Source organism: Ferriphaselus sp. R-1, assembly GCF_000746095.1.
Lineage (GTDB): Bacteria > Pseudomonadota > Gammaproteobacteria > Burkholderiales > Gallionellaceae > Ferriphaselus.
In genome coordinates, this window is record NZ_JQKP01000008.1 from 1 (window position 1) to 54,852 (window position 54,852).

The 54,852-nt window shown below is 59.0% G+C and carries 68 protein-coding genes and 2 pseudogenes (1 of these 70 only partly in view); 29 read left to right on the top strand and 41 right to left on the bottom strand.

Annotation, left to right across the window (positions count from 1 at the left end):
* Positions 1-133: 133 nt before the first annotated feature.
* A complete protein-coding gene (locus DM08_RS07060; protein ID WP_035383960.1) occupies positions 134-313 on the bottom strand; it encodes a DUF6900 domain-containing protein in 180 nt (59 codons plus the stop codon).
* A gap of 11 nt (positions 314-324) precedes the next feature.
* Complete coding sequence (locus DM08_RS07065) at positions 325-522, bottom strand: hypothetical protein (RefSeq protein ID WP_035383961.1); 198 nt, start codon at positions 520-522, stop codon at positions 325-327.
* A gap of 118 nt (positions 523-640) precedes the next feature.
* Here DM08_RS07065 and DM08_RS12560 point away from each other — a divergent pair, with 118 nt between their 5' ends.
* The 26 genes from DM08_RS12560 to DM08_RS07190 all read left to right on the top strand — a co-directional run bounded on the left by DM08_RS12560 (position 641) and on the right by DM08_RS07190 (position 21,165).
* Positions 641-1,015, top strand: a complete 375-nt coding sequence (locus DM08_RS12560; protein ID WP_081908815.1) for an HNH endonuclease — start codon at positions 641-643, stop codon at positions 1,013-1,015.
* 92 nt (positions 1,016-1,107) lie between these two features.
* Positions 1,108-1,572 carry a phage terminase small subunit P27 family gene (locus DM08_RS07075; RefSeq protein WP_035383962.1) on the top strand — a complete coding sequence of 155 codons (465 nt, stop codon included), beginning with the start codon at positions 1,108-1,110 and terminating at the stop codon, positions 1,570-1,572.
* Entirely contained in the window at positions 1,572-3,284 is a 1,713-nt protein-coding gene (locus DM08_RS07080; RefSeq protein WP_035383963.1) for a terminase large subunit, read from the top strand. Before DM08_RS07075 ends, DM08_RS07080 begins: the two co-directional genes overlap by 1 nt.
* A gap of 114 nt (positions 3,285-3,398) precedes the next feature.
* Entirely contained in the window at positions 3,399-4,556 is a 1,158-nt protein-coding gene (locus tag DM08_RS07085; RefSeq protein ID WP_255358313.1) for a phage portal protein, read from the top strand.
* Positions 4,546-5,469 carry a S49 family peptidase gene (locus DM08_RS07090; protein WP_035383964.1) on the top strand — a complete coding sequence of 308 codons (924 nt, stop codon included), beginning with the start codon at positions 4,546-4,548 and terminating at the stop codon, positions 5,467-5,469. The genes DM08_RS07085 and DM08_RS07090 overlap by 11 nt, the downstream gene beginning before the upstream one ends.
* A 65-nt stretch (positions 5,470-5,534) precedes the next feature.
* The gene (locus tag DM08_RS07095) at positions 5,535-6,827 is read left to right on the top strand and encodes a phage major capsid protein (protein WP_035383965.1); all 1,293 of its coding nucleotides are present in this window, start codon (positions 5,535-5,537) and stop codon (positions 6,825-6,827) included.
* 48 nt (positions 6,828-6,875) lie between these two features.
* Positions 6,876-7,325, top strand: coding sequence for a hypothetical protein (locus DM08_RS07100; protein WP_035383966.1), 450 nt, complete (start codon positions 6,876-6,878; stop codon positions 7,323-7,325).
* A gap of 10 nt (positions 7,326-7,335) precedes the next feature.
* A complete protein-coding gene (locus tag DM08_RS07105; protein ID WP_035383967.1) occupies positions 7,336-7,563 on the top strand; it encodes a hypothetical protein in 228 nt (75 codons plus the stop codon).
* 2 nt (positions 7,564-7,565) lie between these two features.
* The gene (locus DM08_RS07110; protein WP_035383968.1) at positions 7,566-8,189 is read left to right on the top strand and encodes a head-tail connector protein; all 624 of its coding nucleotides are present in this window, start codon (positions 7,566-7,568) and stop codon (positions 8,187-8,189) included.
* Positions 8,190-8,198: 9 nt separating this feature from the next.
* A complete protein-coding gene (locus tag DM08_RS07115; RefSeq protein ID WP_051937915.1) occupies positions 8,199-8,531 on the top strand; it encodes a phage head closure protein in 333 nt (110 codons plus the stop codon).
* Positions 8,524-9,027, top strand: coding sequence for an HK97-gp10 family putative phage morphogenesis protein (locus DM08_RS12265; RefSeq protein ID WP_051937917.1), 504 nt, complete (start codon positions 8,524-8,526; stop codon positions 9,025-9,027). Before DM08_RS07115 ends, DM08_RS12265 begins: the two co-directional genes overlap by 8 nt.
* Positions 9,024-9,422 carry a tail completion protein gp17 gene (locus DM08_RS07125; protein WP_035383969.1) on the top strand — a complete coding sequence of 133 codons (399 nt, stop codon included), beginning with the start codon at positions 9,024-9,026 and terminating at the stop codon, positions 9,420-9,422. Before DM08_RS12265 ends, DM08_RS07125 begins: the two co-directional genes overlap by 4 nt.
* Before the next feature lie 13 nt (positions 9,423-9,435).
* Complete coding sequence (locus DM08_RS07130; RefSeq protein WP_035383970.1) at positions 9,436-9,627, top strand: hypothetical protein; 192 nt, start codon at positions 9,436-9,438, stop codon at positions 9,625-9,627.
* Positions 9,628-9,640: 13 nt separating this feature from the next.
* A complete protein-coding gene (locus DM08_RS07135; RefSeq protein ID WP_035383971.1) occupies positions 9,641-10,366 on the top strand; it encodes a hypothetical protein in 726 nt (241 codons plus the stop codon).
* 2 nt (positions 10,367-10,368) lie between these two features.
* Complete coding sequence (locus DM08_RS12270; protein WP_051937919.1) at positions 10,369-10,692, top strand: hypothetical protein; 324 nt, start codon at positions 10,369-10,371, stop codon at positions 10,690-10,692.
* A gap of 53 nt (positions 10,693-10,745) precedes the next feature.
* Entirely contained in the window at positions 10,746-10,943 is a 198-nt protein-coding gene (locus tag DM08_RS12275; protein ID WP_119283490.1) for a hypothetical protein, read from the top strand.
* 9 nt (positions 10,944-10,952) lie between these two features.
* Entirely contained in the window at positions 10,953-13,682 is a 2,730-nt protein-coding gene (locus tag DM08_RS07145) for a hypothetical protein (RefSeq protein ID WP_035383973.1), read from the top strand.
* Positions 13,683-13,688: 6 nt separating this feature from the next.
* Positions 13,689-14,294 carry a DUF2460 domain-containing protein gene (locus DM08_RS07150; RefSeq protein WP_035383974.1) on the top strand — a complete coding sequence of 202 codons (606 nt, stop codon included), beginning with the start codon at positions 13,689-13,691 and terminating at the stop codon, positions 14,292-14,294.
* Position 14,295: 1 nt separating this feature from the next.
* Positions 14,296-15,150, top strand: a complete 855-nt coding sequence (locus tag DM08_RS07155) for a DUF2163 domain-containing protein (protein WP_035383975.1) — start codon at positions 14,296-14,298, stop codon at positions 15,148-15,150.
* Between the two features lie 5 nt (positions 15,151-15,155).
* On the top strand, positions 15,156-15,581 hold the full coding sequence (locus DM08_RS07160) for a C40 family peptidase (protein WP_035384060.1): 426 nt from the start codon (positions 15,156-15,158) through the stop codon (positions 15,579-15,581).
* Between the two features lie 2 nt (positions 15,582-15,583).
* Positions 15,584-18,562, top strand: a complete 2,979-nt coding sequence (locus DM08_RS07165; protein ID WP_051937926.1) for a phage tail protein — start codon at positions 15,584-15,586, stop codon at positions 18,560-18,562.
* 8 nt (positions 18,563-18,570) lie between these two features.
* Entirely contained in the window at positions 18,571-19,530 is a 960-nt protein-coding gene (locus tag DM08_RS07170; RefSeq protein ID WP_035383976.1) for a hypothetical protein, read from the top strand.
* A 10-nt stretch (positions 19,531-19,540) separates the two neighbouring features.
* Positions 19,541-19,909 (top strand): hypothetical protein, encoded by a 369-nt coding sequence (locus DM08_RS07175; protein ID WP_035383977.1) that lies wholly within the window; start codon positions 19,541-19,543, stop codon positions 19,907-19,909.
* Positions 19,906-20,178: a hypothetical protein gene (locus DM08_RS07180; RefSeq protein WP_035383978.1), complete on the top strand. Its 273-nt coding sequence runs from the start codon at positions 19,906-19,908 to the stop codon at positions 20,176-20,178. Before DM08_RS07175 ends, DM08_RS07180 begins: the two co-directional genes overlap by 4 nt.
* On the top strand, positions 20,175-20,624 hold the full coding sequence (locus DM08_RS07185) for a M15 family metallopeptidase (protein WP_051937928.1): 450 nt from the start codon (positions 20,175-20,177) through the stop codon (positions 20,622-20,624). The genes DM08_RS07180 and DM08_RS07185 overlap by 4 nt, the downstream gene beginning before the upstream one ends.
* A gap of 10 nt (positions 20,625-20,634) precedes the next feature.
* Positions 20,635-21,165, top strand: a complete 531-nt coding sequence (locus DM08_RS07190; RefSeq protein WP_051937930.1) for a hypothetical protein — start codon at positions 20,635-20,637, stop codon at positions 21,163-21,165.
* Positions 21,166-21,268: 103 nt separating this feature from the next.
* On the opposite strand, the gene DM08_RS07195 is transcribed toward DM08_RS07190, so the two are convergent.
* The 19 genes from DM08_RS07195 to DM08_RS12565 all read right to left on the bottom strand — a co-directional run bounded on the left by DM08_RS07195 (position 21,269) and on the right by DM08_RS12565 (position 38,282).
* Positions 21,269-22,489, bottom strand: a complete 1,221-nt coding sequence (locus DM08_RS07195; protein WP_035383979.1) for an MFS transporter — start codon at positions 22,487-22,489, stop codon at positions 21,269-21,271.
* Between the two features lie 12 nt (positions 22,490-22,501).
* Complete coding sequence (locus DM08_RS07200) at positions 22,502-23,005, bottom strand: YHS domain-containing protein (RefSeq protein ID WP_035383980.1); 504 nt, start codon at positions 23,003-23,005, stop codon at positions 22,502-22,504.
* A 25-nt stretch (positions 23,006-23,030) separates the two neighbouring features.
* Entirely contained in the window at positions 23,031-23,666 is a 636-nt protein-coding gene (locus DM08_RS07205) for a methyltransferase family protein (RefSeq protein ID WP_035383981.1), read from the bottom strand.
* A complete protein-coding gene (locus DM08_RS07210) occupies positions 23,663-23,851 on the bottom strand; it encodes a DUF2933 domain-containing protein (RefSeq protein WP_331838579.1) in 189 nt (62 codons plus the stop codon). Before DM08_RS07210 ends, DM08_RS07205 begins: the two co-directional genes overlap by 4 nt.
* 130 nt (positions 23,852-23,981) lie before the next feature.
* Positions 23,982-24,476 (bottom strand): hypothetical protein, encoded by a 495-nt coding sequence (locus DM08_RS07215; protein WP_035383982.1) that lies wholly within the window; start codon positions 24,474-24,476, stop codon positions 23,982-23,984.
* Positions 24,477-24,570: 94 nt separating this feature from the next.
* Positions 24,571-25,002, bottom strand: coding sequence for a DUF411 domain-containing protein (locus tag DM08_RS07220; protein ID WP_035383983.1), 432 nt, complete (start codon positions 25,000-25,002; stop codon positions 24,571-24,573).
* Between the two features lie 9 nt (positions 25,003-25,011).
* Entirely contained in the window at positions 25,012-27,402 is a 2,391-nt protein-coding gene (locus DM08_RS07225; RefSeq protein WP_035383984.1) for a heavy metal translocating P-type ATPase, read from the bottom strand.
* Positions 27,386-28,591, bottom strand: coding sequence for an HD domain-containing phosphohydrolase (locus DM08_RS12855; protein WP_110818385.1), 1,206 nt, complete (start codon positions 28,589-28,591; stop codon positions 27,386-27,388). Before DM08_RS12855 ends, DM08_RS07225 begins: the two co-directional genes overlap by 17 nt.
* Positions 28,592-28,622: 31 nt before the next feature.
* Positions 28,623-29,060, bottom strand: a complete 438-nt coding sequence (locus tag DM08_RS12860; RefSeq protein WP_145983679.1) for a hypothetical protein — start codon at positions 29,058-29,060, stop codon at positions 28,623-28,625.
* 64 nt (positions 29,061-29,124) lie between these two features.
* The gene (locus DM08_RS12280) at positions 29,125-29,469 is read right to left on the bottom strand and encodes a hypothetical protein (RefSeq protein ID WP_051937932.1); all 345 of its coding nucleotides are present in this window, start codon (positions 29,467-29,469) and stop codon (positions 29,125-29,127) included.
* Positions 29,462-29,749, bottom strand: a complete 288-nt coding sequence (locus tag DM08_RS07245) for a DUF5676 family membrane protein (protein WP_035383986.1) — start codon at positions 29,747-29,749, stop codon at positions 29,462-29,464. The genes DM08_RS12280 and DM08_RS07245 overlap by 8 nt, the downstream gene beginning before the upstream one ends.
* Positions 29,750-29,807: 58 nt before the next feature.
* Positions 29,808-30,161: a copper-binding protein gene (locus tag DM08_RS07255; RefSeq protein WP_051937934.1), complete on the bottom strand. Its 354-nt coding sequence runs from the start codon at positions 30,159-30,161 to the stop codon at positions 29,808-29,810.
* A 71-nt stretch (positions 30,162-30,232) separates the two neighbouring features.
* Positions 30,233-30,490, bottom strand: coding sequence for a hypothetical protein (locus tag DM08_RS07260; protein WP_035383987.1), 258 nt, complete (start codon positions 30,488-30,490; stop codon positions 30,233-30,235).
* Positions 30,491-30,592: 102 nt separating this feature from the next.
* Positions 30,593-31,108: a DUF2231 domain-containing protein gene (locus tag DM08_RS07265; RefSeq protein ID WP_051937935.1), complete on the bottom strand. Its 516-nt coding sequence runs from the start codon at positions 31,106-31,108 to the stop codon at positions 30,593-30,595.
* Positions 31,105-31,812, bottom strand: a complete 708-nt coding sequence (locus DM08_RS07270; RefSeq protein ID WP_081908817.1) for a cation efflux transmembrane domain-containing protein — start codon at positions 31,810-31,812, stop codon at positions 31,105-31,107. Before DM08_RS07270 ends, DM08_RS07265 begins: the two co-directional genes overlap by 4 nt.
* A 23-nt stretch (positions 31,813-31,835) precedes the next feature.
* Entirely contained in the window at positions 31,836-34,946 is a 3,111-nt protein-coding gene (locus DM08_RS07275; RefSeq protein WP_035383988.1) for an efflux RND transporter permease subunit, read from the bottom strand.
* Between the two features lies 1 nt (position 34,947).
* On the bottom strand, positions 34,948-36,507 hold the full coding sequence (locus DM08_RS07280; protein WP_035383989.1) for an efflux RND transporter periplasmic adaptor subunit: 1,560 nt from the start codon (positions 36,505-36,507) through the stop codon (positions 34,948-34,950).
* Entirely contained in the window at positions 36,504-37,784 is a 1,281-nt protein-coding gene (locus DM08_RS07285) for a TolC family protein (protein WP_051937937.1), read from the bottom strand. Before DM08_RS07285 ends, DM08_RS07280 begins: the two co-directional genes overlap by 4 nt.
* Positions 37,785-37,898: 114 nt before the next feature.
* Positions 37,899-38,282: a DUF2946 family protein gene (locus tag DM08_RS12565; protein WP_081908818.1), complete on the bottom strand. Its 384-nt coding sequence runs from the start codon at positions 38,280-38,282 to the stop codon at positions 37,899-37,901.
* Positions 38,283-38,509: 227 nt separating this feature from the next.
* Between DM08_RS12565 and DM08_RS12570 the strand changes: the two are divergent.
* Positions 38,510-38,686, top strand: a pseudogene (locus DM08_RS12570) (IS1595 family transposase); the annotation flags it as partial.
* A gap of 53 nt (positions 38,687-38,739) precedes the next feature.
* Here DM08_RS12570 and DM08_RS07290 read toward each other — a convergent pair.
* On the bottom strand, positions 38,740-38,970 hold the full coding sequence (locus DM08_RS07290; protein WP_051937942.1) for a helix-turn-helix transcriptional regulator: 231 nt from the start codon (positions 38,968-38,970) through the stop codon (positions 38,740-38,742).
* Between the two features lie 592 nt (positions 38,971-39,562).
* Between DM08_RS07290 and DM08_RS12575 the strand changes: the two genes are divergently transcribed.
* Together DM08_RS12575 and DM08_RS07295 are read left to right on the top strand one after the other, a co-directional pair.
* Positions 39,563-39,862, top strand: a complete 300-nt coding sequence (locus DM08_RS12575; RefSeq protein ID WP_081908819.1) for a type II toxin-antitoxin system TacA family antitoxin — start codon at positions 39,563-39,565, stop codon at positions 39,860-39,862.
* A complete protein-coding gene (locus DM08_RS07295; protein ID WP_035383991.1) occupies positions 39,859-40,356 on the top strand; it encodes a GNAT family N-acetyltransferase in 498 nt (165 codons plus the stop codon). Before DM08_RS12575 ends, DM08_RS07295 begins: the two co-directional genes overlap by 4 nt.
* Before the next feature lie 335 nt (positions 40,357-40,691).
* Here DM08_RS07295 and DM08_RS07300 read toward each other — a convergent pair.
* The 19 genes and pseudogenes from DM08_RS07300 to DM08_RS07380 all read right to left on the bottom strand — a co-directional run.
* Positions 40,692-41,360: pseudogene (locus DM08_RS07300) on the bottom strand (DNA adenine methylase); the annotation flags it as partial.
* A gap of 100 nt (positions 41,361-41,460) precedes the next feature.
* Entirely contained in the window at positions 41,461-41,649 is a 189-nt protein-coding gene (locus DM08_RS12580; protein ID WP_081908820.1) for a Com family DNA-binding transcriptional regulator, read from the bottom strand.
* A gap of 130 nt (positions 41,650-41,779) precedes the next feature.
* Positions 41,780-42,367: a DUF7338 family protein gene (locus DM08_RS07305; RefSeq protein WP_035383992.1), complete on the bottom strand. Its 588-nt coding sequence runs from the start codon at positions 42,365-42,367 to the stop codon at positions 41,780-41,782.
* On the bottom strand, positions 42,364-42,531 hold the full coding sequence (locus DM08_RS13025; RefSeq protein ID WP_161780273.1) for a hypothetical protein: 168 nt from the start codon (positions 42,529-42,531) through the stop codon (positions 42,364-42,366). Before DM08_RS13025 ends, DM08_RS07305 begins: the two co-directional genes overlap by 4 nt.
* The gene (locus DM08_RS07310) at positions 42,531-43,619 is read right to left on the bottom strand and encodes a hypothetical protein (RefSeq protein ID WP_152555803.1); all 1,089 of its coding nucleotides are present in this window, start codon (positions 43,617-43,619) and stop codon (positions 42,531-42,533) included. Before DM08_RS07310 ends, DM08_RS13025 begins: the two co-directional genes overlap by 1 nt.
* Before the next feature lie 13 nt (positions 43,620-43,632).
* Complete coding sequence (locus DM08_RS07315; protein ID WP_035383994.1) at positions 43,633-44,196, bottom strand: hypothetical protein; 564 nt, start codon at positions 44,194-44,196, stop codon at positions 43,633-43,635.
* Positions 44,197-44,198: 2 nt separating this feature from the next.
* Complete coding sequence (locus DM08_RS07320; protein ID WP_035383995.1) at positions 44,199-45,251, bottom strand: baseplate J/gp47 family protein; 1,053 nt, start codon at positions 45,249-45,251, stop codon at positions 44,199-44,201.
* Positions 45,248-45,646: a phage GP46 family protein gene (locus tag DM08_RS07325; protein ID WP_035383996.1), complete on the bottom strand. Its 399-nt coding sequence runs from the start codon at positions 45,644-45,646 to the stop codon at positions 45,248-45,250. The genes DM08_RS07320 and DM08_RS07325 overlap by 4 nt, the downstream gene beginning before the upstream one ends.
* The gene (locus DM08_RS07330) at positions 45,646-46,155 is read right to left on the bottom strand and encodes a phage baseplate assembly protein domain-containing protein (protein WP_051937945.1); all 510 of its coding nucleotides are present in this window, start codon (positions 46,153-46,155) and stop codon (positions 45,646-45,648) included. The genes DM08_RS07325 and DM08_RS07330 overlap by 1 nt, the downstream gene beginning before the upstream one ends.
* Positions 46,152-47,165: a phage baseplate assembly protein gene (locus DM08_RS07335; RefSeq protein WP_035383997.1), complete on the bottom strand. Its 1,014-nt coding sequence runs from the start codon at positions 47,163-47,165 to the stop codon at positions 46,152-46,154. Before DM08_RS07335 ends, DM08_RS07330 begins: the two co-directional genes overlap by 4 nt.
* On the bottom strand, positions 47,158-48,303 hold the full coding sequence (locus DM08_RS07340) for a DNA circularization protein (RefSeq protein ID WP_035383998.1): 1,146 nt from the start codon (positions 48,301-48,303) through the stop codon (positions 47,158-47,160). Before DM08_RS07340 ends, DM08_RS07335 begins: the two co-directional genes overlap by 8 nt.
* Positions 48,300-50,342: a phage tail tape measure protein gene (locus DM08_RS07345; protein WP_035383999.1), complete on the bottom strand. Its 2,043-nt coding sequence runs from the start codon at positions 50,340-50,342 to the stop codon at positions 48,300-48,302. The genes DM08_RS07340 and DM08_RS07345 overlap by 4 nt, the downstream gene beginning before the upstream one ends.
* 215 nt (positions 50,343-50,557) lie before the next feature.
* Positions 50,558-50,827 carry a phage tail assembly protein gene (locus DM08_RS07350; protein WP_051937947.1) on the bottom strand — a complete coding sequence of 90 codons (270 nt, stop codon included), beginning with the start codon at positions 50,825-50,827 and terminating at the stop codon, positions 50,558-50,560.
* 7 nt (positions 50,828-50,834) lie between these two features.
* Positions 50,835-51,197, bottom strand: a complete 363-nt coding sequence (locus DM08_RS07355; protein ID WP_035384000.1) for a phage tail tube protein — start codon at positions 51,195-51,197, stop codon at positions 50,835-50,837.
* Between the two features lie 24 nt (positions 51,198-51,221).
* Positions 51,222-52,685 (bottom strand): phage tail sheath protein, encoded by a 1,464-nt coding sequence (locus tag DM08_RS07360; RefSeq protein ID WP_035384001.1) that lies wholly within the window; start codon positions 52,683-52,685, stop codon positions 51,222-51,224.
* On the bottom strand, positions 52,682-53,161 hold the full coding sequence (locus tag DM08_RS07365) for a phage tail terminator protein (protein ID WP_035384002.1): 480 nt from the start codon (positions 53,159-53,161) through the stop codon (positions 52,682-52,684). The genes DM08_RS07360 and DM08_RS07365 overlap by 4 nt, the downstream gene beginning before the upstream one ends.
* On the bottom strand, positions 53,161-53,652 hold the full coding sequence (locus DM08_RS07370) for a phage protein Gp36 family protein (protein ID WP_035384003.1): 492 nt from the start codon (positions 53,650-53,652) through the stop codon (positions 53,161-53,163). The genes DM08_RS07365 and DM08_RS07370 overlap by 1 nt, the downstream gene beginning before the upstream one ends.
* A 2-nt stretch (positions 53,653-53,654) precedes the next feature.
* Positions 53,655-54,101, bottom strand: coding sequence for a hypothetical protein (locus DM08_RS12735; RefSeq protein ID WP_088177604.1), 447 nt, complete (start codon positions 54,099-54,101; stop codon positions 53,655-53,657).
* Positions 54,102-54,162: 61 nt separating this feature from the next.
* Positions 54,163-54,852 carry the 3' portion of a Mu-like prophage major head subunit gpT family protein gene (locus tag DM08_RS07380; RefSeq protein WP_237560243.1) on the bottom strand. 342 nt of this gene lie beyond the right edge of the window, so 690 of the gene's 1,032 nt are visible here — the last part of the coding sequence; its start codon lies off the right edge, out of view — the gene reads right to left on this strand; the stop codon is at positions 54,163-54,165.

A 54,852-nucleotide genomic window follows, 5' to 3' on the forward strand; every position in this document is an offset into this window, starting at 1 on the left:
CCTTACTTCGTGCGCCGCCCTTGACGTTATCGGGGAACCACTCGATTTTGCCTCCGGTGTGTTGCACGGCGTGCTCGATGATTTGGCGCTGGGTATCGGTGAGTTTGATGTCAGTCATTTTGATCTCCTTGGGTTACTTGGTTTGTTGGGATTGCTGGCCTGCGAGGTAGGCGGCTTCGAGGGCTGCCTTGATGCCCCACACCGACACGTCGTGGAAATCCAGTCGGTCGCTGTGGCGGGGTTCGAGGGGTTCTACAAAGAGGTGCTGCTTGGCGATGGTTTCGAGAATCTGGTTGAGGGCTTGGGCTTTCATGTTGTTGCTCCTTAAACGTTGTGGATTTTTGCGGCCTTGTCGAACCCGACCCAAACCCCGTTTTGGTCCAAACCGCGCGCGGCGAGTTCTTCGCGGGCCAGCCTGTTGAGATCCAACTCGCCGCGTGCTGCTGCGGCCAGTACCTTGGTCAGCGCGATCTGGATAAAACCGACTTCGTCGACCGTGAATTCGTTGGTGGTGTAGCTCATGTTTTGCTCCTGCGTTGTTGTTGATGACGGTGACATGAACGCTTCGTTTTTGAAGTAAATCAACTCGTTTCTGCAGAAAGATTCCGCATCCTTTTTAAGCCGCTATTGATTGTTTGAAATGCCTCGCAAAGCCCCCACGCCCTGCCGTCACCCCGGCTGCGCGGTGGTGCTGGCCACGCCCGGTTACTGCGATCTACACCGTGTGGCTGTACACCGTGACTACGACCGGACACGCCGACACGAACCCGAGCGCGCGTTCTACAAATCGGCAGCGTGGCAGCACACCCGTGAAGCGTTCCTCCGGGCACACCCGTTGTGCTGTGCCTGCGAGGCCAAGGGGCTGACGGTTGCAGCACGTGTCGTGGACCACATCACTCCGATCAAGTCGGGTGGCGAGCGTCTGGACTGGCGCAACCTGCAAGCACTGTGCATCCCCTGTCACAACAGTAAAACCACGGGCGAGTGGCAATCGAGGCGGCGTATGCCCCCCTAGGGGGGTGAAATCTCTACGACTCGAACACAGGGGACCGGACGCCTGCCCAAATTTTTGCGCGTGCAAAATGAAAAACTTTTTTTCCAGAAAACATGGCCGGACGTAAACCCCTTCCAACCCGCGTCAAGCAGGTCAAGGGAACCTTGCAGAAGTGCCGCACCAACACGCGCGAGCCGAAACCGACCAGCGTGTTGTGCGATCCGCCGGAATACATGAGCGAGAGCGCAAAGGAAGCGTGGCGCTATGCCGTCGAGCATTCCCCGCCGGGATTGCTGTCGGCACTCGACGGTGCAGTGCTGGAACGCTGGGCAAACTGCTGCGGCATGTACCGCGAGGCGCTGGCCAAGATCAACCAGACCGGCGTGTCCGGCATGCTGGTCAAGACACCCAGCGGCATTCTGCGGCGCTCGCCACTGATGGATGTGATCCGCGATCTGGCGCTGGAAATGAAAGGCTACGAATCCGAGATGGGATTCACGCCCGCCTCGCGTTCGCGCGTGTCGGTGCCGACCGATCCGGCCAGTAAAGATGACCCTTGGGATGAGATTGCAGGCTGATGGCTGTATCCAAATACACAACACTCGCCCGGCACTATGCCGAGGCGGTGGTGGCTGGCGACCTCCCTGCCTGCCGCTGGGTGCAACTGGCCTGCCAGCGACAACTGAATAATCTGGCCCGGTTCAAGGGTAAAAGCAGCCCGTACCAGTTCAACCCCAAGCTGCTGGACAAGAACGGTCGCCAGTTCCATCCGGCAGACAACCTGTGCGCCTTCATCGAACGGCTGCCGCACGTCAAGGGGCCGCTGGCCGGTGAGCCGATCAAGCTGGAACCGTGGCAGGCATTCATCCTGACCACGGTGTTTGGCTGGGTGAAACCGGATGGCAAACGGCGCTTTCGCCGTTCGTATATCGAGGTGCCGCGCGGCAATGCCAAATCCACGCTGTCCTCGGCAGTCGCGCTGTACATGCTGGCCGCTGACCGCGAAGGCGGTGCCGAGGTGTATTCACTGGCCACCACCCGTGATCAGGCGCGCATCGTGTTCGGCGATGCCCAGACCATGGCGCGCAAGTCAGCCGGATTCCGCAGCCGCTTTGGTGTGAACGTCGGTGCACATAACATGCATGTGCTGACCAGCGGCTCGAAGTTCGAGGCACTGTCGGCTGAAGGTTCCACCCTCGATGGTTTGAACATTCACTTCGGTTGCGTGGACGAGTTGCATGCGCACAAGACGCGCACCGTCTACGACGTGGTGGAAACCGGCACCGGCAAGCGCAACAACTCGCTGCTCTGGGTGATCACCACAGCAGGCAGCAACCGCGCAGGCATCTGTTACGAGGTGCGCACCTTCGTCACGCGCATGCTGGATGGCGTGTTCGAGGACGACAGCCAGTTCGGCATCATCTACGGGCTGGACGATGGTGACGACTGGACCAGCGACTCGGCACTGATCAAGGCCAACCCCAACTGGGGCATCTCGGTGCAGCCGGAAGTGCTGCTGCCGCTGCAGGCCAAGGCCATGCAGATGCCGAGTGCCACCAACAACTTCAAGACCAAGCATCTCAACGAATGGGTCAACGCCGACACGGCGTGGATGGACATGCGGGCATGGGATGCCTGCTCTGATGCGAGTCTCGATCTGGATGACTTTGCCGGACAGCCCTGCTGGATCGGCCTCGACCTGGCCAGCAAGACCGACATCGCGGCCATGGTGCTGGTGTTCCGGCATCCGGAAATCGCCGGTGGCTATGCTGTGTTCGGACGCTACTACCTGCCGGAAGACACAGTGAATGGGTCCAGCAACAGCCAGTACAGCGGCTGGATGCGCGCCGGTCGCCTGACGGTGACACCCGGCAACGTGATCGACTTCGGCTGGATCGAAGCCGACCTCATCGATTTTGCCAGCCGCTTCGAGATACAGGCTGTGGCGTTCGACCCGTTCCAGGCCACGCAACTATCCACGCGGATGCTGGAAGAAGGCCTGCCGATGATCGAGGTACGCCCCACGGTGCTGAATTTCTCGGAACCAATGAAAACCGTCGAGGCACTGGTGCTCCAGAAAAAGTTGATCCACGACAACGATCCGGTGCTGACCTGGATGGCCTCCAACGTAGTGGCACATCTGGATGCCAAGGACAACATCTATCCACGCAAAGAACGACCAGAGAACAAGATCGACGGGATCGTGGCACTGATCATGGCGATCTCGCGCAGCATTTTGCCGGGCGAGGCCGTGGTGCTGGATGCCGATTACGAACTGATGCTGCTATAGGGCGATACCTTGGGACTGTTTGATTTTTTCAGCCGCTTCCGGGCCTCCAGTTCCGACCGCAGCCCATGGGGTGACTTCTGGTTTGAGCCGGTGGGTATGAGGGCAGGCACCGGCATGCGGGTGTCGGCGGACTCAGCGATGCGCCTCACAGCAGTCTATGCCTGCGTGCGCACCCTGTCGGAAACCATGGCATCACTCCCCTTCGTGCTGTACCGCACGGATGCATCCGGCGGCAAGGTGCGGGTAACCAACCACTGGCTGTATCGCTTGTTTGCCCGCCGTCCAAACCGGTTTCAGAATCCGTTCGAGTGGCGCGAGATGATGCAGGGGCACTTGGCACTGCGCGGCAATGCGTATAACCGCATCGTCAGCAACGCCTCGGGCGAGATCACCGAACTGGTGCCGATCCATCCGGATCGCATCCGCATCGAGTTGTTGCCCAGTGGCGAATTCCGCTACCGGATTACCGACCGTGATGGCCGCGAAACGGTGCTGCCGCGCGGCGAGGTCTGGCATCTGCGTGGTCTTTCCTCGGATGGCCTGCTCGGCATGAGTCCGATCGAGATCGCCCGCGAAAGTGTCGGCATGGCACTGGCAGCGCAGGATTATGGGGCGCGATTTTTCGCCAACGATGCGAAACCGACTGGCGGCTGGATCGAGTTTCCCGGCTCGTTCAAGGATGCCGAAGCCAAGAAGGTGTTCCGCGAGTCGTACCAGCAGGCACAGTCAGGTGCCAATCGCGGCAAGGTGCTGGTCCTCGAAAACGGCATGAAATTCCACGAGGTCGGCGTCACCAACCGGGACGCCCAGTTCCTCGAACTGCGCAAATTCCAGATCACCGACATCGCGCGGTTGTTCCGGGTGCCGCCGCACATGATCGGCGATCTGGATCGGGCGACCTTCTCGAACATCGAGCAGCAGAGTCTGGAGTTCGTCATGCACACCATGACGCCATGGGCCGAGCGCTGGGAGGCCAGCATCGAAGCGGAACTGCTGCCGAATGACGACGGGCTGGAAGTCGAGTTCGACTTTGCCAACCTGATGCGCGGTGATGCAGCGAGCCGCGCCGGTTACTACCAGAGCGGCATCCAGAACGGCTGGCTGACACGCAACGAAGCGCGCCTCGCAGAAAACCTGAACCCGCTCGAAGGACTCGATGAGCCGCTACGTCCGCTCAACATGACCGAAGAATCGGATGCAGAGGAAGCCTGTGACGAACCGGCAGAAGAACCTCCCACTCCAGAACCGAAAGAACCCGAAGATGAAACGTGAACTCCTGATCGCCGAGTTTCTGGCGACCCCTTGGGCCATGATGCCGGAACGGCTAAATGCCGTGGCTGCCGTGCTCACCCGCTGGTCGCGCGGGGATATGGCTTCCGCCGAAACCATGCAGCAGATCGAAGCCGACAAGGCCGCCCGATCGGCTCGCCGCGAGCAACTGGCAGGCTCGTCTGGCAACGGCATCGCCGTGCTGCCGCTCTACGGTGTGGTCACCCAGCGCGGCAACCAGGTCGACGATGTGTCCGGTCCGGGCAGTGTCAGCACTCAGCGGTTTGCCTCGGCTTTGCGCGAAGCGATTGCCGATCCCGCCGTGGGCGGCATCCTGATCGACATCGACAGTCCCGGCGGCAGCGTCTATGGCGTGGCCGAACTGGCTGACGAGATCATCGCGGCTCGCTCCCAGAAACCAGTGGTTGCCATCGCCAACAGTCTCGCGGCTTCTGCCGCGTACTGGATCGGCGCATCCTGTTCGGAGATGTATGTCACGCCCGGCGGCGAAGTCGGCAGCATCGGCGTGTGGCAAGCGCACTTCGACTATTCGGAAGCGCTCGCGCGTGACGGCGTGAAGCCTACGCTGATTTCAGCAGGCAAGTACAAGGTCGAAGGCAATCCCTATGCGCCGCTGGATTCCGATGCACAGTCGTTCATGCAATCCCGTGTGGATGATTACTACGCCGCCTTCACCAAGGCCGTCGCCAAAGGTCGCAATGTACCAATCTCGCAGGTGCGCAGCGGCATGGGCGAAGGCCGTGTGCTGGGTGCCGATGCAGCACTTGCACAGAACATGGTCGATGGCGTCGCCACTTTCAGCGATGTCGTAAGAAAAATGCAGCGCGATCTGAAAGCGTCGAAACCTAAAGCCAACCGTCTGGCACTCGCCCGGCGAGAACTCGAAATCCTGTAGTCCCCCTGTCGTACCGCAACCCCAAACCGCCCTCGTGGCGGTTTTTTCATTTGGAGAACCGAAACATGAGCAAACAACTACGTGAGTTGCAGTCGAAGAAGGCGGCACTCGTCAAAGAAGCCCGTCAACTTACCGATCTGGCGGCAAGCGAATCCCGTGACATGACCGATGCCGAGGTCGCCGCCTTCGATGCCTTGCGTACCAAGATCGACGCCGCCTCCGGCGCAATCGACCGCGAAGCCGCACTGATCGCCGAGGAAGCGCGCCTGTCTGCCAGCCAGGCGCTCGGCATTGTCCTGACCGACAACCGCGCGGACGATCCCAAGCATGGCTTCAATGCCATTGGTGATTTCATGCAGGCGGTCTATCAGGCGCAACAGCCCGGCAAGGGCATTGATGATCGCCTGATGATCGGTGCTGCCGCTCCCACCAGTTTCGGCAACGAGTCCGCCGGTCAGGATGGTGGCTTCCTCGTGCCGCCCGAATTCTCGCGCGAAATCTTCCGCCTCAGTCTGGGCGAGGATTCCCTACTGCCGCTGACCGACAACGTCGAGATTACCGGCAACACCATGGCTTTCCCCAAGGACGAAACCACCCCATGGGGCACCAACGGCATCCGCGCCTACTGGCAAGGTGAAGCCGCTGCCGCCAACGCCACCAAGCCGGTGCTCGGTCTGGCCTCGCTGCGACTGAAGAAGTTGATGGCGCTGGTGCCGACCACCGACGAGCTGCTGGATGATGCCAATGCGCTGACCAGCTATCTGCCGGACAAGATCGCCACCTCGATTCGCTGGAAAACCAACGAGTCCATCCTGTTCGGCGCAGGCAACGGTATCCCGGTCGGCTGCATGACCGGCAACGCCGTGGTGACGGTCGCCAAGGAATCTGGCCAAGCCACACAAACCCTGCAACCGCAGAATCTGGCCAAGATGATTGCCCGCCTGCCGCCCGGCAGTTTTGCCAATGCGGTATGGATCATCAACAACGATGTGCTGCCTGCGCTGTTCACCCTGAGTCTGGGCAACTACCCGATCTACCTGCCGAATGGATTGACGGTGGGCGGCATTCAGGTCTCGCCCTACGGCACCCTGCTGGGCCGTCCGGTGATCGTGTCGCAGCACGCCAACACGTTCTCCAGCCAAGGCGATGTGCTGCTGGTGGATCTGTCGTACTACCAGTCCATCACCAAGGCCGGTGGCCTGCAGACCGCGACCTCGATGCATCTGTATTTCGATGCCGACCTCACCGCGTTCCGCACCACCTTCCGCATGGACGGCCAGTCCAAGATCGCCAACGCGATCGACCCGGCCAAGGGCAGCAGCAAGCTGTCGCCGTTCATCCAGCTGGCCGCACGCTAACCAACCAAGGCGGGGACAACCCCGCCTTTATTTTTTGAGGATTCCACCATGCTCCCAAACGCAAAATGCAGTGAACTCGTATCCATTCTGGCCTCGCTCGATCCGGTCAGTCAGGCGGCAGGTACTGTCGCCACCGGCTGGATTCCGGTCGGCAACTTCCATGCAATTCTGGCACTGATCGAAACCGGTGCGCTCGGTGCCAGTGCCACGCTGGACGCCAAATTCCAGCAAGCGCTCGATGCTGCAGGCACCGGCGTCAAGGATGTCACCGGTCGCGCCATCACCCAGATTACGCAAGTTGGTGGTGGCTCGGCCAAGCAGGCGCTGATCAACCTGCGCCCGGAAGATCTGGACAGCGCCAACGGCTACGGCTTCGTTCGCCTGTCGATCACGGTTGGTGTCGCCGCCAGCCTTGTGGCCGCGCAGGTGATCGGATTCAACCCGCGCTTTGCCGATGCTTCTGCCTTCAACCAAGCTGCTGTCGCGCAGATCGTTTAAGGAGTCAATCATGGCCAAACGCATTCTGCTCTCGCAGAGCTTCAACGCCGTCGATGGTGGCGGCAACAGCTATCCCAAGTACCGCGCGGGCGAGCATTACGAGCCCTCCGAGGAAACCGAACGTCTCGTGGCGGCAGGTATCGCCGAAGCAATAGAGGTGGCCGACGAAACCGCACCTGCCGCCGATCAGGTTGTGACGGATACCGCCGGCCCGCCTGCTGATGCTACGGCTGCCTGACCATGCCGCTTGTGATCGTCAACCAGCCTGCGGCTGAACCGGTCACGCTGGACGAAGCCAAGCTGCATCTGCGGGTCGATGCCGTCGAGGATGACCCCTTGATCGGCGCACTGATCTCGGCGGCACGCCTGCATGCCGAGACAGTCACGGCCCGGCAACTGATGCCCGCGCGCTGGAAACTGGTGCTGGATTGTTTTCCGGGGCCGTCGCTGATGGGTGTACCGGCAGGAGTGGGATTCTCCCTGCCGGGACACGCGATCCTGATCCACAAATCGCCGGTTCAGCAGATCGTCTCCATTCGCTACCGCGATATGAGCAGCGTCTGGCAGGAAATGCCTGCTGCAGATTATGTCGCCGACCTCAGCTCCGAGCCTGCGCGCATCACCCCGGCCTTCGGCAAGGTCTGGCCGCCGGTGTTGCCGCAGATCGGCAGTGTGGAGGTGCTGTTCGATGCGGGCTATGCCAGCGCCGACCAGGTGCCCTCCGGCATCAAGCGCTGGATGCTGATGCGCGTCGGTTCCCTGTATCAGCACCGCGAAGAGTTCAGCGTGTTGCCTGCCGGACGCATCGACCCGCTGCCGTTCGTCGATGGGCTGCTTGATCCGTACCGGGTCGTCACGATTTAGGAATTTCCCATGACCACCCGTGTATCGGCAGGCCGCCTCGACCGTCGCATCACCCTGCAGCAAAAGACTGCTGCACGCGGTGCGCTCGGCGGACATCACGAGGTGTGGAGCAATCTGGCCACGGTCTGGGCCGAGGTGCGCGATCTGTCCGGTCGCGAAATCTTCAATGCCAAGGCGGTCGGCAGTGCCGCCACTCGCGTCGTGACCATCCGTTATCGGGCTGACATCAAAGCCGACCATCGCGTGTTGCTCGGCAACGGCATCAAGCTGCGCATCGAGTGGCTGCGCCGTATCGAACGCCACGAAACCCTTGAACTGTATTGTCTGGAAATCGATGAGTGACATCCCGATCAAGGGGCTGGATGCATTGCAGAAGCTGCTCGACGAGTTGCCCGCACGCATCGAGGCCAACGTGGTCCGGGGCGGCGTGCGCGCCGGTGCCCGCGTGATCGCCAACGAGGCCAAGCGTCTCTGCCCCGTGGGCGGCGTGTCCGGCAGTCTCCGCCGTGGAGAACAGCCCGGCGCACTGCGCGACTCGATCCGGGTGTCGGCCAAGTCCTCGAAGGGCCGCGTCACGGCCACCATCAAGGCAGGCGGCAAAAACGAGGTGTTCTATGCCGGGATGGTGGAGTTCGGCACTGCGCGCCACCTGATCAAGCCGAAAAATCGCAAGAGCCTGTCGGTGGGCGGCGATCCACGCGAGGCCGTCCAGCACCCCGGTGCGAAGAAGAAACCCTTCATGCGGCCAGCCTTGGATGCCAAGGCGCAGGATGCCGTGGAAACCATGGCTGACTATGCACGCAACCGGCTGCCAGATGAGATCGCCAAGCTCAAATGAAAGCGGAAACCGTCATTAAGACCTTGCTGGAGGCATCGGCTGAACTGGTCGCACTCACCGGCACGCGCATCTATCTGGATGCCAGACCGGAGGCCGATCCGCTGCCTGCTGTGGTGTTTGAACTGATCAGCAACCGGCATGACCAGCCTGCCTTTCCGGGCATGGGCAGCGAACTTTCTACCGCGCGCATCCAGGTCAATTGTCTGGCGCGCACGGCGGAAGAAGCTGTCGCGTTGCGGGATGCCGTGCGCGCCGCCTGTCATGTGCAGTCCGGCGTGATCGGCGGCGTGTCGGTCATGGCGAATCTGGCCGACATCTCAGGCCCTGACAGCTACGACCCGCTGGTCGACATTTACACCAAACCCATCGATTTCATTTTGCGCTACCTGCGCTAACCGGAGTAACCCCATGGCCAAAACTGCCCCTGCCGCAGCGCCTGCGGCACCGATCGACTCGTCCGCAGAAATTGAAATCTGGTTTGCCGACTTGCTGGCAAGCCTGCCGCTGCTGCGCGAAACCGAGAACTACAACCGGCTGCGGGAAGCCTGCGACGACCTCAAGTCGCGCCTGCAACCCGCAACTACTACCCCCATCGTTTAACTGAGGAGACATCATGAGTCTGACCTTCGGCAGCGGATTCCTGTACGGGATCAACACCAATGCCAACTCCACGCCGATCAAGCTCGGCAAATTGCAGGACGTATCGTTCGACTTCTCCTTCACGCTGAAGGAACTGCGCGGGCAGAACCAGTTTCCGCTGGATGTGCGGCGCGGCTCGGGCAAGCTGACCGGCAAGGCGAAGTTCGCCGAGCTTTCCGGGCGCGCGTTGAATGACCTATTTTTTAGTGGCACGTCGGCCACCGGCCTGCTCCTGTCGGCAGTCAACGAAGTCGGCACGGTCACCACGGCTACCGTCACGGTTGCCAATGCCGCCAACTTCGACACCGATCTGGGCGTGGTGTATGCCGCAACCGGCTTGCCGCTCACCAAGGTAGCGAGCGCCCCCGCTGCCGGTCAGTACAGCGTATCGGGTACCGGCGTGTACACCTTCAACACCGCCGACAACACCAAGCAGGTGCTGATCGACTATCTGTACAACGCCACCACCGGCGGCAGCAAGATCACGCTGGGCAATGCGCTGATGGGCAACACCCCGACCTTCATGGGCGTGTTCACCGCCCAGGTCGGCGGCAAGACCAATACCCTGAAACTCAACGCCTGCACCTCGTCGAAACTGGCGCTGGCAACCAAGCTGGAGGACTACACCATCCCGGAACTGGATTTCACGGCGATGGCGGATACCACCGGCTCCCTTGGCATCTTCTCTGTGGCGGATTAATCATGATCAACGGAAAAACCATCACCCTGTCCGGACGCGAGTTCGTCGCTCCTCCCGTCAACTGGGCCACCTTCAAGCAATTCAAGGTGGAGTTCGCACAAATTCAGCAAGGTACATGGACGCCCGACTTCGATGTCATGGGCTCCATCATCCTGCAGGCATTGCAGCGCAACTATCCGGAACTGACCGAGGCGGAACTTGGCAAACTGCTCGACATCGCCAACATCGGTATCGCCTTCTCGGCGGTCATGAATGCCAGCGGCTTCGAGGATCGTGCACCGGGGGAAGCTCCGGCGGCAGTGAGCCCATCGACTGGGACGAACTGACCGCCCATATCGCCATGTGCACCGGCTGGTCGTGGGACACCATCGACCGGGAAATGGACCTGATCCGGTTTGCCGCGATGAGCCGCTACTGGGACAGGCATCCGCCGCTGCACCTCATGGTGCAGAGCTATCTGGGCATCAAACCGGTCATTCGTAACACCACCCAAGCCAAGCCGGAAGCGGCCAACACCGACGACGACCTGCAGGAATTCGTGCAACTCTTCACCGCCGCTGGCGGCACCCTCAGCTAGAGAACTCTCATGTCCACCACCATCGGCACACTCGAAATCGAGATGGCGGCGAATATCGCCCGTCTGTCTGCCGATCTGGGTGCCGCGCGCGCCGAGGTCAACAAGACGATGGGTGACATCCAGCGTTCGGTGGCCAGCATGCAGGAAGGCATCCAGTCCGGCATGGGCGGTGTCACGGCGGCGTTCGGCAAGGTGAATGTGGCGATTGCCGCCGTCACGACTGCACTCGCCGGAGGCGCTGCCTTCAAGAGTGCGGTCGAGGAAACAGTCAACATGACCAAGGAAGCCAATGCGCTGGGCAAGTCCCTCGGCATTTCTGCGACCGAGGCATCCGTGCTGAATGTGGCGCTGGGCGACATCTACCAGTCGTCGGACACCATGCTGGCCGCCAACAAGGCGCTGACCAAGCAGTTGATCGGCAACGAGGGCGCGTTCAAGGAGTTGGGTGTCGCCACCCGCGACCAGAACGGCCACTACCGCAACAGCCTGGACATCATGCTGGAGGTCAACCAGCGCCTGCTCGGATTCCGCGAAGGTACTGACCGCAATATCGAAGGCATGAAGGTGTACGGCAAAGCCTGGGGCGAAGTGTCCGGCATCCTGAAGCTCAACACCGACTTGATGGAAGCCTCCCGCGCCAAGGCGCGCGAGCTGGGCCTGATGGTCGGCGCAGAAAACGTCGAAGCCACCGCCCGCTACCGCGCCGCGATGAACGACGTCGGTGATGTGGTATCCGCCGTGCGCAAGACGATCGGGGATGCCATGCTGCCCAAGCTGACCGAGATGGCGAACTGGTTTGCCAATGTCGGGCCGCAGGCGGTAGAAGTCATGCGCACCGTGATGCAAAGCTGGCTCAGCCTATCGGCCAGCATCGGCGATGCGGTCAAGGCGGCTTGGACTGCGGTGTCCGATGTGTTCTCTGTCGTGGTCGATGCCGTCAAAGGCGCACTGGGCGATGGCAGTCCCTCGATTTCCGGCATGCAGTTGTTCAAGAACATGTGCGCGGTCGTCGAGATCGCCGTCATCACCCTGCGCACCGGATTCGAGGAATCGTTCGCTGCCATCGCCTTGGCTGTTGAACTGGTAGTGATCGGCATCAAGCAATTCGCCCAGATTGCGTCGGCGGCCTTCCGACTGGATTGGGAAGGCGTCAAACAGGCATGGTTTGATGGCTCGACCGCTGCCGCCGAAGCCGTCGAGCGCAATATGAAGCGCATGACCGATGCGGCCCAAAAAGCCCGGCAGGACATCGACAACGCGGTCACCCGCGCCTATGCCGATCCCAAACCGGTCACGCCCACCGAAGCGAAGACTGGCGGCAATACGTCCAGCGGCAAATCCGAGTCCGGCCAGAAGCCCAAGTCGCACGTTGCCGAGTATGAAGCGCAACTGATGGAACTCAAGCAGGCACGCGACCGCGAGAACGAGGTCAATCACACCTTTTTCGAGTTCTCCAAAACCGAAGAGCGCGCCTACTGGCAGGCCATTCTGCAAACCCGCAACCTCTCCAAAGAGGAACGCATCGCGGTCGAGCGCAAGATGCTGGATGCCTCGCTGGCTGTAAGGAAGGAAGAAGCACAAAGCCAGCAGGAAGAAATGAAGCGACAGATCGAGGCCACCCGCGCCGGTTCCATCGAGCGGATTCAGGTTGCCATGCAAGCCACGACCCGCATCGGCGAGCAGTACGGGCTGGAGAGCCGCGAGTATCGCAAGGCGGTGGACGAGGTGCGTCGTGCCGCGCTCGAGCGTGCCAAGGAAGAAGAACGTCTCACCCAGATGCGCGCGGATTCGGCACGCAATGCGAATCTGCATCTGCTGTCCATGGAGCGCGAGCGTCTGAATCTGTCGAAGCAACTGGGCGACATCTCGGCGATCGAGGAGATCAACGCCCTGCGCGATCTGGAGAATCGCAAATACCAGATCGAACTCAAAGCTGCCGAAGACCGTGCCGCACTGGTGGAAGCAGAACCCATCGCCTATCAGCAGGCCATGGACCGCATCGCCCAGATCAAACAGCAACACGATCTGGAAATGCAGCGCTCGACGACCGCTCTGGCGCAGGCGCAACGGAATGAAGCGTTGCAGATGTTCCAGCCCTTCACCAATGCCTTCGAAAAAAGCGTCACCGCGATGATTCAGGGCACGCTCACCTTCAACCAGGCCATGCGCAACATGGCGCAGTCGATCGTGATGGAGTTCGTGAATATGGGCGTGAAGATGGTCGCACAGTGGCTGGCCAACGAGGCCGCCAAAACGCTCGCGACCACCACCGGTACCTCCATGCGCACCACGCTGGAAACCTCGGCGGCCACGGCCACCAAGTCGATCGCGGTGAGTACGGCCAACGTCGAGGTAGGTGCCAAGGCAGCCAGTGCTGCAGCGGGTGCCGCCTCGTCGCAGGCCTCGATTCCGTTCGCAGGTTGGGCGATGGCCGCTGCCGCCTTTGCGGCGGTGATGGCGATGGTGCTGGGAGCCAAGAATACGATCGCGTCCGCTGCCGGTGGCTTCGACATTCCGGCAGGACTCAACCCGATGACGCAGTTGCACGAGCGCGAGATGGTGCTGCCTGCTGAGCATGCCGACACCATTCGTGGCTTGTCGGCGAACGGTGGCCAGCAGCCGATCAACATCCAACTCTCGACCTTCGACACGCAGGGCGTGAAGCGCTTCCTGATGGACAACGGCAGCGTGATTGCCGATTCCCTGCGCGCGCAGGCCAGAAACTTCAAAACGATCTGACCGACCATGAGCAATATGGTATTTCCAACCCTGCCGGGGCTGGCGTGGAATGTTGCGCGCTCGCCCCAGTGGGCCACCCGTATCCAGAAAGCGGTATCGGGCAAGGAGTTCAGATCGGCATGGATGTCGGCTCCGCTCTACACCTTCCGCCTGCAGTATGAGGTATTGCGCGAAGCCACGGCCTATCAGGAATTGCAGCAACTGGTCGCGTTCTACAACAACGTGCGCGGCTCGTTCGACTCGTTCCTGTACCGCGATCCGAACGACAACAGTGTCACCGCGCACAGCTTTGGCACGGGCAATGGCGTGCAGACCGCATTCCAGTTGGTCCGCAGCTACGGCGGCAATCTGGAAGCCGTGGGCCAATTGAACGGCGCACCCTCGATCTATATCAATGGCGTGCTACAGGCGACCGGCTACACCATCAGTGCCACAGGACTGGTGACGTTCAGCGTCGCACCCATCAATGCTGCCGCCCTGACCTGGACCGGCAACTATTACTACCGCTGCCGCTTCCTGCAGGACACGATGGAATTGAACGAGTTCATGAACTCCCTATGGGAAGCCAAGAAAGTCGAGTTCATCGGCTCCCTCACCCCCAATCGCATCTGATATGAAAACCGCCACACCCGCACTGCTCGCCATGCTCAATGGCGCAGGCAATGCGTATGTCATGGCCGACCTGTACACGCTGACGCTGATCGGTGGCCAGGTGCTGCGCTACACGGACTTCGATCTGGACCTGACCGCAGGCGGCAACGTCTATGCCAGCGCCTCGCTCAAGTTCAAGCGCAGCCGGGTGCGCTGGATCGCAGGGCTGGAGGTCGACACACTGGATATTTCCATCTTTGCCTCGACCGCCGATCTCCTGAACGGTCTGCCGTTTTTAGCTCAGGTCGAGCGCGGTGTGCTGGATGGTGCCTCGCTGAAACTCGAACGTGGCTGGATGAACCTCGGCAGCACCGTTGCCGAAACGCTCACGCTGTTCAATGGCCGGGTGGCGGAAGTCCAGGTCAGCCGCACCGAAGCGCGCATCAAGATCAAGTCCGATCTGGAACTACTCAACGTCAGGATGCCGCGCAACCTGTACACGCCAGGCTGTCTGTACACCCTGTACGACACTGGCTGCGGCATCAGCCGCGCTGCCTATGCCGTCAACGGCTCGGTAACCGGGGGAGCCAATCGGACCTGGTTCCCGTCAGCGCTGATGCACGCGGCCAACTGGTTCGATCTGGGGACAGTGACGTTCACCTCGGGTGCCAACAACGGCATCACGCGCACGGTGCGGGATTTTACGTCAGGGGCATTTTTGTTCTCCCAACCGTGGCCGAACGTCCCCGCTAACGGCGACACCTTCACCGCATGGCCCGGCTGTGACAAGTCACAAGCCACCTGCACCGGCAAGTTCGCCAACAAGACACGCTTCCGGGGGTTTCCATACATCCCCGTTCCCGAGACATCGATGTGATGAGCATGACTGACGCACAGCGCGCCCGCGTGATCGAGGCAGCACAGGGCTGGCTCAACACGCCCTATCACCACAGGGCGCGCGTCAAAGGGGCCGGTGTCGACTGTGCACAGTTGCTGATCGGGGTGTATGCCGAGGCGGGCCTGATCGACCCGTTCGATACCGGCGACTACCCGATGGACTGGATGCTGCACCGGGAGGAAGAACGCTTCCTGCTCTGGCTGGAGCACTACTGCGCTGTCGTGGCGTCTCCCTTGCCCGGCGACATCGCGATCTGGCGGTATGGGCGGACGTTCTCCCACGGGGCAATCGTGACCGACTGGCCCGCCATCATCCATGCGTGGCGTCCGGCAGGCCGCGTCGTAATCGGCAGCGCGGATGAGGAAGAACTGGCCGGTCGGCCAGTCAGGCTTTATCGAATCAAGGAATAAACATGGGCGGATTATTTGGCGGTGGCGGACAGAACATTGCCACCAGCGAAACACGCCTCGGTGCAATCCGCTTCCAGACCTCGGCCTTCGGCTATCCCATCCCCATCCTCTATGGTCAGAACCGCATCTCCGGCAACCTGATCTGGTACGGTAATTTCACGCCGATCGCGCACACCACCACGCAAAGCGCCGGTGGCAAGGGCGGCGGTGGCGGTACCAGCAGCAACACGACCTATACCTACACCACGGGACTGATGATCGGCCTGTGCGAAGGTCAGGTCGCAGGCATCCAGCGTATCTGGCAGGGCAAGAACGTGATGACCCTGGCGCAGGCGCGTCTGACGCAATACGTCGGTGCACCGGGTCAGGCGGCATGGGGATTCCTGACCACCAGCTTTGCCGGGCAGGATTTGAATTACCCCAACCTGGCCTATGTCTGCTCCAGCAACTTCGATCTCGGCAACAGCGCCAATCTGCCCAACCTGTCCTACGAAATGGCGGGCAAGCTGCGTTATTCCGCTGCCATCGTCGATGCCAATCCGGCCAGTTTCATTGCGGATTTCCTGACCAACGACAGCTACGGTGCGCTGTTTCCGGCGGGGAAGCTCGGCAGCATGTCGCAGTTCTCCAACTACTGCGTGGCCAACGGCATCTTCCTGTCGCCAGTGGTCGATGCACAGAAATCCGCCGCCGAATGGATCACGCAGTGGCTCAAGGCCTGCAACTCGACGGTGATCTTCTCCGACGGCGTGCTGAAATTCATCCCCTATGGCGACGAGGTGGTGACCGGCAATGGCGTGACCTTCACGCCCAGCCTCACTCCGCTCTACGACCTGACGGACGACGACTTCATCGGCGACACCGGTTCCGATCCGGTGATCGTTACGCGCACGCCGCAATCGGATGCGTTCAACCGGATGCAGGTGGAGTTTTCCAGCCGGGCCAACAACTACAACCCGGAGATCGCGGAGGCCAAGGATCAGGCCAACATCGAAGCCTACGGCCTGCGTCCGAACAATCCGGTCAAGATACCGGAGATCTGCACGCTCGCCGTGGCACGGCATGTCGCGCAGTTGATGCTGCAGCGCGGGCTGTATGTCCGCAACCATTACGAGTTCCGCCTGCCGTGGAAATACGCGCTGCTGGAACCGATGGACATCGTGACCCTGACCGACAGCGCGCTGGGACTCGACCGCGAGCCAGTGCGCATCGTCAGCATCGAGGAAGATGCCGAAGGCTTGCTGTCCGTCATCGCCGAGGAACTGCCGATCGGTGTGGCGGGTGCAGCCAAATACGTCACGCAGGGTGGCACCGGATTCCAGATCGACTACAACGCAGCGCCGGGCAACGCCAATGCGCCGGTGATCTTCGAAGCGCCCGACCTGCTCACCGCTGGCAGCGGTCTGGAAATCTGGATCGCCACCTCGGGTGGTGCCAACTGGGGTGGCTATGAGGTGTGGGTGTCGCGCGACAATGCCACCTACCAGCGCGTGGGCGAGATGCATGGCAAAGCACGCCACGGCGTGTTGACTGCGGCCATGGCCACCGGCGGTGATCCCGATACGCTGCACAGTCTGGCGGTGGATATTTCCATTTCCGGCGGGCAATTGACCGGCGGCACGCAGGCCAATGCCGATGCGCTCAACACGCTCTGCTACGTCGATGGCGAATTGCTGGCGTTCCAGTCGGCCACGCTGACCGGGGTGGGTAAATACACCCTCGGCACCTATCTGCGGCGCGGGGCGTATGGCACGACCATCGGTGCGCACAACAAGGGCAGTCTGTTTGCGCGACTGGACAAGGCAGTCTTCAAGTATCCGTTCACTGCCGACATGATTGGCACGCCGGTCTACCTCAAGCTGTTGTCGTTCAACCTCTATGGGGGAGCCAAGCAGACGCTGGATACAGTGCAGCCGATCACCTGGAACGTGACCGGTGCAGCGTTGAAGTCGCCGCTACCGAACGTGACGGGATTGTCCAATGCCTATCGCAACGGACAAACCTTGCTGTCGTGGCAACTGGTGACAGATTTCCGGACGGTGGATTACGAGATTCGCCGTGGCACGAACTGGCAGACCGCCATCGTGCTGGGACGCACGCCACTGACCGAATTCGTCATCGCGCAAAACGGTACCTATTGGGTTGCGGCGCACTACAGCAATGCACAAGGGGTGACGGCCTATTCGGCCACCCCGGTGGACATCACCATCGGCGGTGCGATCCTGCCCGCGAATGTGGTGGCCAGTTGGAATGAGGCAGCGACCGGCTGGGCTGGCACCTGCACCACGCCAGCCTTCCGCGACCCGGTCGAGCAAGCCGTCAAACTGGGTGGATCGGCGCTGTTCTCGGCCATTCCGCTGATCTCTGCTGCCAACACGGTCGAGTATTACGGCGGGATTGCTACGGGCGGTTATTACCAGATCCCGGTATCGCACGAGATCGACATCGGTACGGCACAAGCCTGCAACGTATCCGTTGGTGTGCAAGCCGCATCCGATACGCCGTTTGCGCTGGTGTCGACGATCCCGGTGTTCTCGGCGCAGGCGAGCGTGCAGGGTAATTTCTCGGGCAAGTCGAGCCTGGCGATCGAGATCGATACCGCCCAGAACAACCTCGTTTGGCAAGGCTGGCGACCGTTCGTGCCGGGGCAATACATCGCCAGGCGTTTCCGCTTCAGGGTCAAGCTGATCTCGGCTGATCCGACGGTATCCACCATCCTGACTGGCATGACCTTCTCGGTCGATATGCCCGACCGGGTGGATACCGGCACGGCGCTTGCCGTCCCCGCTGCGGGCAAGGCGGTCGTATTCGCCACACCGTTCCAGATCGTTCCCAACGTGCAGATCACCATCCTCAACCCCGTGGCTGGAGACGTCATCGCGTTCCCGGCTCAACCCACGACGACTGGCTTCACGGTGCAGATCACCAATGCCGGTGTCGGTGTGGCTCGCAACATCAACTGGCTCGCCAAGGGCTATTAGGAGTTCCCATGTCTCAAAACTCTCTCGTCATTGCCGACGGCACGGGCGCGCAGGTGCTCGCCTCCGTCAACAACGCGCTGGATACGCTCAAGACCTGTTTCTCCGGAGCCACACCGCCCGGCACACCCAGTCCCTACCAGTTCTGGGCGGATACCTTGACCGGGCTGCTCAAAATGCGCGATGCCGCCAATACCGTCTGGGTACCGATCGCAGCCATGAGCGGCATCGGCGGCAATGTGGTCAAGACGCTCACCGGTGGCACCTACACGCTGACCGAGGCCGAAGGTGAAGCGGCGAGCTTCGAGGTGAACGGCACACTGACGGCTAACCAGATATTGGTGGTGCCGAACAACATGCCCCCATTCGCCGTGGAAAACCTCACCTCCGGGGCATTCACCCTGACCGTCAAAACCGCACTCGGCACCGGCCAGACGATCTCGCAGGGTGAGATTTCGATGCTCTACTGCAACGGAACGAACTGCGAGTTCATCTCGGACACGCAGGGCACCTCGCCCAAGCGCGGCACGTATGCGGCGTACCGGTCAGGTGCGGTGCAGACCATGACGGCAGCGGCATGGAGCCAGATCATCCTCAACACCGCGCTGGTGAACACCAATGGCAGCGCCTTCATCTCGCACAACGCGGCGACTGGCCTCTTCACTGTCCTGCAAAGCGGTCAATACGAAATCTCTGCCGTACTGACGGCAATCAATCCGACTGCGGCCTACAACGCCTTCAATGTGGCACTAGCACTCAACGGCGCGGTCGCGCACTACTTTGGCTGCGGCTACTCATGGGCTGCGGCAGCTGGTCTCAAGATCAGCGTATCGGGCCAGACGACACGCTATCTCGCGGCGGGCACGACGGTGGCGCTATGGGGAAACCCGAACGTGGCGATGAACGCAGATTTCTGGGGTGATAGCTGGGGCGTTGGCGGCTGCCAGCTTGAGATGGTCTACATGGGTTAAGGAGCAAAACATGGCAAACATCAACGCACACGGGATGGCGCGAGCCTTCCCGCAATACAAGCTGGATGTCGATTACCACCTGGTGGATTTCCATGATGGGAACGGCGTGCAACTGGTCTGGCTGCATGAGCACGATCCGACTCCCGATCTTAACTCCATCGAAGCCGAAACTGCCGTCTGGCAAGCCGAGCAGGATGCCATCGCCTATCGGGACAAGCGCGTCGCCGAGTATCCGCCGATGCAGGACTACATCGATGCGCAGGTGAAAAAGGCATCCAGCGATCCCGTCGTCCGCGAAGCTGGGCTGGCACAGGAAGCAGCGTACATCTCGGCATGCGCCGCCATCAAAACCAAATATCCGAAGGGAGAAAGCAAATGAATCCGAACACCACTGGTGAACGCGAGCACTGGCATGTCGGCAAGGAAATCCCGCTGGCGCTGATCGTGGCCATTGTCACCCAGACCGCTACCGGCATCTGGTGGCTGTCCAGCGTGTCGAGCAAGTTGGACAACCTGTCCGGTCAGGTGAAGGAGATGCGCGACGAGCGCTATACCCGAAATGACGCCATGCGCGATGCGGCACTGGTCAATCAAATGATGCATGACATGGACCGCCGTGTCACCACTCTGGAAGCGAGGAAGAAATGATCGACAGTAGGGATTTGAATGCACTGGCTCCAGCTGCTCGCAAACGGGCGGAAGCCTTCTTTGCCGCGTGCGCTGCCGATCCGGAATTGCGGACGCAGGGCATCACGGTGATCGCCACCAGCACCTACCGTGACTTCGATGCGCAGAACGCGATCTACGCGCGCGGCAGGACGGCCCCCGGCAAGGTGGTGACCAATGCTCGTGCCGGAGACAGTTGGCACAACTGGCGCTGCGCTTTCGATGTACTGCCGCTGCGTTGCGGCAAACCTGTCTGGGGCACCACCGGCGCTGACCGTGCCGTGTGGCAGCGGCTCGGGGAGATCGGCGAAGTCTGTGGGCTGGAATGGGCTGGGAGGTGGACTACCTTCCGCGAGATGGCTCACTTCCAGTACACGGGTGGGCTGACACTGGCGGATTTCAAGGCTGGCAAAACGATGATGGCATGAGGAGATGAGCATGGGAGATTTTGATTGGAAAAAAGCGGTGAACACGATCGCACCGAGTCTGGCAAAGGCACTGGCACCCGAACTTGGGTTGGCCGGTATCGCGATACGTGCAATCGGTCAGGCGTTCGGCATGCCCGACGCGACCGAGCAGCAAGTGTCCGAGGCAATTGCCAAAGCGACACCTGCCGACCTGCTCGCCATCAAGCAGGCCGATCAGCAGTTCGAGAAGGACATGGCAGCCATCGGTGTCGATCTGGCCAAGATCGCTGCCGAGGATCGTGCCAATGCGCGCGACCGGGAAATCAAGACCGGCGACACTTGGACGCCGCGTATCCTCGCCGCCGTGGTTGTCATTGGGTATTTGTCTGTGCAGTGGTACATCCTGTCGCACATCGTACCGCAAGAAATGCGCGAGATCGTGCTGCGCTCAATGGGCACGCTGGATATGGCGCTTGGATTGGTGCTTGGCTACTACTTCGGCTCCAGTGCCGGAAGTGCGCGGAAGGATGTGGTGATTGGACACTTGTCCACAGAACAATGAACCCCACATAGATAAGTTCTAAGTTGGTAAAGATTGATGCACACTGTACCCGTCACTATTCAGATTTTTGCAAGCCGTCAGGATAATAGCAATACTTTTTCACTTAGGATATTTCCCACCGCAAAACAATCGCAGCACTTGCTGCCAGCATTGAGGCAGCGATTAAAAATGGCGTGCCAGGCTGAGCAAAAAAAAGTGCACCCGTTGAGGCTGCAGCAATAGCCTGCCCTAAATTTGCAGCAGATGCCTGTTGACCAAACGCCTTACCCTGCCCTTGCCCCGCTGCCGCAGAGATCACACTGGACAGAATCGGGACGAGAATGCCGGTTCCGGCGGCGATCATGCCAAACAGTACGTCTATGGCTGGTATGGATCTCGCATAGGGAAGCGCCCCCAGCCCGATCGTACCAAGAACAAAAGCGATTACAAGCAGGGTCTGAATTGAGAATTTGTGCATCAGCATCGGGAAAATCCCTATCTGGACGGTAATCATGACAAGGCTACAAACCACAAAAAACTGGCTGATTGCGCTCGGATCAAGTAATAAAGATTGTTTACCCAGAAGGGTTATGCCCACCTCGGCGGTACTTACGCCAAACACCGTTATGACGGTAAGCAACAGCGCCAATCGAATCTGTTTCTTATCTGTGGGGCTTACGTCATCATCTGCGGCTATGCGAGGCTGGTTATGCGACACGGACAGCAGTACCGTCCCCAATGCACACAAGATACTTACTAGGGCGATTACAAAAAATGGCGAGTCCGGCATTAGCACACCAACCACCCGCATGCCGTCTGAAGGCGACAGGATCATGGATGAAAGCCACCCGCCAACCATAGGACCTAGCATGAAACCAAGCGATGTGAATGAAGCGACAATTGCAAACTTTCTTGGACGTTCAGATGCTGTGCATGCTTCGGCGATATATGCCAGTACGGCGGGAAGTACCGCAGCTGCAAATATGCCTCCCAGCATCCGTGATGCGTATAGCATCGTTAGGTTCGAAACATTATCGAGCAAAACCAAACTGGCACCGCTGCCGATCAGCCCAAGCGAAATCACAGCACGCCGGTTAAGCCGGTCTGACAACACGCCCCACAGGGGCGAAAGAAGAAACAAAGCCAAGGTGTATGAGGCTGTCAACAAACCGGTGTGCCATGGGACAGCACCTAGCTGCCCCGGTTGCAATACCCTTTCCAGAATGAATGGCAGAAAAGGCAAGGTAACGCCATATGCCATGGAAACCGCCGTGGCGGCGGAAAGCAGAACCACAAAGCGGCTTGGCGTCAGCGCTGTGGCTGGAATTGTGCGTCCCATGTCCATCCCGGTCGCCTTTTACCTGTCACGCCAATGAGCATATCCGTCATCACGCACCTCCAGATTCCCTACCTCGCACTCCTCTTCATAGTGCACGAATGCCCGGCGCAAGCACTCCGGCCAGTCTTCGCCCAACTGTACGCCGATCTCGGCCAACCGTTCCTCAATCTGTTCAGCGGTCGCTTGGAACAGATCATACGTCACCAGTATGCTATTTCCTTCGATGCCCACCGCCTGAATGCCCATCATGGACTGCAATGACTCGTTCAACAACTTTGCATGATCTGGCGACAAAGGTTGGGCCAGCCGCAATTTTCTCTGCTTGATCACTGACATCCCTTCCTGCTTCGGGGCCTTCTGCCCCGGAATGCCAATATACAAGTGCGGATTCGCAAGGAATCTCTCACGGCATTGGCTGGAACAGAAAAAATACGACTGACCGAGATATTCAATCTGGTGTTTGCCCGATTCGACCTGCATTCCACAAACTGTATCCTTGGTTAACATTTCTGATGGCTCCATTGATTGATGCTAAAACGCGACAATTTCATCCTCTCATGCGCGGAAAAAATGCAGGGGTTTGTTCGGTATAGCGTCGATATTCGCCGCCGAATTGCGCCAGCGCATCACACTCTTCCTGCCGCGCCAATCGCACGTACATCCATACCAACACAGGGAACATTAGCAGTGTTAGCAGTGTCGGCCACTGCAACAGGAAACCGAACATAATGAGCACGAAAGCATCATATTGGGGATGACGTACCTTGGCATAAGGACCGGTTATCGCTAACTGGTGCGTGCGTTGCGCTCGATAAAGTACACCCCATGCGGATGACAGCAGGATGAAGCCCCCACCGATGAATGCGATGCTCAACATGTGTGGCAGGTCGAAATGCGGATTACCCTTCATACCGAGCAGGGTGTGCCACAGGTGCCCTGCATCATGGGAAAAGACATCGGTGCCGGGATAACGGCTCTGCAGCCAGCCCGACAGCAGGTATATGGTTAGCGGGAAACCGTACATCTCGACGAAGAGCGCCACAATAAAGCCAGAGAATGCGCCGAACGAACGCCAGTCGCGCTTGCTTTGCGGCTTGGCGAAGCTGAAGGCAAATATGATGAACACCAGCGAGTTGATGATAACCAGTGACCAGAGGCCGTAGGCCGAAGATTGATCGCTCATTTCGAGTCTCCTGTGTGGTTGTGCTGGTGCCGGTCGTCACCGCTCTGTCCATGCCCATGATGCATGAAGAAGTGCATCAACGGACACGCCAGCAAAATCAGATAGGGCAGCATGCCCAGAACATGCGCCCGGTGCTCTGTCAACAACAGCAGTAAGGCAAAAGCAAGAAAGCCGATAAGCACCATCCGCCCTTTCGACAATTGCCGTTTCTCCATTTCGTCAGCCATAACTTCCTCCCATTAACCAGCATTGACCACATAGACATGCCGGCAGTCATTCCATTGAGCGGTTGACCACCGGCCGGACGTGATAGCCTTATTTCGCCTGCATTTCCTCGCGCTGCATCATCTGCTCCATCATGGATTCCATCATCTCCATGCGCATTTTCATCATGTTGTGGGTCTTCATCATGTCCCCCGTCATCATGCCGCCGCCCTGCTTACCGCCGCCTCCCCCCTGCTTGCCGCCGCTACTTTCCATACCCATCATGGAGCCACCCATGGCGCGCATATGCTTCATACCCTCCTGCATGGTCCGCATGTGTTCCTGCATCAGTTTTTGACGTTCCTTAGGATCTTTGGTCTGGCGGATTTTTCCCATCAGGTCCTGCAGCTTGCGCATCGATTCCTGCGCTTCTCCCATGTGGTGTTCAGGCGCAGCCTCGGGGCTGGTAGTCTTCTCCATCGTCTCCGCCTTCGGCATGGGCACCCCCTGCTGCGCCTTCTCGGGGTGATGTTCATCCACTGCATAAAGCGGCGTCGCCACCATGGACAACGAAGTAACGGCAGCCAGAATCGTGATCTTGTTCATGTTCGGTCTCCTCTCAGGTTAGAAATCAATACTCGAAAAAACTAAACCAACCGTTCCGTTACCGTACCTCCTTTCTCCGTCCATGGGCGGAGAATCACTCGACCGAAAACACTTCCGGCTCGCGCCCTCTCTTGGGAACTGCATAAATGGTCAACGTCCCCTTTTTCATTTCGCCCATTCCCGGCGAATTCTGCGGCATGCCCGGAGCGCTGATCCCGATGATGGCGGGCTTCTCCTTCATTAGCTTGCGGATGGCGGCAACCGGAACATGGCCCTCGACCACGTATCCACCGACCAGCGCCGTATGACAACTGGCGACATGAGACACCCCGTAACGCTTCTTGACCGCATCCATGTCGTTTTCATTGATTGCCTTCACCGCGAAGCCGTTTTCTCGCAGATAGTCCACGTATTTCTCACAGCAGCCGCAGGTGGGGCTCTTGTACAAGGTCACCTCGGTCGCGGCATGCGCCAGCGAAGCTCCAAACAACAAAACGGCTGAGCAGATGCGTATCCATTGATACATTTTTTCTCCTTAAAGGTTGGTGCGGCGCAGCCGCAGGGCGTTTAAAATCACGGACACCGAACTGAAGCTCATCGCCGTCGCGGCAATGATGGGCGACAGCAGCAGGCCGAAGATCGGGTAGAGCACGCCCGCCGCAACTGGGACGCCGAGCACGTTGTAGATGAAGGCGAAAAACAGGTTCTGTCGGATGTTCTTCATGGTCGCGCGACTCAGGCGAACGGCGCGGACGATGCCGCGCAGGTCGCCCTTGACCAGCGTTACTCCCGCGCTTTCCATCGCTACATCGGTACCAGTACCCATAGCAATGCCAACCTGCGCCTGCGCCAGCGCGGGCGCATCGTTGACGCCGTCGCCCGCCATCGCGACGAAGCGACCTTCGCTTTGCAGGCGTTTGACGATGGCGGCCTTCTGCTCCGGCAGCACCTCCGCCTCGACCCGATCTATGCCCAGTTTCTTCGCCACCACCTCTGCCGTGGTGCGGTTGTCCCCGGTCAGCATGATGATGCGGATACCTTCCTCGTGCAGCGCGCGAATCGCATCCGGTGTGGATGCCTTGACCGGGTCGGCCACGCCGATGAGGCCCGCAGCCTTGCCGTCCACAGCAAGCAGCATTACCGTCTGCCCGTCTTCGCGCAATGTATCGGCGCGTGCAGGCAGCGCGCCCGCATCGAGTTGCAATTCCTCGAACAACTTGAGGTTGCCAAGCGCGACCGCGTGGCCCTCGACGGCTCCCGTCACGCCCTTGCCGGTGTGAGACTTGAAGTCGCCCACTGCGACGAGCAATAAACCTTTCTCCTGCGCGCCGCCGACGATGGCTGCGGCGAGCGGATGTTCGCTCGCGCGCTCCAGGCAGGCGCCCAGCCGCAACACCTCGTCCTCGTCGAAACCTGCGAGGGCAACCACCGACACCAGCTTGGGCTTGCCCTCGGTCAGGGTACCGGTCTTGTCCACCACCAGCGTGTCCACCTTCTCCATGATCTCCAGTGCTTCGGCGTTCTTGATCAGCACGCCCGCCGTCGCGCCGCGCCCGGTGCCCACCATGATGGACATGGGCGTAGCGAGCCCCAGCGCGCAGGGACAGGCGATGATGAGTACCGCCACCGCATTGACGATGGCGTGCGCAAGACGCGGCTCCGGCCCGATGAAGCCCCATACCGCTAGCGTGACAAGTGCAATCAGCACCACTGCCGGGACGAAATAGCTGGAGACGACATCAGCCATGCGCTGGATAGGGGCGCGCGAACGCTGCGCCTCGCTCACCATGTGCACAATTTGCGCGAGCAGCGTGTCCGCGCCGACGCGCTCGGCGCGCATCAGCAGGCTCCCTGTACCGTTCACCGTCGCGCCGATCAGCCGCGCGCCCGCAGTCTTTTCAACGGGAATGGATTCGCCGGTGACCATGGATTCGTCCAGCGCGCTTGTGCCTTCGAGTACCACTCCGTCCACCGGCACTTTCTCGCCAGGACGGACGCGCAACACGTCGTTCGGCTGCACCTGTGTCAGCGGAATGTCTTCCTCGTTGCCGTCAGGACGCACAATGCGCGCAGTCTTGGGCGCTAAGCCAAGTAACAGCTTGATTGCCGCGCTGGTCTGGCTGCGCGCGCGCAGTTCCATCACCTGCCCAAGCAGTACCAGCGCCATAATGACCGCAGCCGCCTCGAAGTACACCGGTACGGTACCCATCATGCTGCGCATCGTCTCGGGGAAGATGCCTGGCAACAGCATGGCGACGACACTATATGTCCACGCCACGCCGACGCCGAGCGAGATCAACGTGAACATGTTCAGGCTACGGTTGACCACGGACTCATAACCGCGCCGGAAGATCGGCCAGCCGCCCCACAGCACAGCAGGAGTTGCCAGCACGAATTCGATCCATTGCAGCATCACCATCGAGACGGACTCCGGCATGGTTTGCGGAAAGAGGTCGGAAACCATCGCCAACAGGAACACCGGCAGCGCCAGCACCGCACTCGTCCAGAAGCGGCGCGTCATGTCGTTCAACTCGGTATTGTCTTCCTGGGGTGCATTGCGCGGTTCCAATGCCATGCCGCAGATCGGGCAGTTACCCGGCTCGCTGCGCACGACCTCGGGATGCATTGGGCAGGTGTATTCCACCGCACCCGGGATGGCCGGAGATTCAAGCTCCAGCGTCATGCCGCACTTCGGGCAGTTTCCCGGCTTGGGTTGGCGGATTTCCGGATGCATGGGGCAGGTGTATATCGCACCCGTCCGTGCGGGTTCCGCCGCACGGGGTTCAAAATAGGTTTCGGGTGACGCCTGGAATTTCGCCTCACACTTCGCACTGCAGAAACTGTATTCGATACCGCGGTACTCGAAGCGGTGCGGCGAATCAGGTTTCACGGTCATGCCGCATACCGGGTCAGTGCTTGTGCTCATGTGCTGTTCCTTTCAAAGGCTTCGTTTCATCGGAAAAATCGGGACTGTTCGGCTCCATGCATTTGGCCAAGACCATTTCGCGCAATGCAACCTCTTCTTCCAGAAAGGCCTGCACTGCAGCCGGGTCGAACTGGGTACCGCTCATATTGACGATTTCTTCCTTCGCCTCGTCGAATGTCATCGCCTTGCGATAAGAACGGTCGGAGGTCATTGCATCCAGGGTATCGATCACCGCAAAGAGTCTCGCTCCTTGGCAAATTTTCTCGCCATGAAGCTCCCGCGGATAACCGCGCCCATCAAAACGCTCTTCGTGGCTGAGTACGATTTCGGCGGCCTCCGCCATGCCGGGGATTTGAGACACGATACGGTAGCCCTTTTCCGGATGAGTCCGCATCTCCCGCCACTCGTCTTCATTGAGTGCTCCCGGTTTCAACAGGATGGCATCGGGTATCCCGATTTTCCCGATGTCGTGCAGCAGCGCCCCCCAATAAATCTGGCGCAGTTGCTCTGTATCTCGTGTAAACCGGCGTGCCAGCACCAGAGTGTGGCAGGCAACCCGTTTCGAATGCAGGCCGGTTTCACGTTCGCGGATGTCCAGCGCTTCGGCTAATGCCTCCACAAATGCTGCACCCGCCTGCTCCTCTACAGTCATGGGTTCGCTGAAGTGACTTACCGCGCCGTCCAGCATCTGCCGGACGCACCATTTGGCGTAATAGCGGCCAAGCAGGTGGCCGAGCCAGCGCGCGGGGACAAAATCCGGCAACGCGTAATCGACGAATACACGTAGCAGCGAACCATTCCCCTGTGGGGTGATCTCGAACCCCATCCGGTAATGCCCCATCACCAGCAACCGCGGCGAACCCGTCGTTTCCCACGATTTGTACTGCGATGGGTTGCGCTCCGTCACGACCTCATCGAGCGCGAGGCGGATGCCGAGAACCTTTCCATCCAGCCGGATGTGCGAACCGACGCTTCTTCCCCTGTTTTCGTCTAGCGCGATTTCCATCCGGCTCCAGCCCATCCTCCATGAAGAGTCGCCCATGTGTGCAGACAGACTCGCGTGGTCGTCGACGAATTCAAACAACCGCTCTGCCGCAACCGGAACAATGGCGCTGCTTTCATAATGAAAAGGCAGCCTGTCGCTCAGGCCAATATGGCTTGCATGGGGATTGTGAAATTCTCGCGTCATTTGGCCATTTCCCAATATAGATTGCGGCGAGCTATTCAAAACCTACCGGGAAAGCCGTACCGGCCTGATCCGTGCAAAAACCAGCGGGCGTGTTGCCGAATTTCCATATCAAACTGCACGACAGTTCATGCCCATCAGCTGATCTGGCGGCCGTCTCAATACAATACGTCACATGACTCGTATCGAGGCCGGAGAAAATTCGCTCCCATCGTTTCGGATTGGAAAGATAGTAGCGTTTGTGCAGTTCTCCCAAATGGGTATGGCGCTCGACAGTAAATCCATGAGCCTCGTAACGCCGGTTCGACATCTCCAGCACGAGGTGATTGTCTTTCCCTCGATCATGGTCATGAATCAGCTCCCCTGCAGCGAACGCTCCCCCGTCTTTGCTGACCATTTGATGAACATGGGCTGGGTTGGCGCAGCCGGCCAGCCACGAAACGGCTAGCATGCTTAAAAAAAATGTTCTCATCGTATTTCCTCCATGAGAGGTGACGCAAAAGGATGGACTCATTAAAACTCTTCTCATTCGCGAGCTATTTCACTGGCGGACGATTGCAACATGCAGCGTTTTTGCTGGGTGCATTCAGATTGCTGATTTCACTTTCCTCGGCATAATGCAGCCAGGCACGGCGCAACCTTGCCATCGGCCCCATTCCAAGCCTCACATTTGCTGTTTGCAACAGTTTTTCGATCCCCTCCAGATCAGTCATTGCGAGGTCGTAACTCACCTCGAGTCCGATAACCTTTGCCGAAACATCCGCTGACTCCAATGTGGCGATCAGGGATTCCGCTTCCTCCAGAGTCACCGCCTGCTCAAAGGCGAGACGCCGGGTTTTCAGTGCCGTCGCTTGTTTGCCCGCTTCTTTTGAATCATTCATGGCAACCTCCGGAGCACCTACCTGTCAGGTTGTAGCAGACTGCAAACAAGGCTCCGCCCAGAAAACCGGTCAGGGTAACGCCGAAAAGGCCATAGACCACTCCGCCCAATGCCCACGGCTTGTCGCTAATGATTATGGAGAGATTCAAACCGTGAACCCACGCGTTCACGAAGCCGATCGTCGCCTCAGGAAATAAGTACACTGCTGCCGCACATACCAAATTGATAGCTGCTGCAGACAATGCCAAAGTAATACCGATGCGCAAGGGATTCAGTTTCATTTTCTTGCTCCTCATTCACAAACAAGTACGGACAGGTCCTGCAACCCATGTAATACGTTCAGCGTTTACGCTCAATACGGATAATTACCCATTCTTTCGAGTTGACTTGTTCCAGTTCAAAACGCACGTTGTCGCCCACCATTACATCCTTGGGCAACGGATCGCGCAGCGCAAACCACATAGTCATTGCTGGCCATCCCAACGAGGGAATCGCCCCATGTGCGAGCTGTACCTTGCCCGCTTCCGTGTTTACGGCCTTAAGCACCCCGTAACCTTCGTGTTTCGCCTGAATTTGGGCATGCTGCGCATCCTCATGGCTGTGGGACGGCGTTACGGCATACACCGCCCCTGTCATCGCGACCGTTGCTGCCATTGCAGCTGCCAATACTTGGGACAAATTTGCTGGTTTCATCTCATTTCCTTTCATGCATTGATATCGCCTCGCCCACCCGGTGTATTTCGTCGGGCAGGCGAGCCTCTGCTTCAGTGCTTCTCTTTCATATGATCATGCCGGTTTTTCGGTATTTCCTTGTCCGTATGCGGTGCCGGTTCGGGCTGCGGCATATTGGTCTTTTCTTCCATATGGCTATGCCTCTTTACCGGCTTCTTCACCGGGGTCTTCGCCTCGCTCTGCCCGGTGGCTGCGGCTTCATGTTTCTCTGTCTCGGCGGCGATTGCAGTTGCGGTAGCGCCCATGAACATCGCAAGGACGGCGGTCAATAATGTCGATTTCAATTTCATTTCATACTCCTAAAAGTTTGGTTGATCGAATGTGCTGCAACATCCTGGAAATACACTGATTGGACACCTCCTCTCGAGACAGGTTGATGACAACGATAAAACTCAATGCGCGTGATCATGTGCATGCCCAACCTCATCGTGCGGCGTCATATCTTGTACGGCATGAACATCCGGTAAAGACATGACCCCCAACCCATGGCGATACACCAGTTCGGCACCGTGCCAGGCCGTGCTTGCCACTAGCATCCATACAGTAACCAGCAATCCCAAGAAACCTAGTGAGGATGTTTTGCGTGAGCCCCCGCGCCATACATCCCAGGCGGCGAGCACAACCAGAACCACCAGTGTCCCAAGCGCCCAATTGCGATGCAAGGTCATGGCGGCATGACTTACTTCATCATGCTCAACGCTGTTGAAGGCGAACCAGCCGAACGCGGCAGCAATCAACGCAAACAATGCCGCACTCCATAACATCCAGCGTCCCGTTACCATGCATTGCACCGCATGTGGCCGGGTTCCGGAGAATGCGCCGGCAGCGGTGAATGCCACCGCAGCCGTGGTGAGTACGACAGGAAAATGCACGAATACCGGATGCCAGTTTGGAATAATCTCAATCATGTTTTTCGACTCCCATTGAAAGTTTGATTTCGCGCACCTTGATCAAGGCATACAGAACCGTGATCACCACCAACTGTTGCAGTTATTGCGTTAACGACTCTGAGTTCCGTAATGGACTCACGCAACACATGCAGTGCAGAGCGTAAAAATAATGCGGCAAGTGCCAACCCGATGATGATGTCTGGCCAGCCGGAATGGGTGAGCCACACACCGAGCGCGGCAAACAGCACCGAGATATTGGCAATGATGTCGTTACGGGAGCACAGCCAGACAGAACTCATATTGATATCGTCCTCCCGATGCCGCCAGAGCAGGAGGAAGCACGCGCCGTTTGCTGCAAGCGCCAGCAAGCCGATTGCCCCGATGGCCTCGTATACGGGAAGCTGAGGAACTTCGATCCGGTAGATCGCCTGACTAAGCACAAACAGACCGAATGCCGCCATGATGCCACCCTTGAACAGCGCCGCCCTGGCTTTCATCGCCGCGCCGCGCGCCACGACGTACAGGCTGAATCCGTACACCAAGGCGTCACCCAGCATATCCAGCGAATCGGCAACCAGCGAAACCGAATTCCCGAGCAATCCTGCCGTGAGTTCGACGACAAACATGACGGCATTGATAGCCATCACTATTTTTAGCGTCGAACTTTGGCGGCGGCGGAGCGCGTCAAGTTCACAAGATTTGTCATTGCAACAGTTAGCCATTACCTAGCTCCAATTAAAATTAGTCATCTGATTTCTCGGCTTTTGACTAGTGCATAGATCACGGGGATCACCACCAGCGTCAGCACCGTCGAGGAGACCATGCCACCAACCATGGGAGCGGCTATGCGGCTCATCACTTCCGAGCCAGTGCCGCTGCTCCACATGATCGGCAGCAGGCCTGCCATGATTGCCGTGACGGTCATCATCTTCGGGCGCACGCGTTCCACCGCGCCTTCCATGATGGCGGAATGCAGATCATGTGGTGCCGGAGACCGCCCTTCTGCTGCGCAACGTGTCTGGGCCTCCTGCCATGCGTTTTCCAGATAGATCAGCATCACCACTCCAGTCTCCGCAGCCACACCCGCTAGCGCGATAAAGCCCACCGCCACCGCCACGCTGAGGTTGTAGCCGAGCAGCCACAGCAGCCACACGCCGCCGACCAGTGCGAAGGGCACGGACAGCATCACAATCACCGATTCGGTGACACGTTTGAAATTGAGATACAGCAGCAGGAAGATGAGAAGCAGCGTGATGGGGATTACGACCTTCATCTTCGCAGCAGCCCGCTCCATGTACTCGAACTGCCCGCTCCAGGTCGCGTAGTAGCCCGATGGAAACTTCACCTTCTCTGCCACCGCCTTGCGCGCCTCGGCCACGTAGGAGCCGATGTCCCGGTCGCGGATGTCCACGTAGATGTAGGCCGACAACAGCGCGTTCTCGGTGCGGATTGAAGGAGCGCCCTTGCCGATGCTCACCCGCGCGAGCTGGCCGAGCGGGATCATCGCCCCGCCCATGGTCGGCACGAGAACTTCGCCCGCGATCTTCTCCGGCGTGTTGCGCAGCTCACGCGGATAGCGCACGTTTACCCCAAAGCGCTCCAGCCCCTCCACCGTGGTGGTGACGGTCTCGCCACCCAGCGCGGTGGCAATCACCTCTTGTACCTCATTGATACTCAGACCATAGCGTGCGAGCTGTGCTCGATCCGGATCGATATTGAGGTAGAAGCCGCCAGTGATGCGCTCGGCGAAAGCGCTGGTCGTGCCGGGAATGGTCTTCACCACCGCTTCGATCTCCTTCGCAAGTTTCTCCATCTCGCCGAGGTCTTTGCCGAATACCTTGATACCGATGGGCGTGCGGATACCGGTGGAGAGCATGTCGATGCGCGCCTTGATCGGCATGGTCCACGAGTTCGCCACGCCGGGGAATTGCAATGCCTTGTCCATTTCGGCGATCAGCTTGTCGGTGGTCATGCCGTCGCGCCATTCCTCCTGCGGCTTGAGGTTGATCACGGTCTCGAACATCTCCAGCGGTGCCGGGTCGGTGGCCGTCTGCGCGCGCCCGGCCTTGCCATACACGGAGGCGACTTCCGGAAAGCTCTTGATGATCTTGTTCTGCGTCTGCAGCAGTTCGGCGGCCTTGGTCACCGACATGCCCGGCAGCGAGGCGGGCATGTAGAACAGCGTGCCCTCGTTCAGCGTGGGCATAAATTCGCTGCCCAGTTTCATCACGGGATAGAGCGTCAGTCCCATCGCCAGCAATGCCACCGCGATGGTGGCCTGTTTGCGGCGCAGCACGGTATCGATAACCGGGCGATAGACGGCAATCAGCCATCGGTTCAGCGGGTTCTCAGATTCCGGCCTGATATGGCCACGGATGAACAGCAGCATCAGCACCGGCACCAGCGTCACCGACAGCAGCGCCGCACCCGCCATCGCGAAGGTCTTGGTGAACGCCAGTGGCGCGAACAGGCGCCCCTCCTGCGCCTCCAGAGTGAACACTGGGAGGAAAGACACGGTGATGATCAGCAGCGAAAAGAACAGTGAGGGGCCGACTTCCTGACAGGCAGTCAGGATTGCCCCAAACCGATGTTCTCCCTCCTTGATCCGCTCCAAGTGCTTATGCGCGTTTTCGATCATGACAATCGCCGCATCCACCATCGCGCCGATGGCGATGGCGATGCCGCCCAGGCTCATGATGTTGGAATTGAGGTTGAGCGCGCGCATCGCAAGGAAGGCGATCAGCACCCCTATGGGCAGCATCACGATGGCAACCAAAGCGCTCCTCGCATGCATCAGGAACACCATACACACCGCCGCCACGATCAGCCCTTCCTCGAACAGCGTGCGCTTCAGCGTCGCGATTGCGCGCTCAATCAGCTCGGAGCGGTCGTACACTGCCTGGATGCTCACACCTTCCGGCAAGCCTGCGGACACCTCGGCAATCTTGTCCTTGATGTTCGCGATCACCTCCAGCGCGTTCTGACCGTAGCGTGCCATCGCGATCCCGGACACCACCTCGCCTTCACCGTTCAGTTCAGTCAGCCCGCGCCGCTCATCCGGTCCAAGTTCGACGCGCGCGATGTCGCGCAGAAGCACTGGCGTGCCGTTTTCTGCCTTGACCACCAGCGTCTCAAGATCGGCCTTGCCGTGCAGGTAACCCTTGCCGCGCACCATGTACTCAGTTTCGGCCATCTCCACCACGCGACCTCCGACGTCGCGGTTGCTGTCGCGGATCACCTGCGCGACCTTCGCCAGAGGAATGTCGTAGGCGCGCAGCTTCACCGGATCGACCGTCACCTGGTATTGCTGCACGAAGCCGCCGATGGAGGCGACCTCGGCCACGCCATGCGCCTTGTTCAACTGGTAGCGCAGATACCAGTCCTGCATGGTGCGCAACTCGGCAAGGTTGTGCTTGTCACTTAGCACCGCATACTGGTACACCCAGCCCACGCCACTCGCATCCGGCCCAAGCTGCGGCGACACACCTCGCGGCAGGCGTCCTGCTGCCTGGTTCAGGTATTCGAGTACACGCGAACGCGCCCAGTAGATATCCGTACCGTCTTCGAAAATCACGTACACAAACGATGCGCCGAAGAACGAGAAGCCGCGCACCACCTTGGATTTCGGCACGGCCAGCATCGCCGTGGTGAGCGGGTATGTCACTTGGTCTTCGACCACCTGCGGCGCCTGCCCCGGATACTCGGTATAAACGATCACCTGCACGTCGGACAGGTCGGGCAGTGCATCCAGCGGCGTTTTCACCACGGCATAGATGCCCGCCAGCGTGACAAACAGGGTAGCGAGCAGCACCAAGAACAGGTTGCGCGCCGACCATTCGATAATTTTCCCCAGCATGTCAGTGCCCCTCGTGCGTTGCAGCCTTCACGGCCTGCAATCGGGTAATCACCCATTCGCCCTTGCCACGCTCGACGAATTCGAACATAACCTCGCTGCCCGGCGCGATTCCCTGCGCCAGCGATTCGTTGGCCAGTTCGAAATCCATGGTCATGCCCGGCCAGCCCAGCGAGGAGATGGGACCATGGGTGATGCTCACCGTACCGTCCGGATTGATCGCATCGAGCACGCCCTGCGCCTGATGTCCGGTCGACGGCTTGGGCTGCGTGCTCTCCTTACGCGGCTCCACTACCGGAACCAGAGTACTTGCGGTCGATGTACCGCCATGTGCTGCGTGGCCGCCCATGCCGCCCAACGCCGCCCTGAGGTTGCTCTCTGCATCTATCAGGAAGTTCGCGGCAGTAACTACCTGCTCGTCTTCTGCGACGCCTTCCAGCACCTCGACGTAGTTCTCGCCGCGGCTGCCCAGCCTAACTGCGCGCGGCTCAAAGCGTCCCGGTGCAGCCTGAACCAGCACCACCTGGCGCAGGCCGCTGTCGATCACGGCTGAGGTAGGCACGCTCAACACCTCCTTACCTTCATCCAATGGCAACTCGACCTTGGCGAACATCGCAGGCCTGAGCAGGCCCTGCGGATTGGGAAGTTCGATGCGTACCCGCACCGCGCGTGTCACGCTTTCCAGCGTCGGGTAGATGAAATCCACCCTACCGTCGAAGCGCTTGCCGGGATAGGCATCCACGCTGACCTGCGCGTGTCCGCCCGCCCTGATCCGGCCGATGTCCTGCTCGGTAATGTCGGCCATCACCCACACTGAGGAAAGGTCGGCGATGCGGTACAGTTCTTCGCCGGGCATGAAGCGCATGCCCTGCAGCGCCTTCTTTTCCAGCACCACGCCGGAAACGGGGGCGTGGAAAGTCGCACGGTTGCCGTTCACACGGCCGTCCACGATATCCCAGTTCCTCAGCCGCGCGGCGCTGGATTCGGCAAGCCGCCGCATGCTGTCTCGCGCATCCTCGTCGGCATCCTTGAGCGAGGCGATGCCTTGCGCGGCAATCTCGCGTTCGCGACGCGCCGAGACCAGTTCGGGGCTGTACACCTCGAACAGCGGCTGGCCTTTTGCGACAGGCTGCCCCGTAGTGTTGACGTACAGGCGTTCCACCCAGCCCTCGAATTTTGGCGCGACCGCATAGGTGCGCCGCTCGTCGATCTCGATACGCCCGACCGCACGCAGCGTCCTGTCGATCACGCGCATCGCCGCGGCCTCGCTCTTCACGCCGAGCTTCTGCACCTTGTCGGTACCGATGACGATCTGGTTCGCTCCTCCCGATTCCGCTTCGCCCTCGTACACCGGCACGTAGTCCATGCCCATCGCGTCCCTCTTGGGCACCGGCGAAGTGTCGGGCAGGCCCATCGGGTTGCGGTAGTACAACACCTTGCGCTCGGCCTTGGCTGCTTGCGGCGCCGGCGACGATACCGAAGCATGCGTACCCAGCCAGTAGCCGCCTGTCGCCACGCCCAGCAACGCGAACACAGCCACGACGATTCCGATGATTTTCTTCATAGTTCTTCTCCCAGCAGACTTTCGATTTCGGCGAGGCGCGACTGCGCCTCCAGTTGCGCCTTGAGGCGCTGCCGTTGCGCATTCAGGATCTGGCGCTGCGCCTCGATCAGCATGGCGAACTCCACCTTGCCGGTCTCGTAGCCCGCGAGCGCGGACTGGTAATTGAGTTCGCTCTGCGGCAGCAACCGCGTCGCCGCGAGCGACTCGGTGCGCCGCGCAGTCTCCAGCGCATAGAGGCTCTCGGACAGCGCCGCCTGCATGCGGTCCTGCAGCGACTGCTTGCGCGACTCGGATGCCGCCAGCATCGCCTCGGCCTCGCGTTCCTGCGAGCGGCGCGAGCCCTGCTGCAGCGGAATGTTGAATTCGACCATCACGTCCCAGCTCTTCACCGCGTTGCCGCTCTGGTTGGGGGCAATGCCGAGCGTGAAGTCCGGATAGCGTCTGGCGTAGGCGAGATCGCGTCCCTTCCCGGCGGACTGCACCTGCGCCTCGGCGACCTGCAGCTGCGGATTGCGCGCGCGCAGCTTCTGTTCCAGCACGGCATAATCGAGTTGCGCGGGCGGCGGCAGCGGCCGCAGTTGAGCGGGCTCCGCCAGTTCCGCCATCGCGGGACGCGACAACAGGGCATTCAGCCGGCTTTGTTCGTGGTGGCGCTCGCTCTCCAGTTCGACCAGCTCGGTGCGCAACGCGGTCTGCTCGACCTGCGCGCGCAGGACGTCCTGCTGCGCCCCCAGCCCGTTGGCGTAGCGCGTCTGCGCGACCCGCTCGAGGTTGTTCATCAGCAAAAGCGCTTGCTGCGCCAGGCGCTCGCTGCCGGACAGGTAGTAGTACATCGCGTAGGCCGTCTTGATGCGGCCGGACAACTCCGCCCAGGTCGATGCCGCCTGGCCGTCGGCCTGATCAGCCTGAGCCTCGGCCACCCCGCGCTGCAGGTCTCGCTTGCCTAACCAAGGCACGCTCTGCATCAGCAGGTAGCGCGTGTTGCCCACCTGCGAAGGCCACAGGCTGGGCGGCTTGTTGGTGCCCTGGTTGGTGACGTCCATCAGCTCGGCGCGCAGCACGGGATCCGGCAGGGCTCCCGCCGGCTGCACGCGCTGACGCGCGGCATCCGCCTCGTGGCGCATCGCCGCCAGTTCCGGGTTGTGCTCGCGCGCATAATCCAGCAGGCCGGGAAGGCTGGCCCCAAGCTGTTCTGCGCCGAGCGCGGGCTGCGCCGCCAGCGCGAGGCACGTCAAAACGACGCGCGGCATCCGGCAAATTGTTGTTGGTATCTTCATGACCCGATCCTCGATTGCATTGCTATCGGGCAGCCAAAGGGCTGCCGCAAAGAGGCGAGACGAGACCGACTTAAATCAGGTTACAAAAAGTAAAGACGGACTTGTCCTGCCGCTTCAAACGCGAGGACTGGGAGGGGGGGTGAGTGGGGCAGAACTAACGGATTTATACGTTACTAAATAGGGAGTAGCGCTCAGTGCATCAGCTTGCACCGCAAGAATTCCAATAATCGTCATAGCTAAATAGCTAGAGCAAGCCAAGTGGCAAATACCGCAAGAATTGCAGGACGCGCCGTCTTCTTCACCCGCTGAAGACATCTGCATATCAGAGTGATGATGCTCACCGATATCTTCATGTTCCATCGATTGCATTGCATCTGCCTCTTGGCAAGAGCCATGCGGCATCTGCATAGACACCGCTGTCGCTAGTGCATTGCCAGCAAACAGAGGCAACCATAGCAACATTAAGACAGCAACAATTTTTCTGGAAAATTGACTCATATTTTCATACTGAGCTCATTTAATAAATTTGTCAAACAATTGCATTGAAATGCAAAAAAAAAAACGAAACACCCTCGGGAAAAATTTATAGTCTTTTAAATTAATTTCTTGATTAGCAACAATCGTCAGCCTAGCTCACCTGGTGAGCCTGACAGGCAGTAGAGTGACACCTAAACCATAACTGAAGGGGAACAAAATGACCATGAATCGAATTCAATTTCAACACGGGTTGTCACCATGCATTCGGCTTTCGTAAGTACGCGGCGCGCTACCTGGCCGCATTTTGTTATCGCTTCAATCGGCGTTTCGATCTGAGCTCGCTTCACCAGCGACTCTTGATCGCAGCTACTACCGTAACACCTCAACCACTCCGAATAATTCGGGTGGCTGACGATTGTTGCTAATCAAGATTAATTTTAATTCAACTCCAAGTGCGCAATCGAACCGGGGCGTCCTTTTACTTGCCCGAATCAACCGCGGTGCATTGACCGATTGATAGTGGCCGCCTGACAAATGTTGAAAGACAGGACTCCTCGTAGCTCTCAATATCGCGCAACCGATATCGGACCACGCCTTTCAGTTTGAGATACGCAGGCCCGATGCCCTCACATCGCCAACGTTCAAGGGATGCTTGGCTAATGCCCCAGCGGGTGGCCAGTTGCTTTTGGTCGAGATGAACGATGTCCATTTGGGTCTCCTTTCGCATGAGTTGTCAGGAGTCCATGAACGCTCTTTTTCGGACACAAGCCAAGCAAAATGGACGTGGGTTCAATTCCCAAATGGGCAATTGAACCGGCGTTCGCAAGCACTCTACCAGCGATGCTGTTTCCTGATAGAATTTTCGCCAGATAAAGGGTTTCGTAGGTTTTTGCGGCAATCTGAAGCGACTAGAACGCGTTGGGAGAATTACCGCAGACATTAGGCGTTACCCCACCACCAATTTACAAGGACACAGAAAATCTCTGTGTCCTTTTTCTTTGCCTGAAATCCCGCACCACGCGGGGTTCGGCGCGTATGGCCTGCGGATACACTTTCCCAGATTCCACCCCAATTTCCGTATTTTCTCCCCCACTCTGTCTCTTTTCTCTGTTTTGCTTGCGGGTATGCGCAGCCCTACCTCTAGGTTTCATGCGGCTTCCAAGGAGGTATTTCGGGGTCAACGATGAATACCAGCTCTATCCATACTCAAACCTGAGAGCAGCAAAATCCCTCTCTCGCCTAGACTTTGTTTGACCATTGTACTAACATTGCAGCCAATCTAATAACACTTGGGGGTCATCATGCCACCTGCCGTTGCCGTATCGAACCGCACTTCCCGCTCCGCTCGTCTTGGATTACGAGCCACACCGGAACAAGAAGCCGTATTAAGGCGTGCAGCGGATGTCGCGCACAAATCACTCACTGAGTTCATCCTGGACAGTGCTTGTCAGGCTGCTGAACAGACGCTGCTCGACCAACGGTTATTCCTCGTGTCTGGTCGGCAGTATCAGGCATTCATGGATTTGCTGGAGCGGCTAGAGCAACCAAATGAAGGTTTGCGCGATCTGCTTTCCCACAAAGCCCCTTGGGATAAGGCATGACGCTGTCTGGGCCAGCGCCCTTATCTGCAGCCCACCGGCTGGACAGTTTTAGTTGCGGTAAGCTTGCACTCGACGATTGGCTGGTGCGGCATGCAAGACAAGCGCAAGCCACTGGGTCGGCCAAGACTTTCGTCATTGCTGTTGGCGACGAAGTCGTTGCCTATTTCAGTCTGACCGTTGGGCAAATCGATTCACTGGAAGCACCAGAGAGAATCCGTAAGGGAATGGGGCATTACCCCATTCCCGTTGTGCTTCTGGCGCGACTGGCAGTCTCAACCGCTCATCAGGGACAAGGAATTGGCATCGGATTGCTGCAGGATGCCATTCGCCGAACCCTGGTGATCGCCGAACAAGCAGGCATCCGTGCCATGCTCACTCATCCCATCGACCAACAAGCAGCCGAATTTTATCGAAGGTTTGGCTTCGAGCCATCCCCGCTCCGTGATGATCAGTTACTGCTGTTGCTCAAAGATGCACGGCTTCTGATGAAATAGCCTCGGTCAGGCATCAAACTGCACAATCAGCTCTCGCTGCGCCTGCCAATCCACCGGCAGCGGGTTACGCTGAAACCATAGCAAACTCCTGCAGCGTGGCTGTTGCCCTGTAAGCTCTTCGCAAACACTCAAAGTCTAGACTTCAGCTCTTCATACACATCAGTAAAGCGGCTTTGATTTTCGGACAGATTGAGTTTGATTCTCGGACAGCGAATATATACTAAAAGCAGTTGATTCTCGGACAGAGAATAAACATCAAACAAATGAAATTTAAACGAGATTAAAACGACAGAAAAACCGACCCAATGGGTCGGTTTCCAGTTAAGCGGCGATCATCACCAGTTGCGAATAATCAGCTCAGCTGTCTTGGCTCGGTTCCGGCCAGCGCCGCCTACCGTGTAGGTGATTGGTACGCTCTCCATCGTCAGACCCGCGAACGCCTGGCGCATCTCGGGGATGTCGTTCACGCTGATGATCATCTTGCCCTTGATGCTCCGAGCCAACTCGGCCATGCGGTCGTATTGCTCCAGATCGAAGTCCACCCCATAGCCTTCCGTTCCCCAGTACGGCGGGTCGCAATAGAACAAGGTGTGCTCTCGGTCATACTTGGTGATGCACGTCGCCCAGTCCAGATGCTCGATGAAGGTTTGGGACAAGCGTAGATGCGCTTGGCTCAAGTCTTCCTCCAGCCGCAGTAGGTTGAGGCGCGGCGCACTGGTGGTGGCCGTTCCGAAGGTCTGGCCACTCACCTTGCCACCGAAGCCCAGCTTTTGCAGGTAGTAGAAGCGCGCCGCCCGCTGGATGTCCGTCAGCGTCTCCTCAGGTGTGGCCTGCATCCACTTGTAGATCTGGCGGCTGGTCAGCGCCCATTTGAACTGGCGGGTGAACTCTTCCAGATGGTGTTTCACCACCCGATAGAGATTCACCAGCTCACCGTTCACATCATTGAGCACCTCCACCTTTACTGGTTGCTTCAGGAAGTACAGCGCCGCCGCGCCGCAGAACGGCTCGACGTATCAGATGTGCTCTGGGAACAGCGGGATGATGGTCTTGGCCAGTCGCCGCTTTCCGCCAATCCACGGGATGATCGGCGAGTGCAAATTGTTAAAGATCGGGTCTTGTGTGTCCTGCATGGTGCGTCTCCTCTTGGGTGGACGCTCCGTGGCGTGCAGGTCGGTGGCTCGTGGCCATCATTTGATTCAGCGTGCCGCAGCGCGGACACTTGATTGCCAAGCGGGTAAACACCGCTTCGGCGAGTTTTCGATTACATGCGCCGCATCGTACAGTTTCCATCTACTACTCCAGCGTGGTAGCCTCCGCCCCGCTGTGATCACAGCACGGTGCCTAGGCTAAACGCAGGATGCGTCTGCGGAAGGTGGCCGTTGCAGGTGCTGTCACACCCGCAACGGTCGCACCGTCTTCTTTAGGTTGTTCCGTCCCGGCAATCCATCCACGGATTAATCGTGGTATTGAGACGACATACATTTCCGCGACGCAGCTCCCACTTGGAAAGTGTCCAGCCAATCGAAACACGCCACGCACGCGATGTGCTCCAACGGCGCAGCACCGTAAATTGGAAGTAGTACTTGTCGCAGTCGATAATCACCTCACGAAGACACCAGCCCTCCACGACATGACACTTCCCTTGCGCATCGCGGTAGATATCCACACCCTCGTTACCGGAAGCCGCATAGAGCCTATTGTCGTTCTTAACCTCGAATCCAGCCCAGCGGTCGTAGCCATATGCCGGATTGCGCAGCGCCCATCCGATGCCCAAGAAATATCTGGCAAGCCAGCCCGGTAGAACCAGCGTCCACGGCATCTGATTACTCTGGAATGCCTTGTCCCCGATGGCCGGGTTGTCGTGGGTCTGAAACCAAGTCAACCAGCCGGGCAGATACCCATCACGACCGATGAACAGCGCGATCAGTGGCGACATCAGCACATTGACCACAACGGCCATGAGTCCGAGCAGCGCGAGGGCTGCCCACTTGATGATGGAGGTGATCAAGGCTGCACCTCGCAGGAAGACAATAAAGCATCAATGGCCGCTCGATCTGGTGCCGCCATGATTTCAGCTTTTTTTGCATCGTCGATCAGACAAGCTCCAGAAGGCGGGCTGGCTTCATCCCGTACCTCAACCACGCCAGACTCTGTAATCAGAACAAACAGCATTATCGTCTCCTTCGAATTTGCAGCGAGCCAAACCCGCCGAGTGTGGATGTTGCGAACGTGGCGGCTAAAACTAGGTAAATCGTCTTGGTCGATCCGGCGGGAACAGTGACTCGCGCACTTGGCGTTGCAAACGTCATCGGGTTTGCCCCCGGAGCAAAGCCGGCCGGATAACAATTCTGGGCGTATTCGGTGCCGGGAATGCCGCTGCTCTCGCTGATACTGCCCCATACCCGAGATATCGTAGTAGTGGCTGCCGGGTTAAAACTAGCTGTCCCAACCACATCGTAATCACCCGGCTGGAGCACGGCACTTGCGATATTGGCTCCCACACCGTTGGACAGCGCGATGGCGCTGGCTTGCGGGATAAATACCCCGGCATATTCACCGATGTAACCCGCAGGGGCGTTGTCGTTTGTTTTGGTACCCAGCAGCGGAGAGGGGCCAGATGGCATCGCATTCCCGCCATTTCCTTGCACTACGGTGGGTGCGGTCGCCCATGTGCCAGGCACCGCTTCAGTGATATCCACGAATCCGACCAAACGACAAGGGACATTGGCGCGCGCAGCGCCAGAGTACACCACGCTGGCCGAGTTGGACGCAGCGCTGATGGCCGTGGTGGAGGTCAGCATTTCATCGAAATTGAGGCCTCCTCCAGCGTTGGCAATCGCCAGCTCAGGCGTGCCCGCATTGTCTATTAACAGCAGGTTGAGGCGTGCGGCAACACCTGCGCTGGTACCGAGTGTCGCGCCAGCGGGCACCGTCAGCGACAGAGCGGCTGGGATGATGCGCGTGTTCGGAGTCCCGTTCGTCAGGGTCGCATTGCGGAAATCCATCGCACAAGGCTTCATCCCGACGACCAACGCATTGCCCACCACGTCGGCACTTATCGCATTGATCTTGGACTGCTGCACCACGCCGCGCGAGCGGAGTGCCGCGAGTACTTGAGTGAAGTTCAATGCGCTCGGAGCAATACCAGCGGCCTCGATGATCGCCATCAGCTCTTCTTGCCAGGCATTAAAATCCGCCGGCACCAGCTCTGTCGGCGGCCTGTTCGTCGCCGCATCTTCGGACACAAATAAATGGTTCACGTGCCCTGGTGCACTAGTTCTGTCCATAGCTTCCTCCAGCTCCTGTAATGTCTTCAAACCATAAATAAACGTGGGCCTGCTTGAATGCCGACAGAGCATCCCACAGCAGCTTTGGATGCACCACCGAGCTGTAATAGCGCACGCGCAGCACGTAGCGCCCGCGCGTACTCCACAGATGATCTCCAACGCGACACCCGACGCGCGCCGGGCCGACCAGGTGATCGACGCGCAGCAGATCAACCGGGAATGCAGGCAGGGCAGCACTCCACAGCCGGCTACCGATCTTGCTGCCGATGCAGGCTTTCTTGCGGGGAGCTTCCGTTACGCCAGCAATCGCCTCCTGGGCGATGCGCCGGTACTCGCTGATATGCCAGTGGCCATATTTAGGCCGGTGCGCCTCGATCGCACCATCCAGCACGATCTGAGCATCTCCACCAATGCGCGTAGGCTCTGCCCCCATACCCTTGAGCAGTGCATCGCCAAAACCATTAGCGGGCCAGTCAAAGGCCGCACCGGGTGGCAGCAATGCCCGTTGCGCAGCGGCGTAATCACTCGCAGTATGAGTTTTGATCTGCACGGCTAGATCCACACCACCGGCTGCAACACCGGTACCTCGTGCGCCGCCCATACGATGGGCACGCTTTCGTCGAGGGTATATTGGTTGGTAGTGAGCGCGATTACCGTGTCCACCTCGGCCCACAGCACAGTCAACACCTCGGTATCGGTACCGCCTTTACTCAGGATTAGATCGTTAAGCGACGCGCTGATCGCCGCACGATTTTGAGCTGTATCTACCGCTGGGAGCAGGTGGATCGACAACGTCACCGGATGCGCCGTGGGGGAAACTACGCGCCAATCCGCCGTCGCGGGCACCACGGGATCGAAATAGGCCGCCACTGCATTGAGCACCGCCTGGGTCGGCAGCCGGTCGGCCAGCCCATTGCAGACCGGTCGCACGACCACCGTACCGACACCGAGGGTATGCAGCTGCACCAGCGCCCCGGTGACCGAGGGATGAGCGCTCTTCGCCCAGTGCCGATAATCTTTAGGCTTACCCGAGCGCGCACCCTCAGTCACTACCGTGCGCCACTCATCGGCCACTCGCGCACGCCAAGCATCGACCAGTTCATCCTCTGCACCGCCGGTCATGCCCAGCACACCTACTGTAAAGGTATTGTTGACCCCGGCTAGAGGATCCACCAGAGTCAGCAGCTGACCCGCCACCAAATTGCCCGCCGCGCCCGAGGTGGCGCAACGCAGTGATACCGACGTACTGCCCGCACCCAGCACCACTGCCGCTTGCACTGAGTAGTCCAGACCATTTCCGCCGCGCAACAGCGTACCCGCCAACACCTGAGCGCCGGCATTACCCGTGGCCAGCGCAGCACCCGAGGCCGGTGTGGCCAGCAGACGATCCGCACCATATAACGCCGCCCAATCGTAGAGCCGCTCAAGCTCACAGGTCAGTGGCGAGCATTGCGCATCGATCCAGTCCAGATGCCCATGCTCCCCATTGGCCACCCGTGCCCAAGTCGCAGCGAGCGGCCTGCGCAGCACGGCAGGCAGCGCAGCGAGATCACTCTCGATGCGCGTCAGTAGTTCGGTATAGGAAGGGCGGTTGTACGGGGTCACAACGGGACTTTCACAATGGCTTGGCGGCCATTGTGCAGTCCGGTGACTTGCAGAGTAACGCGGGAAACATTTCCCGCCGCGTCGGGTAGCTCAGTGATTGCAACACCGGTCATCCCGTGCTGCGTAAGCGCATTTTTAACCATGGCCAGCGTCTCACGTCGGGCAGCACTGCCCAGTGGCTGACGACGCAGATGCCACAGCCCGCTGCCAGCGGCAGGATCAGCCCACCAGCCGCGCCGATCATAGCGATCAGGTACACGGGCCACGGGCGCTTCAGCATCTGAGAACAACACGGCATACACCAGCGTGGTCACAGCAGCATCCTCGTCGGCCAGAGACGGATCATTGAATGCCAGATCGAACACTCCGGTGCCAGTTTGTACCAGTTTCAGCATCAGTTGACCCCCAAAGTATTGACTCCGGTTTCCGCATGGGTGTGCGAGCTGCCGACGTTCTTGCCGTTGTTCATCACGGTTCCTGTAATGTTGGCTCCGTCCAGTACTGTCAGCTTTCCGCCGACCTTTGCATCGCCCGTAGTCTCGAACAGAGGCGTGTCTGCGATCACCTTAGATGAGGACTTTGCCGTCACCACGCCACCCCGACCTAGCTTCACAAAGTTCCCCTGGTCATCATGCAGCGCCACCTCACCCTCTTGCAGATCCATCTGGTACCGCTTATCGCCGATCACCAGTGCCACACCATAGGAGCGATCACCCGCCGGAAAAAACAAATAAGCGCGGCTACCCGGCTTTGGTCGGTAGCTCAACCCATACGGCTCGACCCGATGGAGATTATCCAGCGTCTCACCATCGAGCACCCGCGCCTGAATCTTGTCGGCACCAACCAGATTCACCACGCCCTGTGCGCAGAGCAGTTGTAGCCGCCTCCAGATCGTCCCTATCATCGCCTCGCTCCCGCACTCCGCTTGGTTTTCTTCGGTGGCTCGCCCGCAAAGGCATTGCGGTGCATCACATGCAGTTCGGCGATCGATCCAGACTGATCATCCTGCCTCAGCACGCGATCACCAATCAGAAATACCCCGTCGATTCCCTCATGTGGAATCACCACACGCACCTGTTTATTGACTGCCCACACACCCGTCGAATGCCGCCAGCCCTGCACCGTCAGCTTGATCGAATGCGCTCTGGCTAGCCGACGGTTACGCTCCAGCTCCGCCCGCCGATCGCAGCCGCCCAAGCTATGGCCATGCCGGTCAGCCACGATGTGCATGGGTCGAAAGAAACTGATGCCATCATCCTTGACTGCTCCCTTAAGCGCGGCGCCGCTCTCATAATCAAAGCTTTTCACCACGTATTCCGAGAACCGCATGTCGTAGTCATCTACCAGGCTATAGCTCTTGATGTGCTCGCCATACACCAGCGTGGCCACAGCTTTCCCGGCATCCGGTTCAGCCAGAATCAGTCCACCATCCGGCTGTGGGTAGAGCAGCAGATTAGCCGTGCGCGCCGCGTTGATCAGCGCATTGGAGGGGGTCTCGCACTGCATCGAAAAGTTCGGTACCACCGCCGTCTTGGCGACCACCTTCACCGGCACGTTGAACGTCTTACAAATGCGCTTCACCACCTCTTCGAGCTTCAGATTATTCAGCGTCTTCGAGTACTGGCAATCCACCAGCTCGCGTGCCAGCGACCGCGCGCCGAACTGGATGGTGTGATCGGTGGCGCGGACATCGCGCTGGATCTTGCCAGAACGGATCGTGCTGACCAACTCGCCATCAACCAACACCTCAACTACCGTATTGGCCGTCAGCGCCAGCGACTCTCCCGCCCCCGGCAACGTGATGCCCAGATCGACAGAGGCACACAGATCATCCACCGACTCGCGCACCGAGACGTTCTGCCAATAGCCGTAGCGCTGGCCATCAAAGCGGATTTCGATCACGCCCTCAGCCATACACCTTCCCCTGGACAAACAGCGGATGCCGCACCTTGTTCACCGCCAGAAACACATCCTCAGCCACCTCCAAGCGATGTGCCAACACTGTCGCAGGCAGTGGGTTGACCACCTCGCGCACCACAGCAGCCTCCAGCGGCTGTGCCAGCAGCGCATCGCTCAGCGCGGCGCGCATATCCAGCGCCAACTGAAATACCGTGTCTGACATCGAGGGCAGCATATCGTCGATCGCTCCCACCACGCTGGCCAGCACCACATCGCGGTCATTCGCCACCCGATAGTCAGCCAGCGCTACTTGCGCCGCCGCACCCAACAGCAACTGCCCGCGCAGATTCGCCTCACGCATCAGATTGATGCGCAGTGCCGGCGAGTCGCCCGAGCCGCCCGGCATCACCACCGGCAGCTTGGCCATCGCAACCAGATGCGTCACTACATTGGGCAGTGCAGTATCCGGCACCGCCGAGGCCGCGCCAACAGACGAGGCCAGCGAGTGAATCGCAGTCGCATAGGCCGCTGGGGTTGCCATCAGGCTTGCCAAATCAGACTTAACGCCCTCGATCACGTTTCGCACCTGGCTCATCAGCGTGAGCGGCAGGGTTGCCAGCGCAATCATGGTCCGCATCGTGTCCAGCTGCTTCTGCACCGTGGCGATCAAGCTAGTCATGCTGAGTTCGGGCATGGGTGTCAGGTCAAATCCATCCGTCACCCCCAGCATGTAATTTGCGCAGGCGTAACTGGCAACATCCGCCATATCTGGCGCTGGTTTGGCCGCATCCTTACCGCCCGGCACAAAGTCCACGCTGATGGTGCAATAGCCGCCCTTATCGTTGCTTTCGTGGATCGACCAATCGCGCGCACGTACCCATATCTGCCCACGCCACGGATGATCCAGCCAAGCGGCACCCGGCGTATTGAGCGCCACCAGAAAGGCATCACGGAACAGGTCGTAGTCGAACCCGATGAAGTAGGCATTCAGCCGGAACTCGCCCGACTTCGCCCCCAGATCCTCGACCACCGGTTCCTCACCGCCCGGATACTCATGCACCGCCAACCGACGCCCACCCTTGGTGTCATGGCTCTCGGTCAGGAACTGGTTACCACGCCACCGAGCCGTCACCATGCGATCCGCCCAGCTCATAGGATACCCCACAGATTTCCGGTATTGATCGACGTTCTAATTGGTCCGGTGGATTGAGTTGTTTGAGACTTTACGGTTGCGCCCGGGGGGAGATTAATATCAACCCGTGTGTGTGACTCACTAGGTTTTTGCTCAGGTGGTTTTAGTGCGGGAGAGTGCAGCAGGTCATAAATCCAACCGCCCAGATTTTGGTTCTTGTCGCCTGTAGCCGATTGCACTAGGCCATCTATGCCCCGCGCTAGTGGCTTACCGACCACGTTATAGCCAAGCTCCCAACCAGTAAGAGCAGCCAATGTAGTTGGCAGCGCGCGACTAGCAGCAGGGAGCACCTTGCCAACTTTTTCGCCTACCAAGGGTGGTAGTCCACCTTTCCCACCGCCGAGCAATGCGTTAATGCCTGCCGCTCCCGCCAACAATATCAGGGCATCTTTTGCGGCAGTCACCGAGGCGGTCATCAACGGGAACTCCTCAGCCGCGCTAACCATGCCCTGAAACATGGATTTCAATGGCCCACCTGCACCCGTCAGCGCAGCATCCTGCCCCTCCAGCTTGGCATTCTCCAAACGCTGAGTCTGCGCACTGGCTGTGTCATTCATTACGGCATAGCTCGTCTCCAGCTCCTGGGCCTTATCATCACGCGCCAATCCTTTACGAACGTCAGTGCTCAGTCCCGTCTTGCTTGCTTGTGACTCGGCTCGAAATCCCTGTAATGCCTGGCGATCCTGCAACACCTTGCCAGTAGCACCCGATGAGTAAATTTGCTGAATTTGCTTTAACGCCTGTTCGCGCTGCGGGCTTTTCTTATCTTCTGCAATCTTGCTTAAACGATCTAGCTCTTGTGATACCGCCTTAGTCTTGGGGTCTTTAGCGATGAGCTGATCAATAAGCTGAGTGAAGGTAGTGATCGTATCTTCACCTCGCAGTGCACCCTTGGCCAACTCACCACGTAGGTCGATTCCCTGCTTTTTAAAGTCTTTCGCCGTATCTTCACTATTTATTTTTTCAAAGATGTTGATCAGATTATTCGCGGCCTCATCTTTCGTGCCAGCGGTCAACACCGATCCTTGCATCGACATCAATACACGCTCAAACCCTGCCATTCCAGTTAAGCCTAGACCTCGCGCCGAACTCAGAGCAGCAGGCAAATGCTTTGCCATATCAGCCAGCTCAAATCCACCCAACTCACCCGCACGAATGGCCTTGGAAATAACCTTGTCCATTTGTTCCGGCTTAATTCCCATCCGCTTGGCAGCCAGCACAATATCAGCGATTTGACTGGGATCAGCTTGTGCGGCTGTCGCCCCTTTTTGTATCGTTTTCAACAGGCCATATGATTGATCCTTGGTGAATTCTCCGCTCCCCATCAAGGTTGAAAGCGTACCCGCCGCCTGCTCGCGCGTACCGCCTCCCACCTTAAGTGCGGCCTGAATTGCCTGTTTGATCTCCTCTTTACCCGCGATTCGACCAGCCGTATCGCGGTCACTAAATAGGGTATTGGTCAGGCCTGCCACGGTGTGATCGTAGTCCATAGCTCGTGTGACCGCAGGTGCTGTCATCATGTACGCGCCGCCGACCGCAGCCGCTGCTCCAGGTATATAACCCGCAGTCGAAGCAGTTCCCGGCTTATTTGACCCGTCCATTTCCTTGCGCAAAGCCTTGACCTTGGCAAGCGCCACATCCTGCGCACGTGCCAACTCACGCGCACTCGCATCGCCACTTCTGGCCAGATGCCGATAGGCCTCTTCAGTCTTGGAGATTTCGGCTCGGATGGTCTGCTCAGAACGAATGCCCAGTGTTTCACGGCTGCGGGCAATGTCCTGATAGGCCTTGATATGCTGATCATGTTGCGCCTGCACCACCGCAACTGACTTGGATGCGGAATCGCGCGCAGCCTGCGCCGACTTGCTGGCTGCGGCCACCGAAGCAGATGCTGTCTTGCTCGCCGTATTGACTGATGTCTGTTCAATCGACTTCAGGCCAGCACTTGCACTATCTTTCAGCGTGATGTGTAACTCGGCTCTAATAGCGGGTTCTGACATGAAAAAAGCTCCGGTGGATTTACACCGGAGCTTAACAACTCACCTGCCTGAATATTACGCGGGAAACATTTCCCGCCGGACGATCTATACTTACTCGAACGTCCTACCTTCCATCGAAGCCGCAATCCCCGCCCAAATAAACAACTCAGCCAGCGGCATAGCTTTTACGACATTCAAGTCCTGATGTAGCCCTCGCGCAACCAGGGCACATGCAATCAGGACTCGCTGGGTTTTTTTTCATCAGATTCCGGTTTGATGAGTTCTGAGGCAATCGTATCCGCAGCACGGAAGTCATGCACATGCAGCTGCTTGATGAGCGCTTCATCGGTTCCGGTCAAGTTGGCAATCAGTGTAATGGTCTGCTGATTTGGCCCCCGTACATCGAATGCCAATAAGTCACCTGCTGTGGCGTGTTCACGAAAATTCAGTTCGGTCACCGTCGCTTTGCCGAAGGTGAGTGGATATTTGAGAGTCAACTTAGCCATTATTCACCTACGCAATCTTTTCAGACGTATTCGACATGATGGTCATCTTGCTATCGCCGCCATCGACCGGAACAGGCTCAGAGACAAACGCCAAGCTCATCAGATGCACGCTGCCATCCGCCAATCGCACGGTGACATCTTCATCCTTAATATTGTTGAGCAACTGCGCATTCACACCGGGCAGTAGGTTGAGATTCAGTTCTAGCTTGGCGGCTACCTCAGACTCAGTATAGCCACCATCCGAGGCCAGACGACCCGGCTTATGCTCGCGCTTCTTTCCGCTGGGTGTAAATGTACCAGGCTTATCTGCCAACGGTAGCTTGCCGACTGACGGTGCCGAGACCGTCCGAATGTTATTGATTTGTGCCATGTTTAAACCCCTTTCAATGGATCGTTAAACCGCTTTGCGGAACTGTCCTACACCCGCCAAGATGTAGTACGGCGACAACAGCACCGGCTGATCGGCGAAGTTGAAACGGCTCGGGTCAGTCGGGTGTTGCTCCACCACCAGATTCGACTTGTAGTACTCGTACTCTTGCACCCAGCCGTATTCACGCAGCAGCGTGTTCTGATACAGGCTCAGCAGATAGGCACGCACGTCGTCCACCGTGGTGATGCGCAGGCCGGGCTTGTAACCCTCGTTGCTTTTCGCCGCTGCCGTTCCCGTGAAGCGCTTGATCGCACCGATGCGCTGCTCATAGCGGATGCGTTCCATCACCTCGGCGGTGTTGATGTCCAGGAAGGCATCGTCGGCGGAGCCATCGGGGCGGAACTGGTACATCGAGATCAGGCGCTTGATGAAGCACGAGCCGTCCTTGGCCACCGTCATCAAGCTCATACCCTTGAACAGCAGGCTGTTGCTGTTGGTCCAGTCATGATTGCTCACGCCCACCATGCCGGGCAGCGGCGTACCCTCCAGCGACTCGACCGGGTTGTTCACCAAGCGCGGTGCGGCAGCCGCACACACGATAGCCGCAGCCTCCCAGGTGGTCGTGGGATTCAGCTCCAAACTCAAGTCGGAAATGTGCTCATAGTTCTTGGTCACGCCAAAGGCCGCAGCGGTCGCATAGTCACCCCGGAATGCAGTGAAGGCGCGGAAGCCCGCTTGAATCGGTGGCAGGTAGCGCGCTTGGCTTTCTGCGTGCCAGGCAGCCAGCGTGGCGGCATCATTGATGCCCAGCGCCACGTAGCGATACCAGCGCTGCTGACCCAATACAGCAGACAGGTTGCCCGGAACTGGATCACCGGCGCCGCCCGTCATCGCCACCAATGTCAGCGCCAAGCCTGCCGGAGTCGTCTCGCCGTACAGATTGGTGCGCACGTCGATGGCATTGCCGCACGTCCCCTTGTGCCGCGCAGTTAGCGTTACCACTGCCGCCACTGCTGCCGCCGTCACCGGAATATCCATACCCGCTGCTGCGATCGCAGCAACAATCGCCGTGGCGACCTGAGCTGTCGTCATGCCCGCTGTCACGGCCACATTGACGATCTTGCCAGCGATATACAGCGCCAGCGTGCCATTGGCAGTCGGGGCGGCGGTCGGTGTGATCGTGCCAGTGGCAGCCACCCCAGCGACCAGATCAGCATAGGGCAACATGTACAGATCCAGCGCCGGATCGACCGCACGATACTTGGCGGCCATTTGAGCCAGCATCGAGCCAGCGCCCGCCTTGTTGATCGCGTCCTGCACGCCCGAGATCAGGGTGATCTCACCCGCCGGTGCCGTACCCGTGGCCAGCTTCTGGCCAACCAGCAGCACCGCTGGAATATCGCCACCCAGACCCGCCTTGGAGCCATCGACGACGACATACGCACCCGGATAACGTAACGCGGCGGGGAGTTGCGGAATGGAAATCATAAAGTGCCTCCTGTGTAATTCACACTATTGAAACCTGCCGGGTCGGGCAGGTAATTGTTGATAACGCCTTCAAAACTGTAACGGTCAGCCCAGTACAGGTCGCCGTCGGTGTACTCGATCACGCGGCCACCGCGCCAGATGATGGGTCGCGTGTCCGGAGCGCCTTCTTCGCCGCGCAGCAAGCGGTACACCGCCTGCCGATACTTGAGCAACTGCTCGTCGGTTTCGCCCGGCTCATGACTGCGCGCATTCTCGATGGCAATCACCACGTCGAACTCGGGCTCATCCCTATCCAGCCGCTCGCCGATCGGCTCGCCCTTATCTGCACTGCGCACCACCCAGGCGGCGGGCAGGGGCAACGCATCCGGGCGCACCTTGGCATAGGCCGCCGCTCCATCCACCTTGCGGAACCATAGCCCCTCAAACCACACGGGTTTGGCAGTCAACATCACGATGATGGGTTTGAGCGAGAGCATTACCAGCCGCCCACAGGCACCGTGCTGCCATAACGTCGCGGCGAGCTGGATAAAATCACCTGATCTTCCGGCAAGGCCGCTTCAGCCACCGTCACCGGCAACAGATTGAGATCGCCACGCGCATGAGACCTGAGCATACCGATGGATGCTTCGTAAGCGACTTTCACCTCATCAGTCATCCGCTCAGCACCTTGCAGGTAATACAGCGCAATGGTTGAGCACAGACGGGCGATCAGTGGGCTAGAGGCCGTCGTCGGGATGCGGTAGCTCACGAGCACCTCTGCTGCATCCACCAGCGCACCATCAATGGCCGACAGCGCCAGCGTGACTGAGGCGTGCTCCTCACTGGTCAGCGCTGACAGATCACCGCCCGCAATCGCCACTCGCAGGGCATCATCCGGCGGCATCTGCACATCGGCAGGCACCGCCAGTTGCGCCAGCCGACGCGCATTGCTGCGTGCCAACAGATCAGAGCGGGTAGCGAAGGCCATGATCAAACAGCCTTGATCTCAGCCCAGACCGCATCGCGCTCGATCGCGGACACGTCCCAGCCGGTGATGGCCACAATGGCGGCCACCGTCGGCGCACCGCCACCTGTCCAAAGCTTGGAGTCGGCGGTATCCAGTTGCAGGATGGCCGACTTGACCGCAGCAGCGCGCTCAATCGGGTCAGCAGGTGCCACAGGTGCGGTAGGTGCATCAGCTGTGACAGGTGCCGCAGGTGTTTCAGATGCGACAGGTACATCAAGTGCGGCAGCTGCGGCAGGATCAATCTCCAACACCTCCAGCATCTGCTCTTCTTGCAGGCGAATCGCAGTGGCCTCATCCACCTCAACCTTCTGCCACTCGCGGCCAAACTGGATACCGCAACGGAAGAATCGCTCCGCCTCGGTCTTCAGATTGATCCGCACAAACAGCACCAACAAATCAGCATTACCCATGATTCAAACTCCCGATAAATTCAGTTCAAAGACCCGGCCCCACTAGGGAGCCGGAACCAGCTTAGGCACCCAGCCAAGGGGTAACCAGCAGCTTCACCTTGTTGTAGTTGATGTTGGAGGCACCATTCGCGTTCTGTTGCGCCTTCAGCAGTAGCTCTGCCGCTGCCTGATTGTCCGGGCCAACGATCAGCAAATCAGGGGTGATGCCCAGCTTGCGGTTGCCATCGCCCTTGAACTTCATCATCGCGGTATAGGCCGCCTGGAAGTTGACATCGGTCAGCGCCGCCTTGGAGCCAAACGCACACTGCCAGAAGCCATAAGCCGCCGCCCCGCGCCAACGCCCACCGAAGCTGTACACATCGAGATCGAACACATTGGCGTTCTGGGTTGAGGTGATCGAATCGAATTCAGGCTTAATCCGCTCTTGCAGATACAAGGGGCGTGCCGCACGCTCAGTGCACAGCAGCACCCACGGCTCCAAAATACCCGCTTGCATATTGCTGACCGTCGCTGCCACACCGGTACCGTCTTCATTCGGGTACACCGGATGGTCGATGTCAAAGAAGAACTGGCCGTCGTAGCACAGGCTGGTGAAACCATCTTTCAGCGCCTGAAATACCAGATCATTTTGCATATCAATCACCGACTGGCCGTGACTTTCTGCAATCGCGCCGTAGTGGCCGAAGTTGTCATCCTCGATGTCGGTGCGCTGCACATCAATCGTGTTTTCGAACTTGCGGTTCACCACCGA

Coding starts and splice junctions, on each gene's coding strand:
- DM08_RS07350 (WP_051937947.1), bottom strand. CDS start 50,827: ATGGCTAAGTTGACTCTCAAATATCCACTCACCTTCGGCAAAGCGACG.
- DM08_RS12275 (WP_119283490.1), top strand. CDS start 10,746: ATGGACCTGATCCGGTTTGCCGCGATGAGCCGCTACTGGGACAGGCAT.
- DM08_RS07220 (WP_035383983.1), bottom strand. CDS start 25,002: ATGTATCAATGGATACGCATCTGCTCAGCCGTTTTGTTGTTTGGAGCT.
- DM08_RS07275 (WP_035383988.1), bottom strand. CDS start 34,946: ATGCTGGGGAAAATTATCGAATGGTCGGCGCGCAACCTGTTCTTGGTG.
- DM08_RS07245 (WP_035383986.1), bottom strand. CDS start 29,749: ATGAAACTGAATCCCTTGCGCATCGGTATTACTTTGGCATTGTCTGCA.
- DM08_RS12575 (WP_081908819.1), top strand. CDS start 39,563: ATGCCACCTGCCGTTGCCGTATCGAACCGCACTTCCCGCTCCGCTCGT.
- DM08_RS07180 (WP_035383978.1), top strand. CDS start 19,906: ATGAATCCGAACACCACTGGTGAACGCGAGCACTGGCATGTCGGCAAG.
- DM08_RS07260 (WP_035383987.1), bottom strand. CDS start 30,490: ATGAAATTGAAATCGACATTATTGACCGCCGTCCTTGCGATGTTCATG.
- DM08_RS07175 (WP_035383977.1), top strand. CDS start 19,541: ATGGCAAACATCAACGCACACGGGATGGCGCGAGCCTTCCCGCAATAC.
- DM08_RS07355 (WP_035384000.1), bottom strand. CDS start 51,197: ATGGCACAAATCAATAACATTCGGACGGTCTCGGCACCGTCAGTCGGC.
- DM08_RS07135 (WP_035383971.1), top strand. CDS start 9,641: ATGAGTCTGACCTTCGGCAGCGGATTCCTGTACGGGATCAACACCAAT.
- DM08_RS13025 (WP_161780273.1), bottom strand. CDS start 42,531: ATGCTGTTTGTTCTGATTACAGAGTCTGGCGTGGTTGAGGTACGGGAT.
- DM08_RS07330 (WP_051937945.1), bottom strand. CDS start 46,155: ATGATAGGGACGATCTGGAGGCGGCTACAACTGCTCTGCGCACAGGGC.
- DM08_RS07200 (WP_035383980.1), bottom strand. CDS start 23,005: ATGGAGCCATCAGAAATGTTAACCAAGGATACAGTTTGTGGAATGCAG.
- DM08_RS07370 (WP_035384003.1), bottom strand. CDS start 53,652: ATGGCCTTCGCTACCCGCTCTGATCTGTTGGCACGCAGCAATGCGCGT.
- DM08_RS07280 (WP_035383989.1), bottom strand. CDS start 36,507: ATGAAGAAAATCATCGGAATCGTCGTGGCTGTGTTCGCGTTGCTGGGC.
- DM08_RS07340 (WP_035383998.1), bottom strand. CDS start 48,303: ATGAGCTGGGCGGATCGCATGGTGACGGCTCGGTGGCGTGGTAACCAG.
- DM08_RS07295 (WP_035383991.1), top strand. CDS start 39,859: ATGACGCTGTCTGGGCCAGCGCCCTTATCTGCAGCCCACCGGCTGGAC.
- DM08_RS07100 (WP_035383966.1), top strand. CDS start 6,876: ATGCTCCCAAACGCAAAATGCAGTGAACTCGTATCCATTCTGGCCTCG.
- DM08_RS07325 (WP_035383996.1), bottom strand. CDS start 45,646: ATGCTGAAACTGGTACAAACTGGCACCGGAGTGTTCGATCTGGCATTC.
- DM08_RS07190 (WP_051937930.1), top strand. CDS start 20,635: ATGGGAGATTTTGATTGGAAAAAAGCGGTGAACACGATCGCACCGAGT.
- DM08_RS07335 (WP_035383997.1), bottom strand. CDS start 47,165: ATGGCTGAGGGCGTGATCGAAATCCGCTTTGATGGCCAGCGCTACGGC.
- DM08_RS07365 (WP_035384002.1), bottom strand. CDS start 53,161: ATGCTCTCGCTCAAACCCATCATCGTGATGTTGACTGCCAAACCCGTG.
- DM08_RS07285 (WP_051937937.1), bottom strand. CDS start 37,784: ATGAAGATACCAACAACAATTTGCCGGATGCCGCGCGTCGTTTTGACG.
- DM08_RS07080 (WP_035383963.1), top strand. CDS start 1,572: ATGGCTGTATCCAAATACACAACACTCGCCCGGCACTATGCCGAGGCG.
- DM08_RS07170 (WP_035383976.1), top strand. CDS start 18,571: ATGTCTCAAAACTCTCTCGTCATTGCCGACGGCACGGGCGCGCAGGTG.
- DM08_RS12565 (WP_081908818.1), bottom strand. CDS start 38,282: ATGAGTCAATTTTCCAGAAAAATTGTTGCTGTCTTAATGTTGCTATGG.
- DM08_RS12280 (WP_051937932.1), bottom strand. CDS start 29,469: ATGAATGATTCAAAAGAAGCGGGCAAACAAGCGACGGCACTGAAAACC.
- DM08_RS12860 (WP_145983679.1), bottom strand. CDS start 29,060: ATGAGAACATTTTTTTTAAGCATGCTAGCCGTTTCGTGGCTGGCCGGC.
- DM08_RS07155 (WP_035383975.1), top strand. CDS start 14,296: ATGAAAACCGCCACACCCGCACTGCTCGCCATGCTCAATGGCGCAGGC.
- DM08_RS12855 (WP_110818385.1), bottom strand. CDS start 28,591: ATGACGCGAGAATTTCACAATCCCCATGCAAGCCATATTGGCCTGAGC.
- DM08_RS07210 (WP_331838579.1), bottom strand. CDS start 23,851: ATGGTGCTTATCGGCTTTCTTGCTTTTGCCTTACTGCTGTTGTTGACA.
- DM08_RS07215 (WP_035383982.1), bottom strand. CDS start 24,476: ATGAACAAGATCACGATTCTGGCTGCCGTTACTTCGTTGTCCATGGTG.
- DM08_RS07115 (WP_051937915.1), top strand. CDS start 8,199: ATGACCACCCGTGTATCGGCAGGCCGCCTCGACCGTCGCATCACCCTG.
- DM08_RS07075 (WP_035383962.1), top strand. CDS start 1,108: ATGGCCGGACGTAAACCCCTTCCAACCCGCGTCAAGCAGGTCAAGGGA.
- DM08_RS07160 (WP_035384060.1), top strand. CDS start 15,156: ATGACTGACGCACAGCGCGCCCGCGTGATCGAGGCAGCACAGGGCTGG.
- DM08_RS07255 (WP_051937934.1), bottom strand. CDS start 30,161: ATGAAACCAGCAAATTTGTCCCAAGTATTGGCAGCTGCAATGGCAGCA.
- DM08_RS07145 (WP_035383973.1), top strand. CDS start 10,953: ATGTCCACCACCATCGGCACACTCGAAATCGAGATGGCGGCGAATATC.
- DM08_RS07290 (WP_051937942.1), bottom strand. CDS start 38,970: ATGGACATCGTTCATCTCGACCAAAAGCAACTGGCCACCCGCTGGGGC.
- DM08_RS07205 (WP_035383981.1), bottom strand. CDS start 23,666: ATGAGCGATCAATCTTCGGCCTACGGCCTCTGGTCACTGGTTATCATC.
- DM08_RS07195 (WP_035383979.1), bottom strand. CDS start 22,489: ATGGACATGGGACGCACAATTCCAGCCACAGCGCTGACGCCAAGCCGC.
- DM08_RS07065 (WP_035383961.1), bottom strand. CDS start 522: ATGAGCTACACCACCAACGAATTCACGGTCGACGAAGTCGGTTTTATC.
- DM08_RS07060 (WP_035383960.1), bottom strand. CDS start 313: ATGAAAGCCCAAGCCCTCAACCAGATTCTCGAAACCATCGCCAAGCAG.
- DM08_RS07085 (WP_255358313.1), top strand. CDS start 3,399: ATGCGGGTGTCGGCGGACTCAGCGATGCGCCTCACAGCAGTCTATGCC.
- DM08_RS07165 (WP_051937926.1), top strand. CDS start 15,584: ATGGGCGGATTATTTGGCGGTGGCGGACAGAACATTGCCACCAGCGAA.
- DM08_RS07090 (WP_035383964.1), top strand. CDS start 4,546: ATGAAACGTGAACTCCTGATCGCCGAGTTTCTGGCGACCCCTTGGGCC.
- DM08_RS07360 (WP_035384001.1), bottom strand. CDS start 52,685: ATGATTTCCATTCCGCAACTCCCCGCCGCGTTACGTTATCCGGGTGCG.
- DM08_RS07105 (WP_035383967.1), top strand. CDS start 7,336: ATGGCCAAACGCATTCTGCTCTCGCAGAGCTTCAACGCCGTCGATGGT.
- DM08_RS07150 (WP_035383974.1), top strand. CDS start 13,689: ATGAGCAATATGGTATTTCCAACCCTGCCGGGGCTGGCGTGGAATGTT.
- DM08_RS07125 (WP_035383969.1), top strand. CDS start 9,024: ATGAAAGCGGAAACCGTCATTAAGACCTTGCTGGAGGCATCGGCTGAA.
- DM08_RS07270 (WP_081908817.1), bottom strand. CDS start 31,812: ATGGCTAACTGTTGCAATGACAAATCTTGTGAACTTGACGCGCTCCGC.
- DM08_RS07130 (WP_035383970.1), top strand. CDS start 9,436: ATGGCCAAAACTGCCCCTGCCGCAGCGCCTGCGGCACCGATCGACTCG.
- DM08_RS12265 (WP_051937917.1), top strand. CDS start 8,524: ATGAGTGACATCCCGATCAAGGGGCTGGATGCATTGCAGAAGCTGCTC.
- DM08_RS07185 (WP_051937928.1), top strand. CDS start 20,175: ATGATCGACAGTAGGGATTTGAATGCACTGGCTCCAGCTGCTCGCAAA.
- DM08_RS12735 (WP_088177604.1), bottom strand. CDS start 54,101: ATGGGTAATGCTGATTTGTTGGTGCTGTTTGTGCGGATCAATCTGAAG.
- DM08_RS07095 (WP_035383965.1), top strand. CDS start 5,535: ATGAGCAAACAACTACGTGAGTTGCAGTCGAAGAAGGCGGCACTCGTC.
- DM08_RS07345 (WP_035383999.1), bottom strand. CDS start 50,342: ATGTCAGAACCCGCTATTAGAGCCGAGTTACACATCACGCTGAAAGAT.
- DM08_RS12580 (WP_081908820.1), bottom strand. CDS start 41,649: ATGGAAACTGTACGATGCGGCGCATGTAATCGAAAACTCGCCGAAGCG.
- DM08_RS07265 (WP_051937935.1), bottom strand. CDS start 31,108: ATGATTGAGATTATTCCAAACTGGCATCCGGTATTCGTGCATTTTCCT.
- DM08_RS12560 (WP_081908815.1), top strand. CDS start 641: ATGCCTCGCAAAGCCCCCACGCCCTGCCGTCACCCCGGCTGCGCGGTG.
- DM08_RS07225 (WP_035383984.1), bottom strand. CDS start 27,402: ATGAGCACAAGCACTGACCCGGTATGCGGCATGACCGTGAAACCTGAT.
- DM08_RS07110 (WP_035383968.1), top strand. CDS start 7,566: ATGCCGCTTGTGATCGTCAACCAGCCTGCGGCTGAACCGGTCACGCTG.
- DM08_RS12270 (WP_051937919.1), top strand. CDS start 10,369: ATGATCAACGGAAAAACCATCACCCTGTCCGGACGCGAGTTCGTCGCT.